The organism is Amycolatopsis pittospori (assembly GCF_013870525.1).
GTDB lineage: Bacteria > Actinomycetota > Actinomycetes > Mycobacteriales > Pseudonocardiaceae > Amycolatopsis > Amycolatopsis pittospori.
In genome coordinates, this window is sequence record NZ_JACBXD010000026.1 from 1 (window position 1) to 56,738 (window position 56,738).

Consider the following 56,738-nt stretch of genomic DNA (forward strand, 5'->3'; position numbering starts at 1 on the left):
AGGATGTCTTTCATGCGGCAGGACGTCTTCGGGACTTCGCCAACGTCGATATCGAAGGCCGGGATCGCCGGAGGCAGCCGGCAGGGCGCGCCGCCCGCCGACCAGCCCGTTCCGGCGATCCGGCGATGGACCGCGAGCAGGTCCTCCCCCGGTGAAACCCCGGTCTGTTCCCAAAGCGCGCGACGGCACCGGTCGAGGACGGCCAGCGCCGCGTCCCGGCGGCCGAGTCCGTGCAAGGCCTCGGCCAGCCATCCGGCGAACCGTTCGTCGGCCGGACGTTCGGCCAGCTCCGGCCCCAGCCGGTCGGCGACCGCCTTGTGATCACCGGCCGCCAGTTCCAGTTCGACGAGCTTCCCGAGGACCGAACACCGCCGGTCTTCCAGCCACAGTTTGTGCGCCTCCAGCAACGGACCGGCCGGGACGTCGGCGAACGCGCGGCCACGCCAGAGCCCCAGTGCCCGTTCGAGCAGCGCCCGGCGCTCGTCCCCGGTCACCGCCGCGGCCGCCGCCGTCAGATCGAAGAAGGCGAGGACGTCCAGTTCCCCGTCCGACACCGTCAGCCGGTAGCCGCCCGGCCCCGACCGCAGCCGCTGCCGGACGTCGTCGACCGGTACTCCGGGTGACAACGCCTTGCGTAGCTTGGAAACCGCCACCTGCACCACCGCGGCGGCACTCGACGGCGGTCCCTGCGGCCAGAGTTCGTCCACGAGGGTGTCCCGGTGGACGAACTCGTTCGGGCGGGTCAGGAGCACCGCGAGCACCCGACGGGGCTGAGCCGCCGACGGTAACGGGACCGAGGCCGCGAACGGGCCGAGCACCTTGAACTCCACGAACCACCTATCACCTGGACGGGTGATCAGAATCTAACCCGGCGAAGCCCCTGAGTTACCGCTTCTCACCCGGATGGCCGCCCTCACCCGCCGGTATGAGCAAGCAGCTTGTCCCGCAAGGCGGGCTCGTTCGCCAGCGCCTCTTTCACCGTGTAGTCCAGCATCGGCTTGAGATCCCCGTACGGCCGCTTGGTCCAGTCGAGTGCGCCCTGCGGCGGCTCCGGGTCGTACTCGATGACGAACTGGATCGTCCGCGCGATCTCGGCGCCCACGAGCCGCTCGACCAGGTGCAGCGCGAGGTCGATCCCCGCCGACACCCCGGCCGCGGTGATCACGTTCCCGTCCTCGACCCAGCGCTCGGCGACCGGTTCCGCACCGAACGCGCGGAGCAGGTCACGGAACATCCAGTGCGTCGCCGCACGGCGGCCTTCGAGGAGACCGGCCTGCCCCAGCACCAGCGATCCCGTGCACACCGAGGTCACGAGTTCCGCGTTCGCCGACGCGGTCCGCACGTACTCGACCAGCTTCTCGTCGGCGAGGGCCTTCAGCGTCGGTGCGGCGCCGCCCGGGAGGAGCACCGCGTACGGCGACGGGACTTCCTCGTAGGTGTGGCTCGCCGCGAGCTTCAGCGGGTTGTCGGTGTCGATCGGCTCCTTCGTCTCACCGACCACCACCGTCCGGTACTCCGGCACCGTGCTCGCCATGCCCTCCAGCACGGTCAGCGGCCCGACCATGTCGAGCGGGGTCATTCCCGGGTACACCACGAACGCGATGGTCTTCTTGTCGTCTGGGTTCTCAGCCATGGGGCCACCGTGTCGCAGTCCGCGCCGCGCCGGGCGCCCGATGTCCGGATTCCTGCGAACAACGTCCGACGGCCGGGCGAGGCTGCTAGCGTTCGATCATGCCGGGTTCACCCAGACGAGTGTTGATCGTCGGTTACACCCATGCCGAGATGCTGGACATCGCCGGACCGTCTGACGTCCTGGACGCCGCGACCAAACTCGGTGGACGGCCGGGATACGACATCATGCTCGCCAGCGTCGACGGCCGCGGCATCCGCTGCGAGTCCGGGCTGACCTTGCAGGCACAGCACCGGCTCGACCAGATCACCGGCGAATTGGACACCCTGATCGTCGCGGGCGGCACCGGACACGAGACCGCCGCCGCCGATCCGCGGATCGTCTCCCACATCCGCAGGCTCGCGCAGAACAGCCGCCGCGTCGCGTCGGTGTGCACCGGCGCCACCGTGCTCGCCGCGTGCGGACTGCTGAACGGGCGCCGTGCCACGACCCACTGGCGGTTCGCGAACCGGCTCGCGACGAGCTACCCGCAGGTGAACGTCGACCCGGTGCCGCTGTACGTGCGCGACGGGAACGTCTACACGGCGGCGGGGGTCACCAGCGGGATCGACCTCACGCTCGCGTTCGTCGAAGAGGACCACGGCCCGAGTCTCGCCCGGGAGACCGCCCGCATGCTGGTGACCTACCTGCAGCGGCCGGGGAACCAGGCGCAGGTGAGCATGTTCCTGTCCGGGCCGCCGCCGGAGAACCGGTTGGTCCGCGACATCACCGCGTACGTCGCCGAGCATCTCGCCGGCGATCTCAGCGCCACCGTGCTCGCCGACCGGGCCGGGATCAGCACCCGGCAGCTGACCAGGCTGTTCGACGCGCACCTGAGTACGACGCCCAGCCGGTACGTCCGCGCGGCGAGGACCGAGAACGCGGCGAAACTGTTGTGCGGCACCGAACTCCCGCTGACCTCGATCGCCCGGCGATGTGGCTTCGGCTCGACGGAGACCCTTCGTCAAGCCTTCCTGGACCACTTCGACACGCCGCCGTCGGCGTATCGCCGGGTGCATCTGCGGCAGGCGTTCGGCTAGGCCGAATGCGGGCCACGATCGGCGGCTGTGGAGGATGTGCGGGTGAACCGCCGCGACATCTCCGACGACGACACCGGCCCGATTCGCCGGGTTACGGACGCTCCGTCCGACCGTTCGTCCGGAACGTCCCGTACGCCGCGCCGGACCCCGCCGGAAGGCACCCGGCGCGCGCGTCCCCCGGCCCAGCGACCGCGTCCGACCGAGCCGGGAAGACGTCGCGCCGCCGAGCCGGAAGCCGCGGCGAAGCCCGCCCCGAAACCCGAGACGAAACCCGAGTCCGTCGGCCATGGGCACGGGCACTCGCACGGCCACGGACCGGCGGCACCCGCGTCGCGTCGCGTCCGGCTGCTGCTCATGTGGCTGCTGATCCCGCTGGCCGTCGCGACCGTCGTCGGCATGATCGTGCTCTACCCGTGGGGCAAGGATCCGGCGAAAAGCGTGTTCCCCCAAGGAACTCCGGTGAACGCCACGGTCACCACGACGATCACCGGGCCCTGTCTGGCCGAAGGTCAGGTCCAGGTCGGCGAGCCGCCGCCCGACGCGAAGCCGTGTCTCACCACCGATCTGAAGATGACCGACGGCCCCGGCGTCGGGAAGCCGTTGAAGCTCACCCTCCCGATAGAGCCGAGCACTCCGCGGTTCACCACCGGCGACAAGGTGGTGTTGTCCTACAACGGCGGCGACGTCGCGAACCCGACGTCGTTCCAGATCGTCGACTTCCAGCGCGGGACGCCGTTGCTGCTGCTCGCCGGTCTGTTCGCGCTCGCGGTGATCGTGCTGGGCCGCTGGCGGGGTCTCGCCGCGCTGATCGCGCTCGGGCTGAGCTTCCTGGTGCTGGCGCTGTTCGTGCTGCCGTCGATCCTCGCCGGGGAGAGTCCGCTGCTGGTGGCGATCGCGGGTGCGGGCGCGATCATGTTCGTCGCGCTCTACCTGACGCACGGGCTGTCCGCGAGAACCTCGGTCGCGGTGCTGGGGACCCTGGTGAGCCTGGTCCTGATCGGCGTCCTGTCGGCGATCTTCTCGGCCGCGTCGTCCCTGACCGGCCTCGACGACAGCACCTCGCAGCTGATCGGCTCGCTCGGGCACGGGATCGACGCGCGGGGCCTGTTGCTGGCCGGCGTCGTGATCGGCGCGCTCGGTGTACTCGACGACGTCACGGTCACGCAGACGAGCGCGGTCTGGGAACTCCGGCGCGCGAATCCGGCCCTCGGCTGGCGCGAGCTCTACAACGCGGGCCTGCGGATCGGGCGCGACCACGTCGGCTCCGCGGTCAACACACTCGTCATGGCCTACGCGGGCGCGGCGCTGCCGGTGCTGCTGTACACGTCGCTTTCCGGCGTCGGGCTCGGCTCGATCCTCGGCGCGGAGGAGATCGCGCAGGAGATCGTGCGGACACTGGCCGGGAGCGTCGGCATCGTCGCCGCGGTGCCGGTCACCACCGTCCTGGCCGCGCTGATCGCTTCGAGGGAGCCTCAAGAGTCCCTGTAGCAACAGGCTTCCCAAAGCGCGTGCCCCACGCGCGATCACGGGCCGGAGTCGGGTACGAAGAGCCGCATCCGAGGTTCGCCGCGTGATCGGAGGGGCCATGTTCGGCGTTTTGGACGCTGTGTTCGCTATCCCCGGACAGCTGACCGCCGTCGCGCGGCGCGTGCTCGTCTCGACCTTCGAAGCCGTCGAGGCGGTCCCCCGGATCGCCGCCGCGCTCGACGACGTCCGGGCGACGCTCAAGCACTCGGAGCGGCTGGCGACCTTCGCCGCGGGCGAGTTGCCGGAGATCGTCTACCAGCTGGAAGAGATCAAGGCACGGCTGGAAAAGCTGGAAAGCCGTACCGAAGTCTCGTGAGTGGCGGATCCCGTGGGAGGTGTTGCGAAAGCCACTTTCACAACCTTCAACGTTGCGAAAGTGGCTTTCGCAACACGCGCCGCTGTGCCGTGCTCACTCCAAGGTCGCCACGAACCGGCTGACCGCTTCCATCGTGAACCGCTGGATGTACTTCCCCGAAGGCGCCGCCGAAGCCAGCCGATAGAGCGGCCGCTCGGCGGCCGCGTCCCCGCGCGCTTCCGACTTCAGCTGCGCCACCAGCAGTTCCGAGAACACCAGACCGTTCGCCTCGGTGTTGTTCATCAGCGCGTTGGCCAGTTTGCGCAGCTGCAGGATGCCGAGTTCCCGGCCGCCCGCGCCCGAATAGACGGCCAGGTCGACCTTCGCCACCTTGCGACGCTTGCCCGCGTTCACCAGGAGGCTGACCGTCCGGGTGCCGCGCACGTCGCTGATCACGAGATCGATGCGCTCGGCGTCGGTCAGCTCGATCCGCCGCATGCCCCAGGTCCGCACGAGGAGCGTGGTGCCTTCGAGCCAGACGCGGCGGCGCAGGTTGTACATCATGATGTAGACCAGCGGGATCGCGATCACCCCGGCGACGACGAGCCCGGCGATCTCACCGCCGATCAGTCCGGCGATCCCGCCGAAAGCGGCGGCGAAGATCACCACGCCGGCGATGCTGGAGCAGCCGCGCCGACGTCGGAGCTTGGGGTCGTCGTGGAACAGCGGGAGGCGCTCGGGGGTTTCCGGCGTACCGGTCGGCTCGGCCATCACGCGCCCGTCCCGGCCAGGAACGGGTTGCCCGCGCGCTCCTGCCCGATCGTGGTGGCGGGGCCGTGACCCGGGAGGACGACGGTGTCGTCGGGCAGCGTCATCACCGTGGCGCCGAGGGACCGCATCAGTTCGTCGCCTTCACCCGAAGACCGGCCGATCGAACCGGCGAACAGGCTGTCCCCGGTGAGCACGATCCGGCCGCCCTCGGCGGAGGTCAGCCCGAAGACCACCGAACCGGCGGTGTGTCCCGGTGTGCGGGACACCGTGATCTCCAGTCCGGCCAGCCGGAGCGGGCCTTCAACGAGTGGCACGATCCCGTCCTTCCGTTCCCCGGCGTCCGCGGCCGTCAGTGGCCGGTCCGCCTCGTGCAGATAGAGAGGTATTCCGTGGCGGGCGCCGACCTCGGCCGCGGAAGCGACGTGATCCGGGTGCCCGTGCGTCGCGAGCATCGCGACCGGCGTCAGCCCGTGGGCGGCCAACGCGGCCTCCAGCGGCTCGACGACGTCCTCGCCGGGGTCGACGATCACGCACTCCCCGCCGTCGGCCGGGGCGAGCAGATAGCAATTGGCTTCGAGGGGGCCTGCCGGAAACCCGACAACCAGCACGAAACGCCTCCTCGCATCTTCCACCGAACAGGTGACAGGATGGCCCTGATCACGATCAAGTAAGCGTAGCGGCCCCTGTACGGGGGCCTCACAGGCTGTGCCCATAGACTCCCGCTACTCAGACGTGTGACATCGAGTGGAAACCGGGAGGGCGGGTGCCGACCAACCAGCAGCGCCGCGAAGCCGCGAAGCGCAAGCTCGAGCGACAGATCGTGCGACGGGCCGAGAAGGCCAAGCGCCGCAGGATCGTCGGCTCGGTGGCGGTCGTCGGCGTCGTCGCGATCGTGGCGGGCGCGGTGTGGTGGATCGTCAGCAGTAACAATGGTGACGACGCCGCTTCCGACGCTTCCCCGAGCTCGGCTCCTCCGACCCCCGAGGTCACCATCCCCACCGAACGCACGCCGATGCCCAAGCGGGCGACGCCGTTGGCGAACCCGGTGGCCTGTGACTTCAAGGACGACGCCAGCAAGCAGGCCTCGAAGAAGGTGAACAAGCCGGAAGGCAAGGACGTCTCTTCGAACGGCACGGTCAACGTCGTGCTGAAGAGCACCGCGGGCGACATCCCGCTGACGCTCGACAAGGCACTCGCCCCGTGCGCGGTGCAGAGCTTCATCAGCCTCTCGCAGCAGGGCTACTTCAACGACACCAAATGCCACCGGCTCGGCACCGTCGGCCTGCAGATGCTGCAGTGCGGCGACCCCGAGGCCAGCGGTATGGGCGGTCCGGGCTACACGATGCCGGACGAGGCGTTCAAGGAGATCAAGTACGGCCGCGGCCTTCTCGCGATGGCGAAGACGCAGCAGCCGAACTCCGGCGGCAGCCAGTTCTTCATGGTCTACGGCGAAGCCGAGCTGCCCGCGGAGTACTCGGTCTTCGGCAGCATCTCCGACGAGGGCCTGAAGGTGCTCGACAAGGTCGCCAAGGCGGGCGTGAACGCGCAGGCCGGCACCGGCGACGGCACCGGCCCGCCGAACACCGAGGTCAAGTTCACCGGCGTCACGGTCAACGCCTGACCTGAAGCCGGAGATCAACGGCGCGCCCGCCGGGTCGGCAGACCCGGCGGGCGCGTTCGGCTACGGAGGTCGTGAGTGGCGATTCGTGTTCTAACCCGAATCGCCACTCACGACCAGTTTGACGCACCCGGTGCCGCGTTCTGGTCGTCTGGAGTCCGTGAAGGCCTCCTTGAGGGACTCTGGGTCCCTCAAGGAGGCCTTCACGGACCACGGTCCCGCCCCGGCAGCCGGAGGTACTTGAGACACGGTCGGCTCTGACCCGAATCGCCACTCACGACCAGCCGCACAGGTCACGACAACTTCGCCTCCTTCTCGATGACTCGAACCGACGACCGCGTTCGCACGTGTAATGAGTAGCCGTCTCCGGAAGGAAAGACCCTTGGCTGCTCAACGGGTTCGATCCAGTTTCGTCCTCGCCGTGCTGTTCAGCGGCCTTCTGGGCGGTGCGGCCCACGCGCAGGACGGGCCACCGGGCGCCGTCGTCAAGTACTTCGTGGTCCCGTACTCGGCGAATCCCGACGAGAACACGCTGTTCCGGATCGCGGAACAGACGCTGGGCGCGGGATCGCGCTACCAGGAGATCTTCCGCCTCAACGAGGGCAGGCTCCGGCCGGACGGCACCGCGTTCACGAATCCGTCCTCGATCCAGCCGGGCCAGGTCCTGCAACTCCCGGACGACGCGCGCGGCGCGCTCAACGGCCCGCTGCCCGCCGGGCAGACGCCCGCTCCCGCCGCTCCCCCGCCGCGACCCGCACAAGCCGTCACGCCGGCCGCCAGCGCGCCGTCAGGCAGTCTCGTGGCGTCCTTGGCGACGGGGATCGGCGGAGTGCTGCTGGGTCTCCTCGGCGGGCTAAGGATGCGGCGCGCCTGGACCCGGCGTGGGGCTCCCGCACCTGAGCCCGAACCGCCGACGGAACCCGTGATCAAGCCGGTCGACGACGAATTCCCGCCCAGCACCGGCACCCTGGACCTGCCCGCCAGGCATCGGCTGGAGGAGACCGGGCCGATCCAGGACTGGGTACCGCTTCCGGAGGTTCCCGGCAGGCACTCGTACTTCTTCCTGAGCATGGCCGACACCCAGCTGATCGCCGCCATCCATCCGGACGCCCGGATCAACTTCACGGTGATGACCGCTCCCCTGCCGAAACCGGTGGTCATCGACATGCCGGACGAAGGCGCGGTACGGAACTCGTGATCAGCGGTAGGTGAACTTCGGCGGGCGACGCGCGAGGAAGGCGGCGACGCCCTCGGCGTAGTCCTCGCCGTGCAGGGCGCCGAGCCGGATCTCGTCCACCTCGGCGTCGGATTCCTCTTGTCCCGCGACGATCTTTTCGATGATCCGGTTCATCCCCCGCACCGACGCCTGCGATCGGGACGTCAGGGTCTCGACGAACTTCGCCGTCGACGTCTCCAGCTCACCGGCCGGGAAGACGTCGTTGAGCAGCCCGATCTCCCGCGCCCGTCCGGCGTCGACGAGTTCACCCGACAGCAGGAAATACTTCGCGTTCGCCGGGCCGACCAGCGAGACCAGCTGCCGCGTCGAGTCGAAGTGGTAGACGATGCCGAGCTTCGCCGGGGTGATGCCGAACCGGGAGCCCTCGGCCGCGAACCGGAAATCGCAGGCGACCGAGATCTGGCAGCCGCCGCCGATGCAGTTCCCCTGGATCATCGCGACCGTCGGCTTCCGCAGCCCGGTCAGCGCGGCCACCGCGCCCTCGACGGCCTTGTCGTAGGTCTCGGCCGCGTCGGCGGTGGACCGCAGCTCCTGGAACTCGCTGATGTCCGCGCCCGCCGAGAAATGCGAGCCGGCGCCGGTCAGCACGAGGACCTTGATCGCCGGGTCCGCCTCCACCTTCGCCACCACGTCCGGGATCGCCGACCACATCCCGTAGGTGATGGCGTTCATCTTCTCCGGCCTGGTGAAAGTCAGCCGCGCGACGTCGCCGTCGTGGGCGAACTCGAACCCGTCAGTCATGTCCGCACCCTAGAGGCGCGCCTCCACCGGAACCAGCCGAATGTGGTCAAGACGGTCGAACACGTTCTCGCCTCAAAGGCGGCTGGCAGCGGCTTCCGTCTGTGGTTTCCTGGTCGTCCAACGAGCAAGGGGGAACTCGATGGCGAAACGCGTATTCGGAATTCTCGCGGTCACTCTGCTCACGTCGGCCTTGCTGAGCGGGCAGGCCACGGCGGCACCCGACCGGATCCAGCCCGACCCGCTGCTGATGTTCCCGCGAAGACCGGCGGACACCGACTGGGCGGCGGTCCTGAAAACCCGGGAAGCGAAGCGCGCGGCGCGATCCCTGGCGGCCGCGCCAAACCCCTTGCCGTACAACGAAAAAGAACCCGCCGGAACCAGCGGCGGCAACGATACCCTCGCCAAGGCCGAGTACATCGCCGGATTCGGCACCCGGCGTGCCGAGAACCCGAAGGTCCGGCTGACCGGCGACCTCAGGCCGGACCCGTCGATCCCCTCCGAGCCCCCCGCGGCCGAGCCCAACGACGCCCTAGGCCAGGCGAGGGACACCGGCGTCGGCGCCACCCGCCGGGCGGTCCGCACCAGCGGCGTCATCGGCGACGGACCCTACGGCAGCGCCGGGGACGGCACGGGCGACTTCGACTTCTACCGGCTGAGCGCGGGAGCCACTCCCGTGACGTTCTCCGCGCGGACCCTGACACCGACCGGCGACCTCGACACGTTCCTCGCGCTGTTCGACAAGGACGGTCTGTGGGCGCTCAACGACAACGCGGGCGGCTCCACCGACTCCGCGCTCTCGTTCACCATCCCGCCGGGCCGCGAGTACTTCCTCATGGTGGGCTCCGGGCCATCCGGCCGGCCCAGTGATCCGAAAACACCCGGCACCGGTGGCGGTGTCCTGACCGAAGGCCCGTACACGCTGACGATCACCAGCGGCAATAGCGGCGGCGACCTCGACTACTACTCGTTCGACCTGCGCGCCGGTGACGTCCTCGGCGCGTCGGTCGCGGGCGGCGGGACCAGGATCGCGGTGTACGATCCGGCCGGACGCGAGGTGTTCGGCTCCTCGCAGGACGCCTCCTCCCTTTTCGCCACGACCTCGCCGATGCCCGGCGGCGGCAACGCCGTGCTCGACTTCGTAGCACCGAAGGAAGGGCGATACCATCTCGGTGTCGAAGCGGGCGAAGGCGCATACGACATCAAACTCGAAGCATTCCGCCCCGGCACGGAGACCGCCCCGCGCGGCGACGTACACACGATCTTCCTGGACTTCGACGGCGCCAGGGTGAACACCTCCATCTACGGTATGGGCGGCGGAATCCGCGATCTCTCCCCGCTTTCCGCCTTCCTGCCGCGCTGGCGCCTCACCGCCCGCGACGAACGCGCGCTGACCGACGCGATCATCGCCACGGTCAAGGAAAACCTCGAGCGCGACCTGATCGCCAAGGGCACCAACCCGCGGTTCGCCCTACGCGTCCTCAACAGCCGGGACCACGCCGATCCGTGGGGACGACCGAACGTCAGCCGCGTCGTGGTCGGCGGCACCATCCTGGAATCGGGTATCCAGACGATCGGCATCGCGCAGTCCATCGACGCCGGGAACTTCGGCAAGGAGGAGACCGCGCTGGTACTGCTGGACGAGATCAGCTCGCCGGCCGGTCCGGTCTGGTCGCTCAACACCTACCTCGGGCCGGGCAGCGACAAGATCGCGTTCCTCGGCCGCGCGGTCGGCAACATCACCAGCCACGAGGCCGGGCACATGTCGGGCAGCTGGCATACGAGCCTCGCCAACGCGGTCCCCGGCATCATGGACCCCGGCGGGGATCCGGCCGTGATGTTCGCGGTCGGTCCCGACGGCCGCGGCGGCACGGCCGACGATCCGGACCTCGACCTGGTCGAGGAAGAGCTCAGCCCGGCCGAAGGCTTCACCGGGATCGAGGACACCGTCAACCGCAGCGCCTGGGCCTTCGTCCGCGGAACCGGTCAGGACGCCGAAGTCACCCGGTAGACGTCGTAGACGCCCTCGACACCTCGGACCACCTTCAGCACGTGGCCGAGGTGCTTCGGGTCGCCCATCTCGAACGAGAACCGGCTGACCGCGACCCTGTCCCGCGACGTCGTCACGGAGGCGGACAGGATGTTGACCTTCTCGTCCGCCAGGACCTTGGTGACGTCGGAGAGCAGGCGGTGCCTGTCGAGCGCCTCGACCTGGATCGCGACGAGGAAGACCGACGACGCCGAGGGCGCCCATTCGACCTCGACCAGCCGCTCGGGCTGGGCTGTCAGGTCGTCGGCGTTGGTGCAGTCGGTGCGGTGCACGCTGACACCGCCGCCGCGCGTGACGAAACCGAGGATCTCGTCGCCCGGCACCGGTGTACAGCAGCGGGCGAGCTTGGCCCAGACGTCGCTGGCGCCCTTCACCACGACGCCGACGTCGTTCGAGCCGCGGCGGCGAGTGACGGTGGACGGCGTCGCACGTTCGGCGAGCTCCTCCTCCGCCTCGTCAACCCCGCCGATGAGCGCGACCAGCCGCTGGACGACGTGTTTCGCGCTGGTGTGGCCCTCGCCGACGGCCGCGTAGAGCGAGCTGATGTCGGGGTGCCGCAGTTCGGTGGCGACAGCACCCATGGACTCGGCGGAGACCAGCCGCTGGATCGGGAGGCCGACCTTGCGGACCTCCTTGGTGATGGCCTCCTTGCCGCCTTCGATCGCCTCGTCGCGGCGTTCCTTGGCGAACCACTGACGGATCTTCGCTCGCGCCTTGGGCGAACCGGCGAACTGCAGCCAGTCGCGGCTCGGTCCGGCGGTCTCGGCCTTCGAGGTGAAGATCTCGATGACCTCGCCGTTCTCGAGCTTGCGCTCGAGGGCCACCAGCCTGCCGTTGACGCGGGCACCGATGCAGCGGTGGCCGACCTCGGTGTGCACGGCGTAGGCGAAGTCGACCGGGGTCGAATCGACCGGCAGCGTGATCACGTCGCCCTTGGGCGTGAACACGAAGATCTCGCGCGAAGCGAGTTCGTAGCGCAGTGATTCGAGGAAGTCGCCGGGGTCCGCCGCCTCGCGCTGCCAGTCGAGGAGCTGGCGCATCCACGCCATCTCGTCGACGTCCATCGCGTTCGCGCCGTTGCCGCTGTGGGTGCCCTTGGTCTCCTTGTACCGCCAGTGCGCCGCGATGCCGTACTCGGCGGTGCGGTGCATCTCGTAGGTGCGGATCTGGACTTCCAGGGGCTTGCCGTCCGGCCCGATCACCGTGGTGTGCAGTGACTGGTAGACGCCGAACCGCGGCTGCGCGATGTAGTCCTTGAACCGGCCGGGGACCGGCTGCCACAGCGCGTGGACGACACCCATCGCGGCGTAGCAGTCGCGGACGTCCTCGACCAGGATCCGCACGCCCACCAGGTCGTGGATGTCGTCGAGGTCGCGGCCGCGGACGATCATCTTCTGGTGGATCGAGTAGTAGTGCTTCGGCCGTCCCTCGACCTTCGCGGTGATCCGCGAGCCTTCGAGATTGCCGGTCAGCTCGGTGATCACGGACCGCAGGTAGGTGTCGCGCGAAGGCGCGCGATCGGCCACCAGCCGGACGATCTCGTCGTACTTCTTCGGCTGCAGGATGGCGAACGCCAGATCCTCCAGCTCCCATTTGACCGTCGCCATCCCGAGCCGGTGCGCCAGCGGGGCGAGGACCTCGAGGGTTTCGCGCGCCTTGCGGGCCTGCTTTTCCGGCGGCAGGAACCGCATCGTGCGCATGTTGTGCAGGCGGTCGGCCAGCTTGATGACCAGCACGCGCGGGTCGCGCGCCATCGCGATGACCATCTTGCGGATGGTCTCGGCCTCGGCGGCCGTACCCAGCTTGACCTTGTCCAGTTTGGTGACGCCGTCGACCAGCTCGCCGACCTTCTCGCCGAAGTCGGCCTTCAGGCTCTCCAACGAGAACCCGGTGTCCTCGACGGTGTCGTGCAGCAGGGCCGCGACCAACGTCGTGGTGTCCATGCCGAGTTCGGCGAGGATCGTCGCGACGGCGAGCGGATGCGTGATGTACGGGTCGCCGGATTTGCGGCGCTGCTCCCGGTGGAGTTCCTCGGCGACGTCGTACGCGCGCTGCAGCAGGCCGAGATCGGCGTTGGGGTGCAGCTCGCGGTGGATGACGGCGAGCGGTTCGAGGACCTGTTTGACCGGCGCGGCGCGCTGCGCGGTGATCCGGCGGGCGAGGCGGGCACGGACCCGGCGCGTCGCGGACGGCGTCGGGGCGGCGCCTTGTCGGGAAGCACCGTTCTGCTCGGTGCCGTCCTTCGAGGACACCGCGGCATCGAGCTCTTGGCTCACCCGCACCTCCTGCGCTTCGTGCGGCCTTCGGATGTCAAGGGTAACCGCTCGCCCTCACGCCACACTTGGTACGCCCGGTCAACACACCCGGAGGGCCTCCACACGGCGCCCCCCGAGCACGGAACGACCATCGAGCGCGGCCAGTTCCATGACCACCGAAACGCCGGTGACCTGCGCCTTCGCGTCTTCCAAGAGCTTACAGGTGGCCGCGACCGTCCCGCCGGTCGCGAGAACGTCGTCGAGGACCGCGACACGCTGGCCCGGCTCGACGATGCCTTCGGGCAGTTCGACGGTCGCCGTGCCGTATTCCAGCGCGTAATCGACCCGGCCCGCGACCCGGGGCAGCTTGCCGGGCTTGCGGATCAACGCGACACCGAGACCACGCGAGTAGCCGACGGCGGCGGCGAGCAGGAATCCACGCGCCTCCACACCGGCGAGCAGATCGACGTCGGGCCCCACGGTGGCGGCGAGCGCGTCGGTGACGGCCTTGAAGCCGGCGGCGTCGGCGAACATCGGGCTCAGGTCCCGGAACAGCACGCCGGGCTCCGGGAAGTCCGGCACCTCGGCGATCAGGTCGAGTGCCTTGTCCAGCTCCATGACTTCCCTGCTCTCGTTGCTTACGGCGGCTTCCCGAACGCCATGAACGGCCCGTTACTTGCGAATTTTGCAAGTAACGGGCCGTTCATGGCACTTGAAGCCGGTTACCTCTTGCGCTTGCCCTGCGGACGGCCCTTGTGGGCTTTCTGGTTCCGGGCCGGGACGCTCGCCGCGGCCGCGTACGCCTTCTCCTTGCGGAGTTCGGCTTCCAGCGCGTCCTCGTCGTTCGGGTCGAAGTCGTCGTCGCGCTGGGCGGCCTTACGGGCCTGGTTCGCGCGCCGCGAAGCGACCCGCTCGGCCTGCTGACGGAACTTCGGGTCGCGCATCTTGAAGTCCACGAGCAGCGGGGTGGCCAGCGCGACCGAGGACAGCACACCGACGATGGTGCCGGTGAGCTGCACCAGCGCGAGGTCCTGCAGCGTGCCGGAGCCGAGCAGGATGTACCCGACCACGAGCAGACCGAGAATCGGCAGCATCGCGATCAGCGCGGTGTTGAACGACCGCATCAGCGTCTGGTTCAGCGCCAGGTTGGCCGCCTCGCCGAAGGTACGGCGGGTGAGTCCGAGCAGGCCGCGCGTGTTCTCGCGGACCTTGTCGAACACCACCACCGTGTCGTACAGCGAGAAGCCGAGGATGGTCAGCAGACCGATCACCGTCGCCGGCGTGACCTCGAAGCCGACCAGCGAGTACACACCCGCGGTTACCACGATGTCGTGCAGCAGCGAGATCAGTGCCGCGGCGGCCATCCTGGTGTCGAAGTACAACGCCAGGAACAGCGTGACCGCCAGGAGGAAGACCCCGAGCGCGATCAGCGCCTGCCGCGAGATCTCCCCGCCCCAGGACGCGCTCACCGCGCTGTCACTGATCGCCTGGACACTCGGCTGACCGTTGGTCCCGATCGGGCCGAGGTCCTGGAACAGCGCCTGCTTGATCTTGGCGACCTCGGCCGCGTCCAGCGTGTCCGAACGGAGCTGGATGGTCGACGAAACGCCGCTGCCGACCTTCTGCGCCTCGTCGGCCGGACGGCCGAGGGCCTCGGCGAAGACGTCCTTGGCCTGCTGCTCGGAGATCTGACCGTTCTTGCCGTTGGCCGGCATCTGGATCTGGGTGCCGCCTTCGAAGTCGATCCCGAAGTTGAACCCCTTGATCCCCATCGAGGCGATGCAGACCAGCACCAGCGCGCCGAAGAAGATGTACCAGCGTTTGCGCTTGCCGACCACGTCGAACGCGCCGGTGCCCACGTAGAGGCGGCGGAAGATGCTCTCGCGCTTGCTCTCGGAGGTGTTCTTTTCGTCGACCACGGTCACGCCTCCTTGACGTTCGGGCGACCGGGGGCGGGACGGGCCGCCTTGCGCTCCGAGCCCAGCTGCTGCACGGCACCGAGGCCGAGGTTCTTGGGGTTGGACAGGAACTTCGACTTCGACCGGGACACCATCGCGACCAGCGGATGCGTCACGAGGTAGACCACGACGAGGTCGAGCACGGTCGACATGCCGAGGGTGAACGCGAAGCCCTTCACGTCACCGACGGCCAGCCAGTACAGGATGGCCGCGGCGAGGAAGCTGACCGCGTCCGACGCCAGGATCGTGCGCTGGGCACGGGACCAGCCGCGCGGCACCGCGGAACGGAACGTCCTGCCTTCTCGGATTTCGTCCTTTAGTCGTTCGAAGTAAATGACGAACGAGTCCGCGGTGATACCGATCGCGATGATCAAACCGGCCACGCCGGCGAGGTCGAGGGTGTACCCGATCCACCGCCCCAGCAGCACCAACACCGCGTAGACCAGCGAGAACGCCAAGACGAGCGACAAGATCGTCAGGACGCCGAGCAGCCGGTAGTAGAACAGGCAGTAGATGAAGACGATCAGCAGGCCGATACCGCCGGCGATCAGACCCGCCTGTAGCGACGCGAGACCCAGCGTCGCGGACACCGTCGTCGCGTCCGAGGATTCGAACGACAGCGGCAGCGAGCCGTACTTCAGGACGTCCGCCAGGTCCTTCGCGGTGGACTGGTTGAACTTGCCGGTGATCTGGGTCTGGCCACCGAGGATCGCCGACTGGATGTTCGGCGCGGAGACGACCTGGGTGTCGAGGACGAACGCGGCCTGCTTCTGGATGTTCTTCGAGGTGAAGTCGCCCCAGATCCGGGAGCCCTCGCTCTTGAAGTTGAGGTTGACGACCCACTGGGAGTTCTGGGTGTCGTAACCCGAGGAGGCGTCGGAGATCTCCGTTCCGGGGAGGAACTCCGGCTCCAGCAGGTACTTCATCGTGTTGTTGTCACCGCAGGCGACCAGCGGCTTGTCGGTGAGGTCGTTGCCGACCAGCGGGTCCGACACCTTGGGGTCGCAGTTGAGGGCTCCGAAGGCCTTCTCGGCGGCCGCGGCCTGCTTCGCCTGGTCCGTCGAAAGCAGATCGGGGTTCTGCCGGAGGTTCCGGGCGTCCTCGATCTCCTTCTTGGTCTTCTCGTCGGAGTCGTCCGGCTGCTGCTGTTGCGGCGCGGCGGCGGCGCCACCGCCACCGTTGGCCGGGCTGCTCGGCGGCGCGCTCGCGCCGGGGGCACCCGACGAAGTGGGCGGCGTCGACGAAGGCGCGCCGGACGTGGGCGGGGTCGACGGCTGCTGGACCGGGGTCACCGGCTGCGACGTCACGACCTTGCGGAAGCCCAGCTTCGCGGTCTTGCCGAGGGTCTTGGCCTGGTCGCCCTGCTCACCGGGGACGGTGATCACGACGTTGCTGCCGTCGAGGACCACCTCGGTGCCGCCGACGCCGATGCCGTTGACCCGGCGCTCGATGATCGAGCGGGCCTGTTCGAGGGACTCTCGCGGAGGGTCGCCGCCGTCGGGATTACGGGCGGAAAGGGTGACCCTCGTGCCGCCTTGCAGATCGATGCCGAGCTTCGGCGTCGGCTTGCCGCTACCGGTGAAGAACACCAGGGCGTACAGCGCCACCACGATCAGGGCGAAGAAGGCGAGATAGCGTCCCGGGCGGAGATGCCCGGCCGGTGCGGCCACTGTGCTTCGGTCTCCTCGGACGGACTGGGTTTTCCCCAATGGACTTGGCTGTTCATCGCCGGACGGGAGCCCGGCGATACCGCGAACATGCCTCGATGACGGTGCCCGGTGAACGGGCACGACTATGACGACGGACACGCACGCAGCACCGAGACACTACTCGGTGCTGCGTGAGCCCGGCGTTGCCCCCGCACCTACGAAAGTCTGGTGTCGGGGATGGCCTTACAGGCGCTACTTCTTGCCGTGCTCCAGCGGAGGAGCGATCTGCGCGCCGGTCTTCTCCTCGACGCGCTCGTCGTCCTTCGACTCGACGACCGGCTCCTCGATGACCTCGTCGGTCTCGATGACGTCTTCGTCGGTCTCGACGACCGGCTCGACCTTTTCGCGGACGGCCTGGCGCAGCCAGGTGGTCACGACGCCGGGGGCGATTTCGAGGTCGATCGTGGTGTCGGCGGAGGCGTCGGCGACAGACGCGTAGAGACCGGAGGTGGTCATCACCCGGTCACCGGGAGCAAGGCTCGAGAGCAGCTCCTGCTGCGCTGCCGCCGCCTTCTTCTGCTTACGGGTGCCCATGACGAGCGGGATCGCCACAACGAGCATCAGGAGCAGCGGCAGCAATAACTGGTTCATGACTCTCCATTTCGAGCGGACGCCGCGCGGTGCGCTGTTTTGTCCGATTTGGCGGGGTGTGCTCTACCCGAGTGTGCCAGGTGCCAGCGGAAACTCCACCACCACCCGTCACCACCACGGGCCTCGGACCGCGTGAACGGTCCGGTCAGTCCTGGTCGAACAGGGTCGGGCCACCCTGATCACCGCGGGTGGCACCGGCCGGGGCCGGCAGGCCGAGGTGTTCCCACGCGGCCGCTGTGGCGACCCGGCCGCGAGGAGTGCGGGCGAGCATACCGGCGCGGACCAGGTACGGCTCACACACCTCTTCCACGGTAGTCGGTTCTTCGCCCACCGCGACGGCCAGTGTCGACACGCCGACCGGGCCGCCGCCGAACGACCGGACCAGCGCGGTCAGCACCGCGCGGTCGAGCCTGTCGAGGCCGAGTTCGTCGACGTCGTAGACCTTCAGCGCGGCGCGCGCGATCTCGCGCGTGACCTTGCCGTCCGCGCGGACCTCGGCGTAGTCGCGCACCCGTCGCAGCAGCCGGTTCGCGATCCGGGGTGTGCCGCGGGACCGGCGGGCGATCTCCGAGCAGCCGTCCCGGTCGATGTCGACCTCGAGGATGGTGGCGGCCCGGCGCACGACGAGTTCGAGTTCGCTGTCGGTGTAGAACTCCATCTGGCCGGTGAAGCCGAAGCGGTCGCGCAACGGACCGGTCAGCGCGCCGGACCGTGTCGTGGCTCCGACCAGGGTGAACGGCGCGATCTCCAGCGGGATGCTGGTCGCGCCGGGCCCCTTGCCGACGACGACGTCGACGCGGAAGTCCTCCATCGCGAGGTACAGCATTTCCTCGGCGGGGCGGGCGATGCGGTGGATCTCGTCGATGAACAGGACGTCGCCGGGCGCCAGGTTCGAGAGCATCGCGGCGAGGTCTCCCGCGCGTTCCAGCGCAGGCCCCGAAGTGATCCGGATGGCGGCGTTGAGTTCGGCGGCGACGATCATCGCCATACTCGTCTTGCCCAGTCCCGGCGGGCCGGAGAGCAGGACGTGGTCCGGCGGGACGCCGCGCCGCCGCGCGCTCTCCAGGACGAGTTCGAGCTGCTCGCGCACCCGCGGCTGCCCGACGAACTCGTCGAGCTTGCGCGGGCGGAGCGTGGTTTCGACCTCGCGTTCGCCGGTCTGCGGCAGCGCCGAGAGCGTCTCGTCGTCGGCCTCGAAATCCGTCACGGCCTCATAGTCCATGTGGTGCGCTACCGCTTACGGCCGAGGGTGGCCAACGAGGAGCGCAGCACCGAGGCGGTCGTGTGGCCTTCGCCTTCGGAAAGCACCTTGTCGACGGCCTGTTCCGCCTGCTTGGCCGGGAAACCGAGGCCGGCGAGCGCTTCGACCACCTCGCCGCGCAGGGCACCGGGGGCGGTGACCGCCGGGGAGCCGTCGGTCGGGCCGCCGAGGGCGGTGACCTTGTCGCGCAGTTCGAGCGTGAGCCGCTCGGCGCCCTTGCGGCCGATGCCGGGCACCTGGGTGAGCACGGTGATGTTGCCTTCGACCAGCGCGGACCGCAGTTTGTCCGGGTCCAGCACCGCCAGCGTCGCCAGCGCGAGACGCGGGCCGATCCCGGAGACCGTCTGCAGCAGGCCGAACAGTTCGCGCGCGTCGGCGTCGGCGAAACCGAACAGCGTCAAGGAATCCTCGCGGACCACGAGCGCGGTGTGCAGCATCGCCTCGTCACCGCGGCGAAGTGTCGAGAGGGTGGCGGGAGTGGCCTGCACGGCGAAACCGACTCCCCCGACCTCGATCACCACGTGGTCGAGACCGATGGCAAGGATTTGACCGCGTACCGAGGAGATCATCGTGCCGCTCCCTGCGCTTTCGCTTCTTTGGCCGCGGCGGCGAGCCTGGCCTTGTGGTTCTTGGCGATCTCGGCCGCCCGGGCCTCGGCTTCGGCGAGCCGGACCCGCATCGGTTCGCGCCACAGATGGCAGATCGCGAGCGCGAGGGCGTCCGCGGCGTCCGCCGGATGCGGTTTGACCTCGAGGCCGAGCAGGCGCATGACCATACCGGTGACCTGCGCCTTGTCCGCGCGGCCGGAGCCGGTGACGGCCGCCTTGACCTCGCTCGGCGTATGGAACACGACCGGCAGTCCGCGCCGGGCTGCGGCGAGCGCGACGACACCACCCGCCTGCGCGGTGCCCATCGCGGTGCGCACGTTGTGCTGCGCGAAGACCCGTTCGACGGCGACGGCCTCGGGCTTGTACCGGTCGAGCCAGCGCTCGACCGCGTCGGAGATCCCCAGCAGGCGCACGGAAAGATCGGCGTCCGGTGAGGTCCGCACGACGTCGACCGCCACGGCGCGCACCGTGCGGCCCGTGCCGCCGTCGACCACTCCGAGACCACACCTGGTCAGACCGGGGTCGACCCCGAGTACCCGCACACTTTTCCCTTCGGCCGTTTCACGAACATCAGTTCGAGCCTGAGGCTACCCGGAGCGACCTCCAGGCAAGATGAGGACATGCCGAGCTCCGACGACTTCACCGCCCATCTGGGTCTCCAGCCGCTTCCCGTCGAAGGTGGCCGCTGGGCACAGAGCTGGCGCGACGAGACCGCTTCGGCGATCTACTACCTGCTGGCGCCGCCGGAAACCTCCGCGCCGCACCGGCTCGACCGGCTGGAGATCTACTTCCACCACGCGGGCGCCCCGGTGCGGATGCTCCTGCTGTTCCCGGACGGGCGGATCGCCCGGCCGATACTGGGCCCGGACGTCGCGGCCGGTCACCGTCCGCAGGTGGTGGTGCCCGCCGGGGTCTGGCAGGCGTCGGTGAGCGACGGCGAGTGGAGCCTGGTCGGGACCGTCGTGGTGCCGCCTTATACGGACGAGTGCGTCGAGTTCCGTTCCGCCGCGGCGTTGGCCGCGGAGTGGCCGGAGGCGGCCGGCGATCTGGCTTTCGTGAGCGGCGGGCTGCCAGGTGGTCGTGAGTGATAGGTGTCGTTAGAACGACCCGAAACACTCACGACCCCGCACCCGGGCACCCGGCCGCTCGTGGCTGAGCTGCGCGCCCCCCGGACGCTATGAACGGCCCGTTACTGGCAAATTTTGCAAGTAACGGGCCGTTCATAGCACGCGTAAGCCGTGGATCAGGGACCGTCGACGCCCGGCGTCCAGCTCTCCGGGTCGCCGGATTCGGTCAGCACCGGCTGGTGCTGGGCGAAGCCTTCGGGCGCGTCCGCGTGCCACGGGAAGTGCCCGTCCGGCGTGGCGACGATCAGTTGCAGCGCCGGGAAGTCCCCGTCCGGGTAGATCAGGAACGCGCTCCCGAAGTACTCGGGATAGTGCCCCTTCGCGACCCGTTCGAAGACCACCGGCGCACCCTCGAAGAAATCGTCGTAGCGCCTGCCGACCTCGAAGATCTCACCGTTGGCGGCACGGTCGACGTAGGCGTCGAGCAGGACCGGCCCCATATGTTCGGGCAGTCCGATCACGACCGCTTCCGCGACGTTGTGCAGTGCCCAGGCGCACGCGGTGAAGCAGAAGTTCGCTTCCTCCTCGTCGCCTTCGACCGCGATGACCGCGTTCCCTCTCGCCTGCGCCTGCGACTCGATCCACTGGATCAATTCGGTTTCTTCGGCGGTGAGGGCGTCGGCTTCGGAGGTCGTCACGGGCGACATTCTGCCCCACACGAGCGCCCGCACCTAGCCCCGGGACCGATTTTCCGCGGCATGGCGGGAAAAACGATCAGCCGACCTCGGCCATGACCTCGTCGGACACATCGAAGTTCGCGTAAACGTTCTGCACGTCGTCGCAATCCTCGAGCGCGTCGATGAGCTTGAAGACCTTCTTCGCGCCCTCGACGTCCAGCGGGACGCTGACCGTCGGCAGGAAGGTGAGGTCCGCGGACTCGTACTCGAAACCGGCTTCCTGCAAGGCTTTCCGGACCGGGACGAGGTCGGTGGCCTCGGAGACGATCTCGAAGTTCTCGTCGAGGTCGTTGACCTCTTCGGCGCCCGCGTCGAGTACGGCCATGAGGACGTCGTCCTCGGCGGCGTCACCCTTGGGCATGATCACGACGCCCTTGCGGTTGAACATGTAGGCGACCGAACCCGGGTCGGCGAGCGAGCCGTTGTTCCGGGTGAGCGCGGTCCGGACCTCCATGGCGGCGCGGTTCTTGTTGTCGGTGAGGCATTCGATCAGCACGGCCACACCGTTCGGGCCGTAGCCTTCGTAGGTGATGGTCTGCCAGTCGGCGCCGCCCGCTTCCTCACCGGCGCCGCGCTTGCGCGCGCGTTCGATGTTGTCCTGCGGGACAGAGTTCTTCTTGGCCTTCTGGATGGCGTCGTAGAGCGTCGGGTTGCCGTCCGGGTCGCCACCGCCGGTGCGTCCCGCCACCTCGATGTTCTTGATCAACCGGGCGAAGAGCTTGCCGCGCTTCGCGTCCAGGTTGGCCTTCTTGTGCTTCGTGGTGGCCCACTTGGAGTGGCCGCTCATCTCTCCTCCATCTACTCCTGTGCCCGCCGCTGAGCACAGTGTCGGTTTTGCTTAAGCCTGCCGCACGAGGTCGACGAACAGCCTGTGCACACGCTCGTCCCCCGTGAGTTCCGGGTGGAACGAGGTGGCGAGTACCGCCCCCTGCCGGACCGCGACGATCCTAGCGGCCACGTCCTCCGAGCCCGGCATTTCGGGGACAGTGGCGAGTACCTCCACCCCGTCGCCCGCTTTTTCGACCCACGGGGCGCGGATGAACACGGCGTGCACGGGGCCGCCTTCGATACCGGTGAAGTCCAGGTCGGCCTCGAACGAGTCGACCTGCCTGCCGAACGCGTTGCGCCGGACGACGACGTCGAGTCCACCGAGTTGCTGCTGGTCAGGGCGTCCGTCGAGGGCCTGTCGGGCGAGCAGGATCATGCCGGCGCAGGAGCCGAACGCGGGCAGTCCGTCCGCGATGCGCTCCCTTACCGGGTCGAGCAGTTCGAAGGTCTCGAGCAGCCTCGACATCGTGGTCGACTCGCCACCCGGCAGCACCAGACCGTCCACTTCGGACAGTTCGCTCGCACGACGCACCGGCAGCGCACGCGCACCGGCGCGCTCCACCATCGCGGCGTGCTCCCGCACGTCACCCTGCAGTGCGAGCACGCCGACCACCGGCCGTGCTCCCGTCGCGATCGCCACCCGACCTCCCGAAAGACCTTCCCCTCAGCTTAGGCGCTTCCAGGAACGTCCAGGTCAGGGGACCCCGGCGAGCCGGAGCAGGGCGGCGGTGGCGGCGGCCGCCACGACGACCACGGCGAACGGGGCCTTGCGCCAGGCGAGCACTCCCCCGACCAGGACACCGGCGGGCCGCGCGTAGCCGGCGAACTCGTGTCCCTCGGTCAGCGCGGCGACCGCGACCAGGGCGGCCAGCAGGACGACGGCCGAACGCGCCATCAGCTTCTCGGCCTTGGGCGACACCGTGATCCGGGCCTTCAGGACCGGCCCGGCGAATCGGAAGGCGAAGGTCCCGACGGCGAGCACGCCGCCGGCGATGATCAGTTCGAGCGGATCCATCAGCGCACTCCTTCGGGTTCGCGCTCGGCGGGTTCCTTCGCGGCCACTCCGGCCAGGACGCCGACCAGGGCGAGCAGGACCGGCAGCCCGGCGGGCAGGAACGGCGTCGTCGCGAGCGCGACGGCCACGCCGAGGAACACCGGAAGCCGGGCCGCGCGGTCCTTGAGCGACGGCAGGACCAGGGCGAGCAGAACCGCGGGGAAGGCCGCGTCGAGACCGAAGGCGTCGGTGTCGCTGATCGCCGTCCCGGCGTACGCCCCGGCGAGGACGCCGACGTTCCAGCACACGAACAGCCCGATCCCGCACACCCAGTACGCGGCCCGGCGACGGTCTTCGTCGCGCTGGGCCAGCGCGAACGCGACCGATTCGTCGATCATCAGGTGACTGCCGACGATCCTCGACGACCACCGCTTCCCGAGGACGTCGCCGATCGCGAGACCGAACGGCAGGTGCCGGGCGTTGGCCAAGAGACCTGCCGCGACGGCCGCGACCGGACTGCCGCCGGCGGCGATGATGCCGACGAACATGAACTGCGAAGCACCGGCGAAGACCAGCACCGAAAGCAGCATCGGCGCCCAGATCGGGAAGCCGGAGCCCACCGCGATCGCGCCGTAGGAGATGCCGACAATGGTGTCGGCGAGGCAGACCAGCCCGATGTCACGGAGGAGATCGCGCCCCAGGACACGGGTGATTGTTCGCCATATCGAACGCATAGCATCATACAATGAACGAACACCCGCGTGTTCGTCAAGGCGAACGCAACGACCGATGGAGCGAACGCATGTCCCCGACCGCGTCCGACGGCGCACCCCTGGACGTCATCGCCATGTCCCTGCGGCGGGAACGCGCCCGCACCGGACTGTCCCTCACCGAGGTCGCCAAACGCGCCGGCATCGCGAAATCCACCCTCTCCCAGCTGGAGTCGGGCACCGGGAACCCGAGCGTGGAGACGATCTGGGCGCTGTGCGTCGCGCTCGACGTCCCGTTCTCCCGGGTGGTCGAACCGGAACGCCCCCGCGTGCAGGTCATCCGCTCGGGCAGCGGGCCGACGGTGTTCGCCGAACACGCCGACTACGCGTGCACGCTGCTCAGTTCCTGCCCGCCCGGAGCCCGGCGCGATGTGTACCTGATCCGCGCCGAGCCCGGGAAACCCCGGCTTTCGGATCCGCATATGAGCGGAATCGTCGAGCACATCGTCCTCAGCGCCGGCCGGGCCAAGGTCGGACCGCAGGACGACCCGGTGGAACTGCTGCCCGGCGACTACATCTGCTACCCCGGCGATGTCCCCCATATCTTCGAGGCTCTCGAACCGGGCACCTACGGCGTCGAGATCGCCGAATACACCTGAGTCAGGAGCGCTCCTCCGCCTTCTCGTCGGTGATCTTCTCTTCGGTGACGGCGGCGAGTTTCCAGCCGCCCTTCCTCCGCAGCACGACGAGGTAGTACGAGACCGAAAGCAGAACGACGCAGGCCGTGACGATCAGGCTCGGCCGCCCGACCGCCGGGTCGAGCAGGTTCTGGTAGACGACGAACACGAGGACGGCGAGCGCGAGCACCGGCGCGACCGGGAACCACGGCATCCGGTACTTCGCGTGGGCGGTGGCCCCCGTGCGGCGGCCGATGATCGCCCCGAGGCACAACGCCGCGTATACCGCCACGATCGACGTACTCGTCACCACCAGCAGCAGTTTCGGGTCGACGAAGCAGAGCAGCGCGGCCACCAGACCGGTGCCGACGGTGGCCACCCACGGCGTCCCGAACTTCGGGTGCACCGCGGACAGCGCCCGGTTCACCGGCGACGGCCAGGCCCGGTCACGGCCGCTGCTGAACAGCATCCGTGAGCTGATCAGGACGATCGCCAGCACCGCGTTGACGATCGCGAGCGCGACGGCCAGGCCGAGCACGGTGTCGAGCGTCCCGCCACCCCGTTCCCCGATGAAGTACGAAAGCATGTTCTCCGAGGCGAACAGCGCGTTCAGGTCCGGAGCGCCCATCAGCACCGCGGTGACCGGGATCAGTTCGGCGAGCACCGTGATGCCGAGTGCGAACAGGATCGCGCGGGCGATCCCGCGGGAGGCGTCCTGGGTCTCCTCGCCGAAGTACACCGCCGAGCCGTAGCCGTTGTAGGCGAAGATCGCGACCGACGTGGCGATCGCGATCGCTCCGACCGTCGCCGGACCGCCGTCGGAGGCGACCGGATGCGCGAGCAGTTCGCTGAACGACCGCGCCGGGTTCAGCAGGCCGAGGGCGCTGACCACGATCAGCGCGAGGATCTCGATCGCCAGGAAAACGCCGGTCACCCAGGCGTTGAGCTTGATGTCGAAGATGCCGACGACGGCCGCGACCACGCAGGTCACGGCGGCGATCACCGGGCCCGGCACACCGGGCAACAGGACGCCGAGGTAGGTGCCGACGCCGAGTGCGATCACCGCGACGATGAGCACCTGCGTGATGATCATCAGGCCCAGCACGGCGAAACCGGGCAACCTGCCGAGCGTGCGGGTGACGATCGCGTACTCGCCACCCGCCAGCGGGAAGGCCGAAGCGAGTTCGGCGTAGACGAAGGCCATGAACACGCCGACGACCGCGGCGGCCACGAAGCTGTAGAAGGCGCCCGTCCCCGCGCCGGAGATCACCCCCGGCGCGATGATGAAGACCGACGAGGCGGGGCTGATCGCGGAAAGCGTGATGAGCAGCGTGCCGAGGGTGCGCAGACCGCGGCGCAAGGCGGGAGTGGACACGGCCGACCTCCTACAAGGTGGGTTCTTTGACTCTCCTTCGAAGAACTGTTGAGCACGCATCAAAGGCCCTTCGCGGTGCATCGTCAAGACCTGATCCAGATCGATACTTGCGTTTTTCGAACAAGATTCGAAGAATGGATCCCATGGCGAGACCGAGCAAGGCACCGGAGCGACGGGCCGAACTGATCGAGGTGGCCCGACGCGCCGTCATCGACCGCGGGGTGCTGAACCTGCGACTGCGGGACATCGCCGAGGGCGCGGGGCTGTCGTCCGGCTCGGTCCTGTACTACTTCCCGACCCTCGCCGACCTGCTCCAGGAAGTGCAGCGCGAGGCGGTGGCGCGCTTCTGCTCGGCGAGGGAACAGGCCGCGAGCGCGAAGGGGAACCCCACCGGACGGCTGCTCTCGATGATCCGCAGCGGCCTGCCCACCGGTCCCGACGACGAACTCTGCGTGCTGCTCTACGAACTCGGCACGATCGCCCGCCGCGATCCCGTGTACGCCGCCCGGCACATCACGCTCTACGAGCAGCAGGTGCGGATCTACACCGGAATCCTCGAAGCCGGCGCGGCCACCGGCGAGTTCACCCTGACCGCGGACGCGGTGTCGATCGCGCGGAACCTGGTCGCGCTGGAGGACGGCTACGGCCTGCACCTCACCCAGGCCGTGCCGACGCTGGAAACCGCGACGGCCGAAGCGATGTTGCTGTCCTACGCCCGCACCGCCACCACGAACCCCCTGGAGGACCGTTCATGACCCGCGCCCGCGATCTGGGTGTCCCCCTGCCCGGCCGCACCGGCCCGCACAACGCGCTCACCGACGTCCCCGGCGTCGAGGTCGGCTACACGACGCTCGTCGAAGGCGAGTCGGTGCGCACCGGTGTCACCGCCGTATTGCCGCGCGGACGCGAGGATTTCGCCGTGCCGTGCGCGGCCGGGACGTACGCCCTCAACGGCAACGGCGAGATGACCGGCACCGCGTGGCTGGCCGAAACCGGATCGCTGACCCTGCCGGTGCTGATCACCTCCACGCACGCCGTCGGCGCTTGCCACCGCGGCGTGATCGACTGGGTGGTGCGCGAACGGCCCGACGTGGCCGCCGAATGGCTGCTGCCGGTGGTCGCGGAGACCTGGGACGGCTACCTCAACGACAGCACCGCGCCGACCGTCCACGGTGAGCACGCTATCGCCGCGATCGACGCCGCGCGGACCGGCCCGGCCGACGAAGGTTCCGTGGGCGGCGGGACCGGGATGACCTGTTACGGCTTCAAGGGCGGCACCGGCACGGCATCCCGCGTCGTGTCCTACGGGGACGACGAATACACCGTGGGCGTGTTGGTACAGGCCAACTTCGGCTCGCGCCGCGAGCTCACCGTCGCCGGGGAACCGGTCGGGCTGGAGCTCGGCGACGACAACCCGATGGAGGAGGCGTGGGCCGCGCCGGCGGGCGCGGGATCGGTGATCGTCATCGTCGGCACCGACGCGCCGCTGCTGCCGGGCCAGTGCACGTCGCTCGCGCGCCGGGTCCCGCTCGGCCTCGCCCGCACCGGCACCGCGGGCTCGCATTTCTCCGGCGACCTGTTCCTCGCGTTCAGCACCGCGAACCCGGGCGCGCTGACCAGCAGGTTCCCGCGGACCGAAGAGGCCGAGTACGAGAATCTGCGCTTCGTGCCGTGGGGCAGGCTCGACCCGTTCTTCGAAGCCGTGGTGCAGTCGACCGAGGAAGCCGTGCTGAACGCGTTGTTCGCCAACGACGAGATGACCGGCCACAACGGACACCGGGTCCCCGCGCTGCCGACGTCGCGCTGGCACGGCTAGCCGTCTAGGACGCGGACAGGGCACCGAGCAGCCGGTCGCAGGCGGCCGCGCTGCTGCGGTTGCCCGCCCCGGTGAACTGCGACGACGCGCCGGTCAGCACCTTCGTGGCGGCCTGCCGCTCCCCCAGCGTCGTGTAGGTCCGCCCGATGTCGAGCCGGACCTGCGCCGCGCAGAGTTCGTCGGACAGCGATTCGAGCAGTTCGAGCGCGCGGCGCAGGCACGACATCGCGCCACGCGGGTCCTGCCGCCGCAGGTGCAGTTGTCCTTGCCGGCGCAGGACGAGTGCCATCCGATGCCGGTCGTCGAGTTCGACGCAAAGCCGCCAAGCCGCGTCCAGTTCCGCTTCGGCCTCGTCGAGCAGCCCGAGTTCCGTGCTCGCGACGGCGTGCGAGGTGTGGAGATGGGCCATACCGAGCACGTCGCCGATCTCGGTGAAGATCGCCAAGGCGTGTTTCGCCGTCGCCCTCGATTCCTCGGGCCGTCCGATCGACCGCGCGACGACACAGAGCCCGGTCAGCGCCCTGGCCTTGCCGGCGGGATCACCGATACGATCGCTGATCCGGTACGACTCGTCGAGTGCCTTGGCCGCCTCCTGATAGTCGTCCCAGTAAAGGTGGATCTGGCCGATTCCGCGCAGCAGCGCGGCTTCCCCGCGTGCGCATCCCGACGTCGTCGCCGCTTCCAGTGCGCGCCGATGGCAGCGAGACCATTCCGCGTACAGTCCACTGTGGTCGAAGTACGAGGCGGCCACTACGGCGATTTCCCAAGCCAGCTCACCGAGTCCGGCATCGGCAGCGTGGAAGACAGCGGCTTCCAGGGCGGGGAGTTCGGTCTGGAACCACGAAAGCGGTTCGGTCACCGGCGTTTCGCCGAGCGGGGTACGGACGGCGTCGCCGGGCTCGGGCCGGAGAACGCTGCTGGGCAACCGATCCGCGGCCTTCTCCGCGAGCCAAAGCCACCCGCCGAGTACCCGTTCGACGGCGTCCGCGCGTTCGTGCTCCGGCTCGGCGGCGACCTCTTCGACAGCGAAGGCGCGCAAGAAATCGTGTACCCGATAGCGCGGTACACCGGCTCCGCGCGAGACCGGCTGGATCATATGCCGGTGCCGCAGATCTTCGAGTGCGCCGACGGCGGAATCGGGCTCGCCGCCATCGGCCAGAGCAGCCGCCCAAGCCGGGAAATCGGCCGCGGGCAGAAGGCCCAGCCTGCGGAAGAGGCGCTGCCGGTCCGGAGCGAGCTGCCGGTAGCCGAGGGAGAGACTGCTGCGGACGGCGAGATCCCCGGCCCGCAGCCAATCCAGCCGCCTGCGTTCGACGGAGAGTTCGTCGGCGACGTCGGCGAGTTTCCAGCCGGACCGGTCGCCGATCCGGCTGGCGACGATCCGCAGCGCCAGCGGGAGGCCCCCGCAGTATTCGAGAACCTGCTGAGCGGCAAGGGATTCCTCGTCGATCTCGGTGAACCTGGAGAGTAACGCGGCCGCGTCGCCGGGTGGCAGGACGTCGACCGGGACCGGGCGGCCGAGTTCGAGGCCGTCCAAGGCGAATCGGCTCGTGACGAGCACCGCGCAGCCACCACCGGCGGGCAGCAACGGCCGCAACTGGGCCTCACCGGCGGCGTCGTCGAGGACCAGCAGGACCCGGCGCCCATGGACCAGGCTCCGGAACAGGCCGGCGCTCTCGTCGACGTCGGCCGGGATCGCGTCGGAGGGAACGCCGAGCGCACGCAGGAAACCGGCGAGCACGGCCTCCGGTGACCGCGGTTCGTTCGTGGTGCCGCGCAGGGCGGCGAACAGCCTGCCGTCGGGATAGGCGTCGGCGACCTGGTGCGCGAGCCGGACCGCCAGCGAGGACTTCCCGATCCCGCCGGCACCGGTGAGCATCAGGACGGGCGGCGTCTCGCGATCCTCGTCCGGCTCCAGTTCGGCCAGCAGTTCCGCGACCAGCGCGTCCCGGCCGACGAAGTCCGGGATCCCCGGCGGAAGCTGGCTCGGCACCGAGGATTCGCGATAGGCGGGATACTCGCGCGCCGTCATGCCCGGGCCGTCGCGCAGGATCTCGCCCTGAAGCGCGCGGATCGCCGGGGACGGCTCGACGCCCAGCTCGTCGACCAGCCTGCGGCGCCACTTCCCGTAGACGTCGAGTGCCTCGGCGGTGCGCCCGGCTCTGGCGAGCGCGGTCATGAGCTGCCCACAGGTCCGCTCGCGGAACGGGGCGGCGGTCAGCATGTCGCGCAGTTCGGGCACCAGCCGGTCGTGTTCGCCGAGTCTGAGTTCGGCCTCGGCCCGGTCCTCCAGCACCGAAAGCCGCTGGTCCTCCCAGCGCGCGATGACCTCGGCCGTCACGGGGACTCCGGCGAGCACCGGCCCGCGCCACAATTCGAGCGCGTCCTGGAATCGCTGGGCCGCCTCGCGATGACATTCGCGGGCGAGCAGTTCACGCCCCTGGGCGGCCAGACAGGCGAACCGGCCGGCGTCGGTCTCCGGCGGCCTCGCGTTGAGCAGGTACGCGGTTCCCCTGGTCAGGATCGGCTGGTCGCCGTGAGGCGAGCGCAGGGCGCGGCGAAGTCCCGAGATCAGGCCCTGGACCTGCACTTTCGCCGACGCGGGCGGGACGTCGCCCCAGAGTTCGTCGATGATCCGGTCGCAGGAGACCAGCTGTCCGGCCTCGACCAGCAGCAAGGCGAAGACCCGGCGTGCCTGCGGCGGACCGAGCGGGAGATCCACCCCTTCCCATTCGGCGGCCGGCTCCCCCAGTAAGCGATAGAAGCGTTCCCCTGTCCCCATGAAGCCCCCTTCGATGTGACATCGAAGTTCAGAGTGTCACAGCTTGGTGGGCGATGGTGTCATCCGTTCGGGGGAATCAGCGGGTCAGCGCGAGCAGTTCGTCGATCACCTGCTCCGGACCGCCGTAGGTGACGTGCGCGATGACGAACATGGGCGCGACCACTCGACTCCACTCGAACAGTCTGTCCCCGTCGAGTCCGCATGCCGTCGCCACCAGCCGGCAACGGGCCTCGACACCCTCGTGTCCGGCGCCGGACACCACGTAGTCGACGGCGTCGAAGCACGGATCGCCGACACACGCCTTCGGATCGATCGCGACCAGACCGCGTGACGGGCCGCCGTCCAGGGCGTTCCCGAGGTGCAGGTCGCCGTGCAGCAACACCCGTGTCGACTGGGTGTCCAGCAAGGTCTCGCAGCGCCGGACGGCGCGCTCCCAGGTGGCCTGGTCGATCCGCGCGCCGATGGCCGGTTCGGACAACCTCCGGCCGATCCGGCCGAAGGACTCCTCGAACCGGCCGCGTAGATCCGACGGCCAGTGCGGAGGCGCGGGCACGGCATGCAGCGCGGTGAGCAGATCACCCCACAACCGTGGCAAGAACTCCTGTTGCAGGTCTTCGGCCTCAGTGCCCGGCCGGACTTCCTCCAGCACCATCGCACCGGCCTCCTCGTCCACGGCCAGCACGGCCGGAACCCGGCCCGACGGCGCGAACACGCGCAACATCTCGACCTGTTTGGTCAACAGGGCCTTGTCCGGGCTGAGCTTGAGAACCGCGGGTGTCCCGTCGGTCCATTCACAGCGCAGGGCGACCGAGGAGGCGCCGCTCTCGAAGAGTTCACCAAGCGCGAAGCCCCACCGCGACGCCAGGTGCGCGGCTCGGGCCGGCACCTCCGCGAGCCACCCCTCGGCATCGGGACCGAAACGGCTCACCAGCCGCGCGCGTACGTCTTCCATGTCCATGCCGACAGCTTGCCCAACCGACTTGGCCGCGTGGCTCGAAAGTGATCCACAAAGTGGCTATGATCGGCTCGTGGTGCGATTCCACGGTGCGGCCGTACAGTCGGCCGGTTCCGCCGAAGGGGTGGAACGACCCGGTGCGATTCCGGGACCAGGCGGTGAGACCCCGCGTCCCCTGTGTCCGGCCGTCGCCGGGTTTTCTGGGGTACGGCGTCAAAACGGGGTGTTGATTTCATGTTCACCGGTCGAATCGGCGAGCTGGGTGTCATCGAACAGGTAGAAGGCGACGTGCTGCGTGTGCGGGCGCCGAAGAGCGCGGACCGCGTCCGCGATGGCGGATCCGCGTGTGTCAACGGGGTACGGCTCACCGTGCGGCCGGTCGACGGCGTCCTGGAGGCGGTGCTCTCCGCGGAGACCCGTCGCCGGTCGACGTTCGACACACTCGCGGCCGGGGACGACGTCAACATCGAGACGCCCCTTCAGGTCGGCGACCCGCTGGACGGCCACCTGGTCCAGGGCTACGTCGACGCCGTCGGCAAGGTGATCCGGATCGACGACGAAGGCGGCGCCCGCCGGATCTGGCTCCGGCCGCCGCAGCGGCTGCTGGACAGGCTGCTCGCGAAGTCCCCGATCGCCCTCGACGGCGTCAGCGTGACCATCGCCGAGGTATTGCGTGACCGGATTTCGGTCGTACTGCTCCCGATGACCCGTTCGGCCACCACACTCGGCGATCTGAAGGCCGGGGACCGGGTGAACCTGGAACTCGACCTGGTCGGCCGCTTGGTGGAGAAGGCCCCTCCTTCGGAGGTGGGTAAGGCATTGCCTCAGCTGCCGTGGGCCGGCCGGGTCGACGGACGCGCGGGCGTGGAGAAGGTGCTGCGCCAGCTCGCCGCCGGTGGCGGTGTCATCGTCTGGGACCCGGAAACCGAGGGCGAGGGCGACGTGATCTTCGCCGGCGCCCGCCTCCGCCCCGAATCGTTCACCTTCCTGCTGACCCAGGTCTGCGGCTTTCCGGCGGTGCCTTGCGCGCCGGAAGTGCTACGGCGCCTCGAAATCGAGCCCATGCCCGGCGAAGGCGACCGGCAGGGGACGGCTTGGTCGATCCCGGTCGACCTGGCCGCGGGAACGGGCACCGGCGTGTCCGCGGCCGAACGTGCCGCCACCGTGCGAAAACTGGCCGATCCGGCCGCGACCGCCGGGGACTTTCTCCGTCCTGGACACGTGTTCCCGCTCGCCGCCAGGCCAGGTCTGCTCGCCGACCGATCCGGGCACACCGAAGCGACGGTCGCGTTGTGCACCGCCGCCGGCCTCACCCCGGTCGGCGTGTGCTGCGAAGTGATGAACCCCGACGGCACTATGGCGGGCAGCGCCGACCTCGAAGTCGCGGCGCTGCGCTGGGGAATGCCCATGGTGGATTTGGCCGATCTGAAAGCGTGGCTTTGATGACCGCATTGACCCTCGAAGACGCCCGGAAGGGCCTCGCCTCACAACCGTTCAGCGTTCTACTCGGTGCCAGGGTGGCCTCGTTCGGCGACGGCGCGGCGGCCCTGGAACTCGACATCCGGGAAGACCTGTTGCAGCAGAACGGTTTCGTCCACGGGGGCGTACTCGCCTATGCCGCGGACAACGCGATCACCTTCGCGGCCGGGACCACCCTGGGCCCGGCCGTCCTCACCGGCGGATTCAGCATCAACTATCTCCGGCCGGCGCAAGGAATCCGGCTCGTGGCGAAGGCACAGGTCCTGCACAACGGCCGTCGGCAGGCCACCTGCCGTTGTGATCTCTACGTGGTCGGCCAGGACGGGACCATGACACTCAGTGCCGCGGCACAAGGGAGCGTGGTGACCAGGAATCGCCCGGCCCCTGATTCACGCGGGGAGTGACGTCGGCGCGAGCGGGTTCTTCGCCGGATGTCCGAAGAACCCGCTCGCGCCGGGTTTCGCTTGCCGTGAATCAGAGTGCGATGGTCCATCGTTCGAGGGTGCCGGTATCGCCGGGGCCACCGTCGTGGATGGACAGGGTCCAGGTTCCGCTCGCTCGTTCGGTGGTCTGGATGTTGTAGGTGGTGGTGCCGGCGAGGGGGTGGCAGGTGTAGCCGCCGTAGCGGTGGATCACGTGGTTCTGGCCTGATGGGCCGGTGAGGGTGATGTCGAGATCTTCGATGCAGCTGTGGCTCGCGTTGATGGTCAGGGTGAGTGGAGTGCGGGCGGTTCCGGCGGCGGTGGAGGTCACCTTGCCGGCGGTGGTCTGGAAGTCGCGGATGGGGGCGTTCGCCGTGGCGGTGAAGGTGCGGCTGGTGTCGTTGGCGCTGGTTTGGACGGTGACAGGCGCGCTGGCGGCGGAGAGATTTCCGTTGGCATCAACGGCTTTGACGGTGAAGGTGTAGGTCGAGGCGGGGGCGAGGTCGCCGACGGTGGCCTTGGTGGTGGTACTGGTCGCGGCGAGGGTGGTGCCGTTGTAGATCCGGTAGCCGGTCACGCCGACATTGTCGGTGGAGGCGTTCCATTCGAGGGTCGCCGTGTTCGAGGTGATGCCGGCGGCGCGGAGGGACGTCGGGGTCGTAGGTGCTTGGCCGTCCCCGGACCCGGCCGCGGTGTGGAGGGTCAGTCCCCATTTGCCGAGCGCCTCCCGGACCGGCTGGAACAGGGATTGGTCGCGGGCGCCTCCCGGCGAACAGGAGGAGTAGCCGCCGGAGTGCAGCCCGACGGCGCGGGTACCGGCGAGCCAGGCTCCTCCGGAGTCACCGGGGAGTGAGCAGGCGGTGGTGTGGGTGATTCCTTCGAGGGTGGCCATGGTGTAGACCACTGTCTGGTCGACGGCGGTCACCTTGCCGCATTGCCACCCGGTGGTGACACCCGCGTGACAGACGGCCTGGTTGACCAGAGGATCCGTGGCACCGGTGACCTCGACCGCCGGGCCGCCGGAGGTGTTCACCGAGGACGAGAGCCCCCAAGACGGCTCGGTGACGCCGACCAGTCCCATATCTCCTTCGCGACCGAAGACACTGTGTGTGCCGCCGACGTTGGAGGTGCCGATCCTGTTCTGCTGGCCGTCGCTCCCCCAGGCCGGTTGATCCACGTCGTTGGTGCAGTGCCCGGCGGTCAGGAAATGCTTGCCGCCTCCGCCGTCGGTGGCCGGGAATCCGATCGAACAGTTCGCTTCGCCGCCGGGAAGCCACCGGCCGCCGGGCCGCACGTCGCCACCTTGCGGGCTCGGGCGTTCGGTCACATAGGTGATGCGCACCCCGTCACCGAGGCCTGCGACGTCCTTGCCGAACTTTTCGCTGATCCGGTCGTGGGCGGCCGCGGTGATCCGTACGGTGACGGTGTCGGTGACCGGATCGATGCCCCATCCGGTCAGGCCCGGCACTCCCCCGGCGGCGAGACGTGCGACGTCCGAACTCAGCCGCCTGAGTTCGGCGCGGTCGCGAGTGACCTTCACCGGCGTGGCGCCCAACGCCGCGGTCTGGGCGGCCGCCTGGTCGTCGGTGACGGCGACCAGCAGCCTTCCGGTCGCTTCGTCGAGCCACGAGCCAGGGCTCTGTTCGCGGATCCGCGCGGGGAGGGAGCGGTTGATCTCTTCGGCCGCGTCCTGTGCCAGAAGCCGGGCGGCGGCCGCGTCGTGACTGATCCCGAGGTCGCGGGACAGCGCGTCGAGCATCGTTGCGGGCGGGGCACCGGGCGGCTGCGCGGGGAGTACGGCGGCCGCCGGTAGCGCGGTCAGGACGAGGGTGGCCGTGCTGAGGAGCGCGGCGAGAGTGGATATGCGCATGGTCGTCTCCTGAGTGGGCAGGGCGGGGGCGGGGTCCCCGGGGATGCGGGGACCCCGCCGGTCACGCTCGGGGAAAGGCCGGGCCGGTCAGCGGCGGGTGATGCGGATGTCGTCCACGCCCGCTTCGACCAGGCTTCCGCCCGCGGCGTCGGCGGCCTCGACCGCGATCCGGATCGTTTTGCCCGCCAGCGCGGTCAGGTCGGCGGTCGCGGTGGACCACTGTGCGGCCGTGTCGGCGGTCCCGGTCTTCTTGTCGAGCAGAACGGTCGCGCCCTCGGCGGTGACGGCACGGACACGGAGGTAGTCGGCGCCCGCGGAATTCGACAGATACCCCAGGTACCACGACAGGGACACGGACAGCTTTCCGTTGGCGGGCAACTGGATCGGGGCGGACAGCGCGCTGGTGACGCCGCCGTCGAGGTCGTTGTCCCCCACCGCCGCGCCGGCCGCGGAACCGGTGACCAGAGCCCGCGTACCGCTGGTGGTGTCACCGCGCTGCATGGTCAGCGAGTTGAAGCTCGTCGCGGCGGGGTCGGCCACCTCGAACCGGCCGGCGGTCGCCGTGTCGGAGGCGGCGGGGTTGATGCTCCAGCCGCCCGCGGTTTCGAAGTCCGTGGAGTAGACCGGGGTTTCCGGCTCCGGGTCGGGGTTGGTGCTGCCGGACACCGCGGCCAGGGCGTTGGCGATGCCTTCGCCGAAGTGCGAGTTCTTCGCCGGTGTACCGGTGCACCGGGAGTCGCCGGACGGGCAGGGCGTGTCGATCGCCTGGGTCAGCAGCATCGTGCGCAGCTGGTCGGGGGTGGCTTGCGGATGCGCCGAGGCCAGCAGGGCCACGACACCGGCGGCGTGCGGCGACGACGCGGAGGTCCCGTTGAACGTGGTGTAGCCGCCGCCCAGCGCGGTGGTGTTCACCATCGCGGAGCCTTCTCCGCCGGGACCGGTCAGTTCGACCGTGTCGAGACCGTAGTTGGAGTAGTAGGCCAGTTTCTTGTCGATCGTGTCGGCGGTGACCGAGACGGCGTTCGGCAGATCGCCGGGCAGGAACAGACCGGGCTCGTTGTCGAGGTTGGTGGAGTAGTTCCCCGCGGCGGCGACGGTGACCGTGCCCTTGCCCCGGGAGTAGTCGACGGCGCGCTGGACGCCTTCGATCACCGCGGCCTGGTCGGGGTCCGCGGGGTTGTTGAACATGATCGGGTCGACGTAGTAGCTGTTGTTGGTGACCTTGAAACCGTGGTCGGCCGACCACATCAGGCCGCAGACCACGTTCTCCGGGAACATGTTCCCCGACGGTTCCATCACCTTGACCGCCGCGATCCGCACGTTCGGGGCGACACCGACGACGCCCTTGCCGTTCTTCGCGGCCGCGACGATGCCGGCGACGGAGGTACCGTGTCCGGCGGCGGGCGCCCCGGCATCGGGTTCCCACGCGCCGGGTGCGGTGTCGGCTTTGCCGTAGAGGCAGGACACGGAGTTCGCGGCGTCGAAGTTGTCCCGCAAGTCCTCGTGGCCGCCCTGGACACCGGTGTCGAGGATGCCGACGGTGACGTTCCGGCTGCCGGGGTTGATCGCCCAGGCCTTGTCCGCGCCCATCTGCTGCATGTTCCAGTCGACGGGCTCGGCGGGAGCGGCGATCGACCTGCCCAGCTGAGGCTCCAGGAAGCGACGCGCGGTCGAGTTCCGGTCCGCGGTGGCCGGACGGGTGCCTTCGGTGGGGACGTCGTAGCCCGCGCGGGTGTCGCCGACCTTCTGGACACCGGCGACCTTGCGCATCTTGGCGGCGAAGTCATCGGCACCCGAATGCGCGAGGACGACCCCGATCGGCGCGTAGCCGGCACGTACTCGCCCGCCGTTCGCGGTGACCGCCTGGGTGACGGCGTCGATGCTGCCGGGGCTGGTCAGCACCAGGTAGGCACGCACGCTCTCGTCCATCTCGGAAGCGGTCGGCGATGTCGCGGCCGCCCCTGGGGCGGACAGGGCGGTGATCGCGACGGCGATCGCGATCGTGGCCGCGGCTCTCGTCCGGGAACAGCGCAGACTTCGGATCATGGCGGGGAACCTCCTCGATGAAACGTCCGTTCATCAGGCATCTGACGATCCGCAGTGGAGGCGGAGACTTCAATCCGTGGCGACACGCAGGAAACGACCCCGGTTCCACGCACTAAAAACGGCAGGACATTTCCGCTTGTCCGCCCCCTCGCCCGTGCTTACGGTGTCGGGATGGACACAGGACAGGCGGAGGAGGCGATCGTCCGCCTGATCGCCCGCACATCCGCGATCGTGCTGGTGGAAGGAGAACTGGGGGTCGGCAAGACCCATCTGCAGGAACGGTTGCGCGCGCGGTTCACGGCGGATTCCCGGATCGTCCTTTCAGGACGGTGCGCTCCCTTCTCCGGTGAACTCGAACCCGTGCTGGAGGCGGCGCTCAGCACCCCGAGGGTTGTCCCCCGCCATGGCGGTCCCGTCCTGGGCGCGCTCGCTCCCCGGCTACCCGAACTCGCCGATCGGCTGCCCCCGCCACTTCCGCCCTTGCCCGACCCACGAGCAGACCTCGCTCGCTGTTTCCGCGCTTTACGCGAACTCTTCTCCTCGACGGCGCCGACGGTGCTACTGCTCGATGACATCCAGTGGAGCGATTCCGCCACCCGCGCCTTTCTGCGCTATCTGTGCACGCGGCGGTCACCCGCTTTGTCGATGGTGCTCACCTATCGCCCGCACAGCGATTCCCCGCGCCTCACCCACTTCGCCGGCCGGGGCTTTCCCGTCGAAACGGTTTCACTCGGTCCGCTTGACGAGACACGAGCCACCACACTGGCCGAAACACTTTCCGGCCAAAGTCCGCTTCCTCCTTCGTTGAGCCGTTCATTGCCCTTGGCCGAGGGACTGCCGTACGCGATCAGCGCTCTCGTTCGCGAGAAGGGCAGACCTTTGCCGACGGCGGTACGTGACGTCCACGCCGAGCAAGTGCGGTTGTGCGGCAAGGAGGTGCGAGCCGTGCTCCGCGCCGCCGCCCTCTGCGCGGACGGGGTCACCGAGGACGAGTTGCGCTCGCTGTCCGGTCTGGGGCGGAGCGCGATCAGCGTCGCACTACCGGAGGCGATCGAAATCGGGCTCCTGCGGGAAACACGGCCGAATCACTATGGCTGGCAACGCGAAGTGGCGCGGCGCGCCGTCCACGAGGCGACGTCCCCTCCCCTGCGACGAGGACTTCACCGTGCGGCCGCGTCGCTCCGTCCACATGACACGGTCTTCACCGCTCACCATCTCCGGTTGGCCGGCGACACCGGCCAGTGGCTCGAGTACAGCCGGCGTCACGCCGACATCGCGATGAGCGAAGGCGACTGGAGCACCACGGTCCAGTTGCTCCGGGCCTTGCTTCGCCACGCCGAGCTCACCGACCCCGACCGCGTCCATCTCGCGACCACGCTGAGCCGCGCGGCCTTCGACGGACTCGACTGCGACCAGATCGTCTCCACGGTCCGCGAGATCCTCGCCGAGGTATCCCTTCCGCCTGCCACCCGGGGCGAGTTGCGCAACAACCTGGGAATCCTTCTGCTCAGCCAATCCGGAGAACACGAGGAGGGGTACAGGGAGCTGGAGAAGGCCGTCGATGAGCTCCGGGACGGCGATCCGCCCCTCGCGCTCAAAGTGATGTCCTCGCTTGCGATTCCCTACACCGGCCACCGGCATATCGATACCCACCTCGGCTGGCTGGAGCGACTCGACCGCGGGCTCGGCCCGGCATGCCTGCCCGACCCGCTGACCGCCGCGACCATCCAGGTGAACAGGTTGACCACGTTGATGACCATCGGCGCGCCCGAGGCGTGGGAGGCCGCCGAGGTCGTCACCAGCGACACCGACGACCCGCAACTCGCCAGGCAGCGGATGCGCGGCTGCCTCAATCTCACCGACTGCACCAGCTGGCTGGGCCACTACGCCGCGGCGAAACGCTATCTCACTCGCGGCCGCACGTGGTCCCACCAGCTCGGGGCCGACTACCTGTCGGAACAACTCCGTGTCGCGGCGGTGTTGCTGAACTGGCTGCGAGGCGACTGGCGGAACCTCCGGACCACCACCGAAGCACTCGTCGACAGGTACGACTCGCTCCCCCTCGTCGCCTCCGAATGCCGCCTCGTCGCCGGAGCGCTCGCCCTGGAACACGGCGACTGCCAGGCCGCGGTCGCGCTACTCGCGGACGTGAGCGCGACCCGGCCGCGTACGGCGGCCGCACCACCGGTCGGCGCCACCGCGGCGGCGCTGCTCGCCCGTCACCACTACCACCGCGGAGCCAAAGCCGCGGCATTACGAGAACTCGACGCCGCGTTGCGGGTCATCCACGACACCGGCATCTGGGTATGGGCCAGCGAAATCGCGCCTATCGCCGTCGAGCTGCTGCACAACGCCGGACGCCGCGACCAGATCCCGGAGCTGCTCTCGGCCATGGAGGCAGGCCTCGAAGGCAGGGACGCGCCCGCGGCGATGGCCAGTCTCGCCCTCAGCAAGGCGATGGACCTCGACCTGGGAGACGGAGCACCCGACGACGTGCTCGGACTTTACGACGCCGCGCTGGACTCCTTCACCGATGTAGGCCGCCCCTACTGGACCGCGACAACGCACGTATGGCGTGACCGGTACCTCCACACCGAACTGCAGCAGGACACGGACGATCTCGCCATCGCCGTCGACATCTTCAGCTCCCTGGGAGCCGCCGTGTCCGCGCGTCGCGCCCAGGAGACACTCGACAACCGCAAGCCCCGGCGCCGCGGCAGGCCGAGCTATGGCACCACCCTCTCTCCACGCGAGACGGAAGTCGCCCAGCTCGCCTGTGCCGGCCGTACCAACTCCCAGATCGCCACCCGGCTGGGCCTGTCGGTGCGCACGGTCGAACAACACATCGCCCATGCCATGCGCAAAACCGGCGCCGCGTCACGCTACGAACTCGCCAATCCCGTCGAGGCCACGAGCTAGTGCTACTCCCCACCGCCGGTCGGGTTCATCTGAGGCGACGACTCTCGCCTCAAGACTGCGGGAACGATCGACGAGCGGCTATACGCCTGGCTGACTTTGACCAGCCACGCCGTCTCCGCGTCGAAGTCCTCTTCCCTGCGCAGTTGCGGTGTCTGGGTCGCAGGTATCCCGGCTGACCTGCCACTGGAATGCGCGGAGACCGCGGCGGCGATGAGCGCCGCCTCGCCGACCGCTTGTGCGTCATCCTCCGTCAGCCCGGACCGCATCGCTTCTCCTTTGGCCAGGCGGATCGTGTTCTCGTCGAGGTGGTCGCGCAACGGACCGACCAGCGCGTCGCGGATGCCGATGACCCGGTGGCGTAGCCGGGAGTGACGGCTACGCGGTGCCGGCACCGGAACGGCCGTTCGCGTCGGGGCGAGTGCGTCCCACAGCGGAGTCAGGTGACGGTAGGCACGCCTCCGACGCCAATTCCGGGCTACACGCGGCCCCCATGACGGGATGGTCATCCCGATCACCAGGAAGCAGACCCCCGGGGCGGAGAACAGGAACTGGATGCCGTGCACCCCGTTCTCTTCATAGGGCAGGTCGTGCCCCAGGCCGACGATCGTCTGGTACACCACCTTGTGGATCAGCATGAGCAGCCAGATCAGGCAGCCGACTCCCATGAAGCGCACCCCGATCCGCAGATAGGTGCTCTCGATGGTCATCCCGCGCCAGCGGACGAGCAGGATGTCGACCAGGACGATGATGTTGTGGGCTTCCCAGATCAGGTCGTAGACGAGCACACCCGGATCATGGGTACCACTCGGTCCGACGATCGGCAGCCCGATGCGCAGCGGCCCGATCACATAGCCGATCAACAGCAACGGGAGAGCCACTCCGAACAAGATCCGGCCGAATCGCAGGCGCCGTCGCAGATGCCCAGCGGGTGTGGACACCCGGATCACGAAGATGTGAGCGTAGAACGACATGGCCATCCACACGATGTGTTGGATGACCTGCGGCAGGCTGGGAACCCGTCCGAGAAGGTCGTAGGCCAGCCAATAGAACGGAGCCCAGCCGAGCAGATAGAGGGCGAACAGGTTCACCATCGTCAAGGACAGGGCCCGTCCGGCGGGAGCCTTGTTGTCCTCGCGCCAGGTCGTGGCCCGATAGACGACGGCCACGGCGATCGTCGCCAAGGCGATGAGATGAACCACGCTGGCAACCGGCATCCGTCATCCCCCAGTGCTCGTCACCGTTCCAACGCCTGACTCAGCCGGGCGCTCATCTCGGTCGGTTCCCGATGCGGACGACGTGGTCGCGTTTCGAAGATCTCCGAGATCAGATAGGCCACGGTCTCCGCCTCGGCCTCGTGCTGAGTGGTGAAACCGGCGTGCTGCCTGGCCAGCATGATCTTGAGCGTGGTGGCACTCAGATCGGGAAAGATTCCCGAGAACGCCGACTCGACGTTCTCGGCGCCGGGGTGCTCGCACAGGATGTGTCCCAATTCGTGCAGCACTATATGTGTCTGGTGCACGGGGGTCGTGTCGCGCTCGTAGCAGATGTAGTCCGCACGGGACCCCGCCATCCACAGTCCACAGGCACCCGAGGCCGACATCGGCAGCGGCAGCAGTGCGATCGACCTGCCCCGCTGATCACCCACCCGGTCGCAGAGTTCCCGGACGTCGCGAGAGTCCGGTATCACCAGTTGACCCACCACGCGCTGACACCGCCGTTCGATCCGGCGGGATCCGCGACGCCACATCAAGTTCGACGCCCCCCGGCGTTGTCGGAGTCGAGTCCTTCCAGCTTTCGAAGCTGCTCGGTCATGGCCGTGACGGTTTCCAGACTCCCATCAGACAGACCGACCATCCTAGCGGCCACCTGGGCGATTCCGGCGTCCCTCAGCAGCGCCGCCAACGCGATCTGGGCGCTCACCTGCTCGGAGGGCTCGTCGTCCAGGAAATAGACGGCCGACACACCGAAGAACTTTCCCAGCTTCTCCAAGGTGTCCTTGGTGGGATTGACGTTCTTTCCCGACCGCAGCGCGGAGAGCAACCCAGTGGAGAGACCGGTGGCCTTCGCCACCTCGGGATGGGTGAACTGCTTGCGATCACGCGGATGGACCTCCCGGAACAGGTAGTCCACCTTCTCGGCCAGGGTCCGCGGGACCTGCTGCTTCTCGTTCACGGACCACCTTCCGCCCCCACGCGGATCATCGAACTGATCTGACCTGCGTCAGGCTATCACCGGCACTGGCCGTTCGTGATGGTGCTGACGAGGCGATCCCTCGGCCTGAGCTACCGGCGGCCGCTCAGTTGTCAGTTAAATGACTTGTCCGCGTACTCCAGTCAGCTCATTGACAGTGTTCGAGCAGGGTCATTACAGTCGTTTTGCGTCATCGAAGTGATCGAAGATGACCATCTGATCATATTAATCGTCCGCTGACGATGTCGCGCTCCTCTGGCCCGTCCCCACACATGAAGGGATTACCGATGCCGAGACCCGAGAAAAATCGGACACCACGGCGAAGACGCTGGCACCTGGTGACCACCCTCGTCGCGATGGTCGCCGCCCTGTCCGCAAGCCTGACCACCCCCGCGTCCGCCGCGACCGAGGCCAGCGACATCGGCGGCCCCATCACGCGAAGCGAGGTACTCTCCCGCGCTCAGTTCTGGATCGACCAGCGCGTCCCCTACAGCCAGACGTCGAGTTACCCGGATCCTCAGGGTGTGCGGTATCGCCAGGACTGCTCCGGCTACGTCTCGATGGCTTGGCACCTACCGAAGTTGCCCGGTGGCGGCGACTACAGCACGGCCACCATCCCCCAGGTCACCGACCGCATCCCCCGGGCCGATCTCCAGCCCGGCGACGCCCTGTGGCGCCGCGATGGCAGCGTCCAGCACATCGCGCTTTTCGTCGGCTGGGCCGGTGAGGGCAGACCGATCGTCCGCGAGGAACCGGACTTCGGCCTTTACGCCAGGGAGACGACCTGGTCGGCCTCCTACGCGAACAGCTTCACGCCCTTGCGGTACCGGAATATCGACGCTTCGACCCCAAGGCCCGTCGACCGCACCGTAGGCGACGTGACCGGTGACGGCTACGCCGATCTGACCGCCGTCGACGCCGACGGCCGGCTCGCCGTCTTCGGCAACGGGTTCCTGCGTTCCGACTGGGGCGGGGTGCCGTTCCGGGACCGCCTGTGGCAAACGACCAACACGAACTGGGGACAGGACGCGAAGTCTATCTCCGTCGCCGATGTCACCGGCGACGGATACGCGGACTTCGTCGTACTCACCACGACCGGCAAACTACAGATCTACGCCAACGGATCACTGGTCAACGGTGACAATTCGCCGTTCACCGGCGTGTACCGCGAATATGCGAACTGGGCGGGCGCGACCCATATCGCCACCGGCGACATCAACCACGACGGCTGGGCCGACCTCGTCGCGACGATGGCGGACGGAACCATGCAGATCTTTTTCAACACCAAGGAGATCGGGGAAAACGCGCTCCCCTTCCGCGGCGTGGCCATGACCTACCTCAGCGGATGGGGCGCCGATGTCCGGGACATCGCCGTCGGCGACGTCACCGGTGACGGTTACGGCGACCTCGTCGCCATTCGCGACGACGGTTCCCTGACCGTATTCGGCAACGGAATCCTCCTTCCCGGCAACAAAGGTTGGCCGTTCATCAATCCGACCTGGTCGATCAAGGCGGGCTGGAACCAGGTCGACGGCATCGCCGTCAGCGACGTGACCGGCGACGGCTACGCCGACCTCATGGGCGTCACCACGGCCGGCGAACTCCAGGTCTACGGCAACGTCATCGGCAATACCGGCGGAAAGGACTACTACCAAGGAGCCCACTGGCGCTATCCCAATTGGGCCGGCGTCCATCACATCGCCTGACCCCTCGATCCGCACAAAACAAAGAAAGGTGAATTCCCATGCGTAAAACTCTGACCAGCGGAGTAGCGGTATTCCTCGGAGCGTCGGCTTTACTGCTCTCCGGTGCGGCACAGGCCGGTGCGACGGAGAACACGGTGGAGGTGTGCGGCTTCTACACGGCGGGCGGACACGCCTACTACAAGCATTGCGGGTCCATCCCCGTCGGCGTTTGGGTGGACACCTGGGATAACCAGGACGAGTTGTGGTACTGCGCTCCTGTCGGCGACGACCGCCACCTCGGCCCCACGAGCAAGATCAGCTGGGCATCCCACCAGCAGGCCTGCTGAACCGCCGACCAAGGCATCGGTACGGGCTTCGCTTGATCGGCACCGCGCGGGTGGGATGCCCACCCGCGCGGTGGCGCGGATACCGATTCCGGATTACACGAGAGGGACACGACAGCGGCTGCAGCAGGTACCGGCCGCGGCCGACGCTTTCGCGGGCCGTCAGCGTTTCATGACCCAATCCATGACCGCGGGACTCGACGCCTCGAAAGCAGAGTGGCTGCAGCTCGAAGTCGAACGCTACGTGGCCACTACAGGCGCCTACGGCCACTTCTGCGCCTACTCCGGCATGGGAGGCAGTGGAAGCCAGATCGATATGTTCGCCTGTGATACGTATCGGATTCCGTGGAGCTCCGTCCAACAACCACGTGTACGACTGGAATCCGGTTCACGACGTGATCAACTGCTGACCGGTCCCTAGTCGACCGGCACGCGAAAGAGGCCCCGCGAGCGTCAGTCCACGGGGCCTCTCTTGCGGGCGAAGTCGCTTACCAGCCGCGCTCGGAAAGACGGTGCGGCTCGGGCACGTCGTCGACGTTGATGCCGACCATCGCTTCGCCCAGGCCGCGCGAGACCTTCGCGATGACGTCGGGGTCGTCGTAGAAGGTGGTGGCCTTGACGATGGCCTCGGCGCGCTGGGCCGGGTTGCCGGACTTGAAGATGCCGGAACCGACGAACACGCCCTCGGCGCCGAGCTGCATCATCATCGCCGCGTCGGCCGGGGTCGCGATGCCGCCCGCGGTGAACAGCACGACCGGCAGCTTGCCCTTCGCGGCGACCTCCTTGACGAGGTCGTACGGGGCCTGAAGTTCCTTCGCCGCAACGTAGAGCTCGTCCTCGGGCAGCGAGGAGAGGCGACGCAGCTCGGCGCGGATCTTGCGCATGTGCGTGGTCGCGTTCGAGACGTCGCCCGTGCCGGCCTCGCCCTTGGAGCGGATCATCGCCGCGCCCTCGTTGATCCGGCGCAGCGCCTCGCCGAGGTTGGTCGCACCACAGACGAAGGGAACGGTGAACGCCCACTTGTCGATGTGGTTCTCGTAGTCGGCCGGGGTCAGCACCTCGGACTCGTCGATGTAGTCGACGCCGAGCGACTGCAGCAATTGGGCCTCGACGAAGTGGCCGATGCGGGCCTTCGCCATGACCGGGATCGAGACGGCCTCGATGATGCCGTCGATCAGGTCCGGGTCGCTCATCCGGGCGACGCCGCCCTGCGCGCGGATGTCCGCGGGGACCCGCTCGAGCGCCATCACCGCGACGGCACCGGCGTCTTCGGCGATCTTCGCCTGCTCGGCGGTGACCACGTCCATGATCACACCGCCCTTGAGCATCTCCGCCATGCCGCGCTTGACCCGGGCGGTGCCGGTGAGCGAGGTGGTGGCCGTGTTCGTGGACTCGTCAGACACTGCTGGACCTTTCGGAAAGCGCACTGGGTGGTGTGACGCCTCCGAGGGTAGGCCGCTTTTGGACCTCTCAAGCAGGCCAGTTCGCGGCGATTTCAGCAGTCCACTGGGTGATCTAGGGCGCAATTGGTCCTCTGGATGCGGTAGTTGCGCGTGCAAGTACCGCATCCAGAGGACTGAATGCGAAGAGAGCGCTAGCGCGCCAGGCCTTGTTCGAAGGCGAACAGGCCGTCCGGGTCGTATTTCCGCGCCACTCGGCGCAGCCTCGGCAGGCTCTCGCCGTAGTACGCCTTGGCCCAGTCCGGCATCTCCGGGTCGATGTAGTTGATGTAGCCCGCCGGCCCGAGTTCCCGGCCCAGTTCGTCCCGGACCCGGCCGATCACCCGCCGCGCTTCCGCCTCGCCGCCCGGCGCGGCCGTCCCGCGGATCACCTGGATGCTCCCGAGCGCGTCGCGGTGCGGGAAGCACGACTCGCTCGACGGCACCCTCGCGATGGCCCCGCCGTACGCGTCGAAGATCGTGTACAGCAGCGGATCGCTGGTCAGGAGCGACGCGAGCGCGTCGGGGTCCGGAACCGGATGGGTCAGCATCCTCGAAGTGGCCACGTAGTCCGCGCGTTCGCGGGCCGCGGCCGGGAAATCCTTCTCCTCGGCGAACGCGCGCATGGTGGCGAGGTGGCCTTGTTCGGTCACCTTCCGTTCGGTCGGCTCGGTGCCGACGCGGCGGATGAGGTCGTCGAGCAGCGGGTTCACCTGCGCGGGAGTGCCCACGAAACAGCCACCGCAGTTCGCGGCCGTCTCACCGAGGCCCATTCCGGACCACAGTTCGTCCGGCATCGCGGGCTGCCACTCCTGCCACGCCGCGACGAGATCGGCGAGCACCGCGGGCGGGAAGGTCAGCGCGAAGTTCGTGAGCGTCCGGGCGGGCGCCGTCCGGAAGGTGAACGACGTGACGATGCCGAAATTGCCGCCGCCACCGCCGCGCAACGCCCACAGCAGGTCCGGCGCGGTCTCCGCCGAAACCGGACGCGCTTTCCCGTCCGCGCCGACGAACCGCGCGGACTCCAGACGGTCGCAGGTCAGTCCGTATTTGCGGCCCAGGACGCCGATCCCGCCGCCGAGGGTGAGCCCGGCGATGCCGACCGCGGGACAGCTGCCGGCGGGCAAGGCACGACCCGCCGCCGCCAGCGCTTCGTACACCTGGCCGAGCAGCGCGCCCGCCCCGATCTTGGCGCGGCCACCCGGAAGGATTTCGATCGCGTTCAGCCGGGAGAGGTCGACGACCAGCCCTTTGTCCACAAGGGAATATCCGGCGTAGCTGTGCCCTCCCGAACGCGCCGCGATCGGGATCCGTTGCCGGGCCGCGAAATCGACGCAGCGCCGGACGTCGTCCTCATTCGCACATACTGCGACGCCGGCGGGCAGCCGGTGGTCGTAGAGACTGAAAAACCCGAGCCGCGCTTCGTCGTAGCCGGGTTCACCGGGCCGGTACAGCTCACCGGCCAGCCTGGCGCGCAGCCGCTCCCATTCGCCGCCGCCCTCGGGTATCGCCGCGGGCACCGCGACCAGGGCCGGAACCGCGCCGGCCCACCGTAGAACGGTTCGTCTGTCGAGCTCCATCGCTCATCCCCCCACCATCGGATTCGTCTCCGGGTGTCCGCCATCGAGCATAACGGCGGGTCGACATTCGGGGGGTCCCTCGCCGGTCGCCTTGCCGCGACGCCCGTCTCGGGTGTGTGATCGAGGACACACCTGTTCACGGCGTCGTGTGGTGAGGAGATCGGCATGGCCGACAAACAGAGCAAGAACGGAGACTCCGGGGCCGCCGTCGCTGTGGACGACCCGGCGAAAGTGCGCAACGTCGTCCTGGTCGGGCCGTCGGGATCGGGCAAGACGACGCTCGCCGAAGCGCTGCTCGCCGCGTCCGGCACGGTGACCCGGGCGGGCTCCGTCGTGGAGGGCACCACGGTGTGCGACCACGACCCCGCCGCGGTCCGGCAGCAACGGTCGGTCGGCCTCTCGGTCGCCCCGGTGCTGCACCAGGACCACAAGATCAACCTCATCGACACCCCCGGTTACGCCGATTTCGTCGGCGAACTGCGCGCCGGGCTCCGCGCCGCCGACGCGGCGCTGTTCGTCGTCTGCGCGGCGGAAGGCGTGGACGCGGCCACGATCGCGGTGTGGGAGGAATGCGCGGCCGTCGGGATGCCGAGGGCGGTGGTCGTCTCCCGGCTCGACCATCATCGCGCCGACCCCGAAGGCGAGATCGCGGCCTGTCAGGCGGCCTTCGGCGCCGGTGTCCTGCCTCTGTACCTGCCCGCTCGCGACGGCCTCGTCGGGCTGATCACCCGTCGCTACCTCGACTACTCGCAAGGCTTCCCGCCCCAGGTCGGCGAGCCGGACGAAGCCGACCTCGCCCGGATGACCGAAGCTCGCAACGAGTTGATCGAAGGCGTCATCGCCGAGAGCGAGGACGAGTCCTTGATGGACCGGTACCTCGCCGGCGAGGAGATCCCCGAAGACACGCTGATCGCCGACCTCGAGACCGCCGTCGCGCGTGGGTCCTTCCATCCGGTGATCCCGGTGTGCGCGACGACCGGGGTCGGGCTCGCCGAGATCCTCGACGGGATCGTGCGTGCCTTCCCGTCGCCGCTGGAGCACGTCCCGCCGGAGGTCACCTCCCCCACCGGCGAGCCGCACGCGAGTCTCCGCGCCGATCCCGACGGCCCCCTCGCCGCCGAGGTCGTCCGGACCGCCGTCGACTCCTATGTCGGCCGGGTGTCCCTGGTCCGCGTGTTCTCCGGGACGCTTCGCCCGGAGCGTCCGGTACACGTCTCCGGTCACGGACTCGCCGAACGCGGGCACGAGGACCACGACGCCGACGAACGCGTCGCGCATCTGTACTCACCGCTCGGCGCGAACCTGCGCGAGGTCCCGTACTGCGTCGCGGGAGACCTCTGCGCGCTGACCAAGGTCGGCTCGGCCGAGACCGGCGACACCGTGTCCTCGCCCGACGATCCACTGATCATGAAGCCGTGGACGATGCCGGAACCGCTGTTGCCGGTCGCCGTCATCGCGAAGACGCGCAGCGACGAGGACACGTTGGCGCGCAACCTTTCCCGGCTCGTCGCCGGTGACCCGACGCTGCGGCTGGACCGCAACGCCGAGACCAACCAGCTGGTGCTGTGGTGCATGGGTGAGGCGCACGCCGACGTCGTGCTGTCGCGGCTGCGCGCGGGCGGCGCCGACGTGGACACCGAACCCGTCCGCATCAGCCTGCGCTCGACCTTCGCCGGACCCGGCCGCGGGCACGGGCGGCACGTGAAGCAGTCCGGCGGTCACGGCCAGTTCGCCGTCTGCGACATCGAGGTCCAGCCGCTGCCGAGGGGTTCGGGGTTCGAGTTCGTGGACAAGGTCGTCGGCGGATCGGTGCCGCACCAGTTCATCCCGAGCGTCGAGAAGGGAGTCCGGGCCCAGGCTAAGCGAGGACTGGTCGACGGATATCCGCTGATCGACATCCGCGTGACCCTCGTGGACGGCAAGGCGCACAGCGTCGACTCGTCGGACGCGGCGTTCCAGACCGCGGGCGCGCTGGCGCTGAAGGAGGCCGCCGCGGCCGGGAAGATCGCGTTGCTCGAACCGCTCGAAGAAGTGGCCGTCCGGCTTCCGGACGAACACCTCGGCACCGTGCTGGGCGACCTGTCGTCCCGCCGCGGCCGCGTGCTCGGCACGGAATCGGGCGAAGGCGGCCGCACGGTCATCCGCGCCGAGGTTCCCGCCGTCGAACTGTTGCGCTACGCGATCGATCTGCGTTCGCTGACCTCGGGTACGGCGACGTTCACGCGCAAGCACGCCCGCTTCGAGCCCATGCCGGAAGGAGCCGTGGCGCTCTAGAACTCAAAGCCGCCGGGGCGCCCGTTCCGGTCGGCGAGCAGACCGGCCAACGTGGCGATGGCGATTTCGGGCGACTTACGGGAGCCGATGTTCAACCCGACCGGCCGGTGCACCCGCGCGATCTCGGCGTCCGGGACGCCGAGCGCCTGAAGCGCGACCACGTGCGGTCCGGCGTGACGCGGGTTGCCCAGCACCCCGACCCAGCGGGCCGGGTGGTCCAGCACGGCCTTGAGCGCGTCACCGAGTTCGGGCCGGTCGTGATCGGTGACGACCACGTCGGCGTCCGCCCCGAGTTCAGGCACCGTCGAGACGACCTCGAAGCCGTCCACGACGTCCGTCGCCCGCGCGCCGTCCGGCTCGAACAACACCGGCGTGTAGCCGAGGTCCTTGCCGTACCGCAGGAGGAACGACGCGACCGGCGTCGCGAACACCGCGACCAACATCGGCTCGCTCATGGGTTCTTCCTCCTAGAAGTCGGGTTCGGCGATCTCGAAGTACTCCGGGAGCGGAGCCGTGCCGGCAAGCCCGAAGTACCGGACCTTCCGCCGACGCCGCAGGTGCAGTGTGTCCCGGACGGCGTCGTTGTGCACCCGCCGCGCGATGACGACGCGATGCTCGGCGTCGTTCAGTTCCTCGGCCAGCGGCGGAAGCAACGTCGTCCGGTCGATCCGCGCCAGCCGCAGTGTCAGCTCGTTCTCCTCGGCTTCGCGATCGGCCCGGTCCGCGCGCTCGGCGCGTTCGGCCAGCCGACGCAGGTCCTCGTCACCCAGGATCACCGCGGCCGCCCTGGCGACGACGGCGCGCCTGCCGAGTGCCGCGTCGAGTGCCGCCCAGCCCGCGTCCGTGCGGACGTGCAGCCGGTCCAGCCGGTTCGCCGTGGCGAGCAGGAACAGCCCGCCCAGCACCACGATCACGGCGACCAGTCCGCCGATCCAGACCCAGGTCGTCATCGGCTGAACTCGCGTTCGCCCGCGCCGACCCGCCGGGGGTCGGCGGCGATCGCCGCCTCGTACACCCGCAGGACCTGCGTGGTGACCACGGACCAGTCGAACATCGCGACCCGCTCCCCCGCGGCCGCCGCCAGCGAAACGCGCTGTGCCGGGTCGCCGAGCAGCTCGCGGAGACCGTCGGCGAGCGCGGCCGCGTCACCGGTCTCGGTGAGCATTCCGGCCTTGCCGTCGTCGAGCACTCGCCGGAACGAATCCAGCCCACTCGCGAGCACCGGCGTCCCCGCCGCCATCGCCTCGGTGAGGATCATCCCGAAACTCTCGCCGCCCGTGTTGGGCGCGCAGTAGACGTCGACGCTGCGCAGCGCCCGCGCCTTCGTCTCGTCGTCGACCTGGCCCAGCAGATCGATATGCGACGCCAGCTCCGGCCCGGCCTCCCGCCTGAGCTGATCGGCGTCGCCTCGGCCGACGACCAGGAGCCTCAGGTCCTCGAAGTCCGGCAGCAGCATCCGCAACGCTTCCAGGAGCACACCCATCCCCTTGCGGGGCTCGGTGTACCGCCCGACGAACCCGACCGTGCCGCCCGCTCGCGGGTAACCCTCCAGCGGGAGCGCGCGGGAGAAGAAGTCGACGTCGACGCCGTTGGGCACCTCGACGGCGTCACCGCCGGCGTGCTCGACCTGGACCCGCCGGGCCAGTGCCGACACCGCGATCCGCGCGGTGATCTTCTCCAGCAGCGGCCGCAGCACCGGCTGGAACGCCGCCAGCGTGCGCGAGCGCGTCGTCGCGGTGTGGAAGGTCGCGACGATCGGGCCGTCCGCGACCTTCAGCGCCAGCAGGGAAAGACTCGGGGCGGCCGGTTCGTGCAGGTGCAGGACGTCGAATTCGCCGTCGCGGATCCAGCGCCGCACCCGGGCGTAGGACACCGGGCCGAACTGCAGGCGAGCGACCGAGCCGTTGTACCGGATGCCGAGCGCCTTGCCGGCGGGGACGACGAAGTCCGGGACGTCGGAATCCTCGTCCGCCGGAGCGAGCACGGAAACCTCGTGGCCGCGCGCGAGAAGCGCCTTCGCGAGATCGATGACGTGGCCCTGTACGCCGCCCGGCACGTCGAACGAGTAGGGGCAGACGATCCCGATCTTCATGACCCGCGCCTGAGCCATCGGCTCAACTCGCTTCGCCGAGGTCGATGTCTTCCCCGGCTTCGAAGTCGGAGAGCCAGAACTTCTGCATCATGTGCCAGTCCGCCGGATGCGCGGCGATGTCGCCGGCGAAGATGTCGGCCAGCGCCTGGGTGGCCGCCGGGACCTCGGACCGGTTCGTGACCCGGATCCGCGGGTGCAGGCGGATCTGCCAGCCGTCCTCGGTGAACCAGCAGCCCGCCGGGATCAGCGCGGCGCCGGTGGTCGCGGCCAGCCTGGCCGGTCCGCCGGGCATCTTGGTCTGCTCGCCGAAGAACTTGACCGGCACACCCGAATTCGTCAGGTCCCGGTCCCCCACCAGGCAGATCGCCTTGTTCTCCCGCAGCCGCTTGAGCAGGACGCGCATCGCGGAACTGTCGCCTGTCAGCGGCACGATCTCGAAGCCGAGCGATTCGCGGTAGGAGACGAACCGCTGGTAGAGGGACTCGGGTTTCAGCCGCTCCGCGACCGTGGTGAAGCCGCCGAGGTAGTCCGCGAGCCAGACTCCGGCGGCGTCCCAGTTACCGCTGTGCGGCAGCGCCATCACCGCGCCGTTGCCCTCGGCGAGGGCGGCGTCGAGGTTCTCGACCCCGGTGATCGACTGGGCGACCTTGCGGCTGACGTCCTTGTGGTCCATCGAGGGCAGCCGGAACATCTCGTGCCAGTAGCGGGCGTAGGACCGCATCGCGCGGCGGGTCAGTTCGTCGAGTTCGACCTCGTCCGCCTGCGGTACGACCCGGGCGAGGTTGGTCCGCAGCTGCCGTACGCCTCCGCCGTCGCGCCGGACGGCGAGATCCGCGCCCAGTCCGAAGGTCACCGAGCCGAGCGACTCCGGCAGCCAGCGCGCGAGCCGCCAGCCCGCCGCGTAGCCGAAGTCGCTCAAACGCTGGGAGAACCCGCTCACGAGCCGGCCTCCCCGGCGGGTGGACCGGCGGCCTTGGCGGCCCGGGCCGCCTTCGCGACCGCGGCCGTCCGCTGGAGCAGGGTGATCACCGAAAGGACGGCGAGCAGCCAGAGCGTGATGTCCACGGTGTACGGAACGCCCAGACCGTGCAGTCCGGTTCCCACGAGGGCGATGATCAGTCGTTCGGCGCGTTCGACGAGCCCGCCGTCCGCCTCCAGCCCGGAGGCCTCGGCGCGGGCCTTCACGTACGAGATGACCTGCGCGAGCACCAGGCAGATCAGCGCGGCGGCCGCGGCCGGACGGTTGTCGTCGTGGACGAAGCACCACCACGCGATCGCGGCGAAGAGCGCGCCGTCGACCAGCCTGTCGCAGGTCGCGTCGAGGACGGCCCCGAACGCCGTGCCGTACCCGCGGGCGCGGGCCATCGCGCCGTCGAGCAGGTCCAGCATCGCGAAGCCCCACACGGTGAAGGTGCCCCACAGCAGCATGTCGTTCGGGAAGAACCCGAGCGCGCAGAGCACCGCGCCGGCCGTGCCGATCACGGTCATCGCGTTCGGGGTCAGACCGGCGCGCACGAGCACCTTCCCCATCGGGTCGGTGACGCGGGAAACGGAGGCGCGCGCGAAAATGTTGAGCATCGGTTCTTCAGGTGCACCTAAGCAGCAGGGTCGGTTGGGCGTCCGAAGCCTATCCACCCGCACCGACAGCACCGAAGCGCCCGCCCTGGACCGGCTTTCGATCAGTCCGCTTTGGCCAGTTCGGGCGCGTCCAGCAGCTCGCCGGATTCCTCCCGCAACGCCAGTTCCGCCTCCGCCGCGGCACATTTCGGCGACAGCCGCGCCAGCACGGCGGCACTGATCTCGCCGAGCGCCTGCACCTGCTCGGGGGCCAGCGGGTCGAAGAGACTCTCGCGAACCGCCTCGACATGGCCGGGCGCGGCCTTCTCCAGCGCGGCGAACCCTTCGGCGGTGAGCACCGCCCAGGAACCGCGTTTGTCGGTGGGGCAGGACTCACGGCGCACCCAGCCGTTGGCCTCGAGCCGCGCGACCGCGTGCGAGAGCCTGCTGCGCGACGCCTTGCGCGCGTCGGCGAGCTCACTCATCCGCAGCTGACGGCCCGGCGCCTCGGACAGCGCGACGAGCACCTCGTAGTAGGTGTGGGGCATGCCCGCCTCGTGCTGGAGCTGGCCCTCCAGGTGCGCCTGCAGCATCCGCGTGGCCGCGGAGAAGTCACGCCAGACTTTTTGCTCCTCGTCGGAGAGCCATCGGGGTTCGGACATGTCTCTCATTCTACCCCTGGTTGAACGCTCAACCAAACTGCGCTACAGTCGTGGTTGAGCGCTCAACCAGCTCCGGCGTTCACACAGACGGATCCACAGACTTTTTGGAGAACGACTTCCATGACCACCACCGAAATCCCGGGCTACGTCGCAGGCAAGTGGACGATCGACACCGCCCACTCCGACATCGCCTACACCGTCAAGCACCTCGGGCTGGCGAAGTCCCGCGGTAACTTCACCGGTTTCACCGGCGAGGTCGTGACCGCCGACAACATCCTCGACTCCACGGTCACCGTGGAGATCGACGCCTCCTCGGTCGCCTCCGGTGTCGACGGGCGTGACACGCACCTCAGGTCCGAGGACTTCTTCCACGTCGACGAGCACCCGGTCATCACCTTCCGCTCGACCGGCATCCGCGAGGACGGCGGCGACTACGTCATCGACGGTGACCTCACCTGGCGCGGCAAGACCGTCCCGGTCTCGCTCGAAGCCGAGTTCAACGGCATCGGCACCAACCCCGCCAACGACAATGCCACCACCCTCGGCGTCTCGGCCAGCGCGACCGTGAACCGCCGCGACTTCGGCATCGGCCCGGAGGGCAACGCCTTCCTGTCCGAGAAGGTCAAGATCGACATCGAGCTGCAGGCCGCCCTCAACGCCTGAGTGCTTGGGCGCGTGGGTCGTGAGTGGCGATTCGGGTTAGAACCCGAATCGCCACTCACGACAAGCTGGGCCGAAGCCTCCGGTAACGCCGTGAAGGCCTCCTTCCCTACCGTGAGCGTAGGGAAGGAGGCCTTCACGGACTCGGGACTTCGAAACCGGTCTACCAGGCGTCCGCCAGCAGTTGCCGCGTCTCCCCCAGCAGCTGCGGCAGTACCTTCGTGTGCCCGATCACCGGCATGAAGTTCGCGTCGCCGCCCCACCGCGGCACGACGTGCTGGTGCAGATGCGCGGCGATCCCCGCGCCCGCGATCACGCCCTGGTTCATCCCGATGTTGAAGCCGTGCGCCGAGGACACCTCCCGGATCACCCGCATCGCGTGCTGGGTGAACTCCGCGACCTCGACGGTCTCCTCGGGCGTCAGGTCCGTGTAGTCCGCGACATGGCGGTACGGCACGGCCATCAGGTGCCCGGGGTTGTACGGGTACAGGTTCAGCACCGCGTACACCGTCTTGCCGCGCGCGAGGATCAGCGCGTCCTCGTCGCTCTTTTCGGGCAGACGGCAGAACGGACAGCCCTCGTCGGGCTTCTTCGACCCCTGCACGTACGCGAGCCGGTGCGGGGTCCACAGGCGCTGCAACGCGTCCGGGACCCCCACACCGTCCTGTCCGACGACTTCAGGGCCATCGGGGCCCGTCACCGGAGGACCGCCTCCAAGCCCGCCACCGTCGGCGAGGTGTTCTCACGGCGCTGGACCCAGCCGGCGATCGCCTCGACCGCGTCGGCCACCGGGACGCCGTTGATCTGGCCGCCGTCGCGGAACCGGAACGACACCGCGCCCGCCTCGACGTCCTTCGCTCCCGCCAGCAGCATGAAGGGGACCTTCTGCGTGGTGTGGGTACGGATCTTCTTCTGCATGCGGTCGTCGCTCGCGTCGACGTTGACCCGGATCCCCTTGGCCCGCAGTTCCTTCTCGACCCCGCGGAGGTGCTCGACCTGGTCCTCGGTGATCGGGATGCCGACCACCTGGACCGGCGACAGCCACGCCGGGAACGCGCCCGCGTAGTGCTCGGTCAGGACGCCGAAGAAGCGTTCGATCGAGCCGAACAGCGCGCGGTGGATCATCACCGGACGCTGACGGGTGCCGTCGCCGGCGCTGTACTCCAGTTCGAACTTCTCGGGCAGCATGAAGTCCAGCTGGATGGTCGACATCTGCCAGGTGCGGCCCAGCGCGTCCTTCGCCTGCACGGAGATCTTCGGCCCGTAGAACGCCGCGCCGCCCGGGTCCGGCACCAGGTCGAGACCGGAGTCCTCGGCCGCGGTGCGCAGGACCTCGGTCGCCTCGGCCCACACCTCTTCGGAACCGATGTACTTCTCTTCGTTCCGAGTGGACAGTTCGAGGTAGAAGTCGTTGAGACCGTAGTCGCGCAACAGGTTCAGCACGAAGTCCAAAAGGGACTTCAGCTCACCGGGGACCTGCTCCAGGGTGCAGAAGATGTGCGCGTCGTCCTGCGTCATGCCCCGGACGCGGGTGAGTCCGTGGATGACGCCGGACTTCTCGTAGCGGTACACCGAGCCGAACTCGAACATCCGCAGCGGCAGTTCCCGGTAGGAACGCCCGCGGGAGCGGAAGATCAGGTCGTGGAACGGGCAGTTCATCGGCTTGAGGTAGTAGTCCTGGCCGGGCTTGCGGACCGAACCGTCCTCGTTGTGCTCGGCGTCGAGGTGCATCGCCGGGTACATGCCGTCGCGGTACCAGTCGAGGTGGCCGGAGGTCTCGAACAGCGCGCCCTTGGTGATGTGCGGGGAATAGACGAAGTCGTAGCCCGCCTCGACGTGCCGCTGGCGCGAGTAGTTCTCCATCTCCTGCCGGATGATCCCGCCCTTGGGGTGGAACACCGGCAGCCCCGAGCCGATCTCGTCCGGGAACGAGAACAGGTCCAGCTCGACGCCCAGCTTGCGGTGGTCGCGGCGCTCGGCCTCGGCCAGGCGCTCCAGGTAGACGTCCTGCGCCTCGGCGGATTCCCACGCGGTGCCGTAGATCCGCTGCAGCTGCGGGTTCTTGTCGTCACCGCGCCAGTACGCGGCGGCGACGCGGGTGAGCTTGAACGCCGGGATGAACTTGGTGGTCGGCACGTGCGGGCCGCGGCAGAGGTCGCTCCACACGCGCTCCTTGGTGCGCGGGTCGAGGTTGTCGTAGATGGTCAGCTCGCCACCTCCGACCTCCATGACCTCGGAGGTGTCCACTGTG

53 protein-coding genes (1 of these 53 running past the window's edge) are annotated in these 56,738 nt (G+C 68.9%); 17 read left to right on the forward strand and 36 right to left on the reverse strand.

What is annotated here, in order from left to right; translation table 11 throughout:
- Together H5J31_RS16740 and H5J31_RS16745 are read right to left on the reverse strand one after the other, a co-directional pair.
- A partial coding sequence (locus H5J31_RS16740; RefSeq protein WP_181773508.1) for an AfsR/SARP family transcriptional regulator occupies positions 1–830 on the reverse strand: 830 nt, incomplete at its 3' end.
- An 83-nt stretch (positions 831–913) separates the two neighbouring features.
- Complete coding sequence (locus H5J31_RS16745; RefSeq protein ID WP_181773509.1) at positions 914–1,633, reverse strand: DJ-1/PfpI family protein; 720 nt, start codon at positions 1,631–1,633, stop codon at positions 914–916.
- A 98-nt stretch (positions 1,634–1,731) separates the two neighbouring features.
- On the opposite strand from H5J31_RS16745, the gene H5J31_RS16750 reads away from it, so the two are divergent.
- From H5J31_RS16750 to H5J31_RS16760, 3 genes are all read left to right on the forward strand, one after another.
- Positions 1,732–2,709: a GlxA family transcriptional regulator gene (locus tag H5J31_RS16750; protein WP_181773510.1), complete on the forward strand. Its 978-nt coding sequence runs from the start codon at positions 1,732–1,734 to the stop codon at positions 2,707–2,709.
- A gap of 42 nt (positions 2,710–2,751) precedes the next feature.
- Positions 2,752–4,197: a YibE/F family protein gene (locus H5J31_RS16755; protein WP_181773511.1), complete on the forward strand. Its 1,446-nt coding sequence runs from the start codon at positions 2,752–2,754 to the stop codon at positions 4,195–4,197.
- A gap of 82 nt (positions 4,198–4,279) precedes the next feature.
- The gene (locus H5J31_RS16760) at positions 4,280–4,552 is read left to right on the forward strand and encodes a hypothetical protein (protein ID WP_328701515.1); all 273 of its coding nucleotides are present in this window, start codon (positions 4,280–4,282) and stop codon (positions 4,550–4,552) included.
- Between the two features lie 93 nt (positions 4,553–4,645).
- On the opposite strand, the gene H5J31_RS16765 is transcribed toward H5J31_RS16760, so the two are convergent.
- On the reverse strand, positions 4,646–5,302 hold the full coding sequence (locus H5J31_RS16765) for a hypothetical protein (RefSeq protein ID WP_181773512.1): 657 nt from the start codon (positions 5,300–5,302) through the stop codon (positions 4,646–4,648).
- Positions 5,302–5,910, reverse strand: a complete 609-nt coding sequence (locus H5J31_RS16770; RefSeq protein WP_181773513.1) for an MBL fold metallo-hydrolase — start codon at positions 5,908–5,910, stop codon at positions 5,302–5,304. The genes H5J31_RS16765 and H5J31_RS16770 overlap by 1 nt, the downstream gene beginning before the upstream one ends.
- A 155-nt stretch (positions 5,911–6,065) precedes the next feature.
- Here H5J31_RS16770 and H5J31_RS16775 point away from each other — a divergent pair, with 155 nt between their 5' ends.
- Positions 6,066–6,923 carry a peptidylprolyl isomerase gene (locus H5J31_RS16775; protein WP_181773514.1) on the forward strand — a complete coding sequence of 286 codons (858 nt, stop codon included), beginning with the start codon at positions 6,066–6,068 and terminating at the stop codon, positions 6,921–6,923.
- Between the two features lie 379 nt (positions 6,924–7,302).
- Complete coding sequence (locus H5J31_RS16780) at positions 7,303–8,118, forward strand: LysM peptidoglycan-binding domain-containing protein (protein WP_181773515.1); 816 nt, start codon at positions 7,303–7,305, stop codon at positions 8,116–8,118.
- Here H5J31_RS16780 and H5J31_RS16785 read toward each other — a convergent pair whose 3' ends face one another.
- Positions 8,119–8,898, reverse strand: a complete 780-nt coding sequence (locus H5J31_RS16785; protein WP_181773516.1) for an enoyl-CoA hydratase-related protein — start codon at positions 8,896–8,898, stop codon at positions 8,119–8,121. It lies immediately after the preceding gene.
- A 139-nt stretch (positions 8,899–9,037) separates the two neighbouring features.
- On the opposite strand from H5J31_RS16785, the gene H5J31_RS16790 reads away from it, so the two are divergent.
- Complete coding sequence (locus H5J31_RS16790; RefSeq protein ID WP_181773517.1) at positions 9,038–10,906, forward strand: PPC domain-containing protein; 1,869 nt, start codon at positions 9,038–9,040, stop codon at positions 10,904–10,906.
- Here H5J31_RS16790 and H5J31_RS16795 read toward each other — a convergent pair.
- From H5J31_RS16795 to ruvC, 8 genes are all read right to left on the reverse strand, one after another.
- Positions 10,882–13,221, reverse strand: coding sequence for a RelA/SpoT family protein (locus tag H5J31_RS16795; protein WP_181773518.1), 2,340 nt, complete (start codon positions 13,219–13,221; stop codon positions 10,882–10,884). The genes H5J31_RS16790 and H5J31_RS16795 overlap by 25 nt on opposite strands.
- A 78-nt stretch (positions 13,222–13,299) precedes the next feature.
- Positions 13,300–13,818, reverse strand: coding sequence for an adenine phosphoribosyltransferase (locus H5J31_RS16800; protein WP_181773519.1), 519 nt, complete (start codon positions 13,816–13,818; stop codon positions 13,300–13,302).
- Between the two features lie 104 nt (positions 13,819–13,922).
- Positions 13,923–15,125 carry a protein translocase subunit SecF gene (gene secF, locus H5J31_RS16805; RefSeq protein ID WP_181773520.1) on the reverse strand — a complete coding sequence of 401 codons (1,203 nt, stop codon included), beginning with the start codon at positions 15,123–15,125 and terminating at the stop codon, positions 13,923–13,925.
- Positions 15,122–16,828 (reverse strand): protein translocase subunit SecD, encoded by a 1,707-nt coding sequence (secD, locus tag H5J31_RS16810; RefSeq protein WP_181773521.1) that lies wholly within the window; start codon positions 16,826–16,828, stop codon positions 15,122–15,124. Before secD ends, secF begins: the two co-directional genes overlap by 4 nt.
- 231 nt (positions 16,829–17,059) lie before the next feature.
- Positions 17,060–17,458: a preprotein translocase subunit YajC gene (gene yajC, locus H5J31_RS16815; protein WP_181773522.1), complete on the reverse strand. Its 399-nt coding sequence runs from the start codon at positions 17,456–17,458 to the stop codon at positions 17,060–17,062.
- Positions 17,459–17,603: 145 nt separating this feature from the next.
- On the reverse strand, positions 17,604–18,680 hold the full coding sequence (gene ruvB, locus H5J31_RS16820; protein WP_181773523.1) for a Holliday junction branch migration DNA helicase RuvB: 1,077 nt from the start codon (positions 18,678–18,680) through the stop codon (positions 17,604–17,606).
- 8 nt (positions 18,681–18,688) lie between these two features.
- Entirely contained in the window at positions 18,689–19,288 is a 600-nt protein-coding gene (gene ruvA / locus H5J31_RS16825; protein WP_181773524.1) for a Holliday junction branch migration protein RuvA, read from the reverse strand.
- Positions 19,285–19,869 carry a crossover junction endodeoxyribonuclease RuvC gene (ruvC, locus tag H5J31_RS16830; protein ID WP_181773525.1) on the reverse strand — a complete coding sequence of 195 codons (585 nt, stop codon included), beginning with the start codon at positions 19,867–19,869 and terminating at the stop codon, positions 19,285–19,287. Before ruvC ends, ruvA begins: the two co-directional genes overlap by 4 nt.
- Positions 19,870–19,947: 78 nt before the next feature.
- Here ruvC and H5J31_RS16835 point away from each other — a divergent pair, with 78 nt between their 5' ends.
- Entirely contained in the window at positions 19,948–20,415 is a 468-nt protein-coding gene (locus H5J31_RS16835) for a cupin domain-containing protein (RefSeq protein WP_181773526.1), read from the forward strand.
- 155 nt (positions 20,416–20,570) lie between these two features.
- Here the strand turns inward: H5J31_RS16835 and H5J31_RS16840 are convergent, their stop codons facing one another.
- The 5 genes from H5J31_RS16840 to H5J31_RS16860 all read right to left on the reverse strand — a co-directional run bounded on the left by H5J31_RS16840 (position 20,571) and on the right by H5J31_RS16860 (position 23,687).
- The gene (locus H5J31_RS16840) at positions 20,571–21,101 is read right to left on the reverse strand and encodes a DUF4262 domain-containing protein (protein ID WP_181773527.1); all 531 of its coding nucleotides are present in this window, start codon (positions 21,099–21,101) and stop codon (positions 20,571–20,573) included.
- Between the two features lie 67 nt (positions 21,102–21,168).
- Positions 21,169–21,918, reverse strand: a complete 750-nt coding sequence (locus tag H5J31_RS16845) for a YebC/PmpR family DNA-binding transcriptional regulator (protein WP_005159087.1) — start codon at positions 21,916–21,918, stop codon at positions 21,169–21,171.
- A 51-nt stretch (positions 21,919–21,969) separates the two neighbouring features.
- Complete coding sequence (gene pdxT, locus H5J31_RS16850) at positions 21,970–22,599, reverse strand: pyridoxal 5'-phosphate synthase glutaminase subunit PdxT (RefSeq protein ID WP_181773528.1); 630 nt, start codon at positions 22,597–22,599, stop codon at positions 21,970–21,972.
- A 54-nt stretch (positions 22,600–22,653) separates the two neighbouring features.
- Positions 22,654–22,974 carry an AzlD domain-containing protein gene (locus H5J31_RS16855; RefSeq protein WP_181773529.1) on the reverse strand — a complete coding sequence of 107 codons (321 nt, stop codon included), beginning with the start codon at positions 22,972–22,974 and terminating at the stop codon, positions 22,654–22,656.
- Complete coding sequence (locus tag H5J31_RS16860) at positions 22,974–23,687, reverse strand: AzlC family ABC transporter permease (protein WP_181773530.1); 714 nt, start codon at positions 23,685–23,687, stop codon at positions 22,974–22,976. The genes H5J31_RS16855 and H5J31_RS16860 overlap by 1 nt, the downstream gene beginning before the upstream one ends.
- 68 nt (positions 23,688–23,755) lie before the next feature.
- On the opposite strand from H5J31_RS16860, the gene H5J31_RS16865 reads away from it, so the two are divergent.
- A complete protein-coding gene (locus H5J31_RS16865) occupies positions 23,756–24,322 on the forward strand; it encodes a helix-turn-helix domain-containing protein (protein ID WP_181773531.1) in 567 nt (188 codons plus the stop codon).
- 1 nt (position 24,323) lies between these two features.
- Here the strand turns inward: H5J31_RS16865 and H5J31_RS16870 are convergent, their stop codons facing one another.
- Positions 24,324–25,715, reverse strand: a complete 1,392-nt coding sequence (locus H5J31_RS16870; protein WP_181773532.1) for an APC family permease — start codon at positions 25,713–25,715, stop codon at positions 24,324–24,326.
- A gap of 143 nt (positions 25,716–25,858) precedes the next feature.
- Between H5J31_RS16870 and H5J31_RS16875 the strand changes: the two genes are divergently transcribed.
- Positions 25,859–26,470 carry a TetR/AcrR family transcriptional regulator gene (locus H5J31_RS16875; RefSeq protein ID WP_181773533.1) on the forward strand — a complete coding sequence of 204 codons (612 nt, stop codon included), beginning with the start codon at positions 25,859–25,861 and terminating at the stop codon, positions 26,468–26,470.
- The gene (locus H5J31_RS16880) at positions 26,467–27,531 is read left to right on the forward strand and encodes a DmpA family aminopeptidase (RefSeq protein WP_181773534.1); all 1,065 of its coding nucleotides are present in this window, start codon (positions 26,467–26,469) and stop codon (positions 27,529–27,531) included. The genes H5J31_RS16875 and H5J31_RS16880 overlap by 4 nt, the downstream gene beginning before the upstream one ends.
- A 4-nt stretch (positions 27,532–27,535) precedes the next feature.
- On the opposite strand, the gene H5J31_RS16885 is transcribed toward H5J31_RS16880, so the two are convergent.
- Both H5J31_RS16885 and H5J31_RS16890 read right to left on the reverse strand, forming a co-directional pair.
- Positions 27,536–30,313: an AfsR/SARP family transcriptional regulator gene (locus H5J31_RS16885; protein WP_181773535.1), complete on the reverse strand. Its 2,778-nt coding sequence runs from the start codon at positions 30,311–30,313 to the stop codon at positions 27,536–27,538.
- A gap of 76 nt (positions 30,314–30,389) precedes the next feature.
- Complete coding sequence (locus tag H5J31_RS16890) at positions 30,390–31,271, reverse strand: aminoglycoside phosphotransferase family protein (protein WP_207898166.1); 882 nt, start codon at positions 31,269–31,271, stop codon at positions 30,390–30,392.
- 231 nt (positions 31,272–31,502) lie between these two features.
- Here H5J31_RS16890 and H5J31_RS16895 point away from each other — a divergent pair, with 231 nt between their 5' ends.
- Together H5J31_RS16895 and H5J31_RS16900 are read left to right on the forward strand one after the other, a co-directional pair.
- Positions 31,503–32,711 carry a 3,4-dihydroxy-2-butanone-4-phosphate synthase gene (locus H5J31_RS16895; RefSeq protein ID WP_181773536.1) on the forward strand — a complete coding sequence of 403 codons (1,209 nt, stop codon included), beginning with the start codon at positions 31,503–31,505 and terminating at the stop codon, positions 32,709–32,711.
- Positions 32,711–33,151 carry a PaaI family thioesterase gene (locus H5J31_RS16900; protein ID WP_181773537.1) on the forward strand — a complete coding sequence of 147 codons (441 nt, stop codon included), beginning with the start codon at positions 32,711–32,713 and terminating at the stop codon, positions 33,149–33,151. The genes H5J31_RS16895 and H5J31_RS16900 overlap by 1 nt, the downstream gene beginning before the upstream one ends.
- Before the next feature lie 70 nt (positions 33,152–33,221).
- Here H5J31_RS16900 and H5J31_RS16905 read toward each other — a convergent pair whose 3' ends face one another.
- Positions 33,222–35,039 carry a proprotein convertase P-domain-containing protein gene (locus H5J31_RS16905; protein WP_181773538.1) on the reverse strand — a complete coding sequence of 606 codons (1,818 nt, stop codon included), beginning with the start codon at positions 35,037–35,039 and terminating at the stop codon, positions 33,222–33,224.
- Positions 35,040–35,126: 87 nt separating this feature from the next.
- Complete coding sequence (locus tag H5J31_RS16910) at positions 35,127–37,085, reverse strand: S8 family peptidase (protein ID WP_181773539.1); 1,959 nt, start codon at positions 37,083–37,085, stop codon at positions 35,127–35,129.
- Positions 37,086–37,256: 171 nt separating this feature from the next.
- Between H5J31_RS16910 and H5J31_RS16915 the strand changes: the two genes are divergently transcribed.
- Positions 37,257–40,004: an ATP-binding protein gene (locus tag H5J31_RS16915; RefSeq protein WP_181773540.1), complete on the forward strand. Its 2,748-nt coding sequence runs from the start codon at positions 37,257–37,259 to the stop codon at positions 40,002–40,004.
- Between the two features lie 2 nt (positions 40,005–40,006).
- Here the strand turns inward: H5J31_RS16915 and H5J31_RS16920 are convergent, their stop codons facing one another.
- The 3 genes from H5J31_RS16920 to H5J31_RS16930 form a co-directional block, all read right to left on the reverse strand.
- Positions 40,007–41,218: an MAB_1171c family putative transporter gene (locus H5J31_RS16920; protein ID WP_181773541.1), complete on the reverse strand. Its 1,212-nt coding sequence runs from the start codon at positions 41,216–41,218 to the stop codon at positions 40,007–40,009.
- A gap of 20 nt (positions 41,219–41,238) precedes the next feature.
- Positions 41,239–41,649 (reverse strand): hypothetical protein, encoded by a 411-nt coding sequence (locus H5J31_RS16925; protein WP_181773542.1) that lies wholly within the window; start codon positions 41,647–41,649, stop codon positions 41,239–41,241.
- Positions 41,650–41,750: 101 nt separating this feature from the next.
- Positions 41,751–42,176 carry a helix-turn-helix domain-containing protein gene (locus H5J31_RS16930; protein ID WP_181773543.1) on the reverse strand — a complete coding sequence of 142 codons (426 nt, stop codon included), beginning with the start codon at positions 42,174–42,176 and terminating at the stop codon, positions 41,751–41,753.
- 356 nt (positions 42,177–42,532) lie between these two features.
- Between H5J31_RS16930 and H5J31_RS16935 the strand changes: the two genes are divergently transcribed.
- Together H5J31_RS16935 and H5J31_RS16940 are read left to right on the forward strand one after the other, a co-directional pair.
- Positions 42,533–43,900 carry a C40 family peptidase gene (locus H5J31_RS16935; protein ID WP_181773544.1) on the forward strand — a complete coding sequence of 456 codons (1,368 nt, stop codon included), beginning with the start codon at positions 42,533–42,535 and terminating at the stop codon, positions 43,898–43,900.
- 38 nt (positions 43,901–43,938) lie between these two features.
- Entirely contained in the window at positions 43,939–44,226 is a 288-nt protein-coding gene (locus H5J31_RS16940) for a DUF6355 family natural product biosynthesis protein (RefSeq protein ID WP_181773545.1), read from the forward strand.
- A gap of 485 nt (positions 44,227–44,711) precedes the next feature.
- Here the strand turns inward: H5J31_RS16940 and pdxS are convergent, their stop codons facing one another.
- Both pdxS and H5J31_RS16950 read right to left on the reverse strand, forming a co-directional pair.
- On the reverse strand, positions 44,712–45,626 hold the full coding sequence (gene pdxS / locus H5J31_RS16945; RefSeq protein WP_181773546.1) for a pyridoxal 5'-phosphate synthase lyase subunit PdxS: 915 nt from the start codon (positions 45,624–45,626) through the stop codon (positions 44,712–44,714).
- A gap of 191 nt (positions 45,627–45,817) precedes the next feature.
- Entirely contained in the window at positions 45,818–47,242 is a 1,425-nt protein-coding gene (locus tag H5J31_RS16950) for an FAD-binding oxidoreductase (RefSeq protein ID WP_181773547.1), read from the reverse strand.
- 165 nt (positions 47,243–47,407) lie between these two features.
- Between H5J31_RS16950 and H5J31_RS16955 the strand changes: the two genes are divergently transcribed.
- On the forward strand, positions 47,408–49,516 hold the full coding sequence (locus H5J31_RS16955; protein ID WP_181773548.1) for an elongation factor G-like protein EF-G2: 2,109 nt from the start codon (positions 47,408–47,410) through the stop codon (positions 49,514–49,516).
- Here the strand turns inward: H5J31_RS16955 and H5J31_RS16960 are convergent.
- The 6 genes from H5J31_RS16960 to H5J31_RS16985 form a co-directional block, all read right to left on the reverse strand.
- Complete coding sequence (locus H5J31_RS16960; protein WP_181773549.1) at positions 49,513–49,971, reverse strand: XdhC family protein; 459 nt, start codon at positions 49,969–49,971, stop codon at positions 49,513–49,515. The two genes, H5J31_RS16955 and H5J31_RS16960, sit on opposite strands and share 4 nt — an antisense overlap.
- Positions 49,972–49,983: 12 nt before the next feature.
- Entirely contained in the window at positions 49,984–50,466 is a 483-nt protein-coding gene (locus tag H5J31_RS16965) for a LemA family protein (RefSeq protein ID WP_181773550.1), read from the reverse strand.
- The gene (locus tag H5J31_RS16970) at positions 50,463–51,608 is read right to left on the reverse strand and encodes a glycosyltransferase family 4 protein (protein ID WP_181773551.1); all 1,146 of its coding nucleotides are present in this window, start codon (positions 51,606–51,608) and stop codon (positions 50,463–50,465) included. The genes H5J31_RS16965 and H5J31_RS16970 overlap by 4 nt, the downstream gene beginning before the upstream one ends.
- 22 nt (positions 51,609–51,630) lie before the next feature.
- On the reverse strand, positions 51,631–52,548 hold the full coding sequence (locus H5J31_RS16975) for a phosphatidylinositol mannoside acyltransferase (protein ID WP_181773552.1): 918 nt from the start codon (positions 52,546–52,548) through the stop codon (positions 51,631–51,633).
- The gene (pgsA, locus tag H5J31_RS16980; protein WP_181773553.1) at positions 52,545–53,186 is read right to left on the reverse strand and encodes a phosphatidylinositol phosphate synthase; all 642 of its coding nucleotides are present in this window, start codon (positions 53,184–53,186) and stop codon (positions 52,545–52,547) included. Before pgsA ends, H5J31_RS16975 begins: the two co-directional genes overlap by 4 nt.
- Before the next feature lie 101 nt (positions 53,187–53,287).
- The gene (locus H5J31_RS16985; RefSeq protein ID WP_181773554.1) at positions 53,288–53,827 is read right to left on the reverse strand and encodes a MarR family winged helix-turn-helix transcriptional regulator; all 540 of its coding nucleotides are present in this window, start codon (positions 53,825–53,827) and stop codon (positions 53,288–53,290) included.
- A gap of 120 nt (positions 53,828–53,947) precedes the next feature.
- Between H5J31_RS16985 and H5J31_RS16990 the strand changes: the two genes are divergently transcribed.
- A complete protein-coding gene (locus H5J31_RS16990; RefSeq protein ID WP_181773555.1) occupies positions 53,948–54,490 on the forward strand; it encodes a YceI family protein in 543 nt (180 codons plus the stop codon).
- 160 nt (positions 54,491–54,650) lie between these two features.
- On the opposite strand, the gene H5J31_RS16995 is transcribed toward H5J31_RS16990, so the two are convergent.
- Positions 54,651–55,187, reverse strand: a complete 537-nt coding sequence (locus tag H5J31_RS16995; protein ID WP_181773556.1) for an HIT family protein — start codon at positions 55,185–55,187, stop codon at positions 54,651–54,653.
- Positions 55,184–56,738, reverse strand: partial view of a threonine--tRNA ligase gene (gene thrS / locus H5J31_RS17000; protein WP_407925050.1) — the 3' portion only. The gene runs 473 nt beyond the window's last position; the window shows 1,555 of its 2,028 coding nt (coding positions 474–2,028); the start codon falls outside the window, past its right edge; it ends in the stop codon at positions 55,184–55,186. Before thrS ends, H5J31_RS16995 begins: the two co-directional genes overlap by 4 nt.

What these genes read in the sequence shown, in the direction of transcription:
- yajC (WP_181773522.1), bottom strand. Translation starts at nt 17,458, where the DNA reads ATGAACCAGTTATTGCTGCCGCTGCTCCTGATGCTCGTTGTGGCGATC.
- H5J31_RS16865 (WP_181773531.1), top strand. Translation starts at nt 23,756, where the DNA reads ATGTCCCCGACCGCGTCCGACGGCGCACCCCTGGACGTCATCGCCATG.
- H5J31_RS16855 (WP_181773529.1), bottom strand. Translation starts at nt 22,974, where the DNA reads ATGGATCCGCTCGAACTGATCATCGCCGGCGGCGTGCTCGCCGTCGGG.
- H5J31_RS16845 (WP_005159087.1), bottom strand. Translation starts at nt 21,918, where the DNA reads ATGAGCGGCCACTCCAAGTGGGCCACCACGAAGCACAAGAAGGCCAAC.
- H5J31_RS16955 (WP_181773548.1), top strand. Translation starts at nt 47,408, where the DNA reads ATGGCCGACAAACAGAGCAAGAACGGAGACTCCGGGGCCGCCGTCGCT.
- H5J31_RS16920 (WP_181773541.1), bottom strand. Translation starts at nt 41,218, where the DNA reads ATGCCGGTTGCCAGCGTGGTTCATCTCATCGCCTTGGCGACGATCGCC.
- H5J31_RS16910 (WP_181773539.1), bottom strand. Translation starts at nt 37,085, where the DNA reads ATGATCCGAAGTCTGCGCTGTTCCCGGACGAGAGCCGCGGCCACGATC.
- H5J31_RS16905 (WP_181773538.1), bottom strand. Translation starts at nt 35,039, where the DNA reads ATGCGCATATCCACTCTCGCCGCGCTCCTCAGCACGGCCACCCTCGTC.
- H5J31_RS16875 (WP_181773533.1), top strand. Translation starts at nt 25,859, where the DNA reads ATGGCGAGACCGAGCAAGGCACCGGAGCGACGGGCCGAACTGATCGAG.
- H5J31_RS16860 (WP_181773530.1), bottom strand. Translation starts at nt 23,687, where the DNA reads ATGCGTTCGATATGGCGAACAATCACCCGTGTCCTGGGGCGCGATCTC.
- H5J31_RS16840 (WP_181773527.1), bottom strand. Translation starts at nt 21,101, where the DNA reads ATGTCGCCCGTGACGACCTCCGAAGCCGACGCCCTCACCGCCGAAGAA.
- H5J31_RS16750 (WP_181773510.1), top strand. Translation starts at nt 1,732, where the DNA reads ATGCCGGGTTCACCCAGACGAGTGTTGATCGTCGGTTACACCCATGCC.
- H5J31_RS16965 (WP_181773550.1), bottom strand. Translation starts at nt 50,466, where the DNA reads ATGACGACCTGGGTCTGGATCGGCGGACTGGTCGCCGTGATCGTGGTG.
- ruvB (WP_181773523.1), bottom strand. Translation starts at nt 18,680, where the DNA reads ATGGACTATGAGGCCGTGACGGATTTCGAGGCCGACGACGAGACGCTC.
- H5J31_RS16765 (WP_181773512.1), bottom strand. Translation starts at nt 5,302, where the DNA reads ATGGCCGAGCCGACCGGTACGCCGGAAACCCCCGAGCGCCTCCCGCTG.
- H5J31_RS16940 (WP_181773545.1), top strand. Translation starts at nt 43,939, where the DNA reads ATGCGTAAAACTCTGACCAGCGGAGTAGCGGTATTCCTCGGAGCGTCG.
- ruvA (WP_181773524.1), bottom strand. Translation starts at nt 19,288, where the DNA reads ATGATCTCCTCGGTACGCGGTCAAATCCTTGCCATCGGTCTCGACCAC.
- H5J31_RS16790 (WP_181773517.1), top strand. Translation starts at nt 9,038, where the DNA reads ATGGCGAAACGCGTATTCGGAATTCTCGCGGTCACTCTGCTCACGTCG.
- H5J31_RS16985 (WP_181773554.1), bottom strand. Translation starts at nt 53,827, where the DNA reads ATGTCCGAACCCCGATGGCTCTCCGACGAGGAGCAAAAAGTCTGGCGT.
- pgsA (WP_181773553.1), bottom strand. Translation starts at nt 53,186, where the DNA reads ATGCTCAACATTTTCGCGCGCGCCTCCGTTTCCCGCGTCACCGACCCG.
- H5J31_RS16915 (WP_181773540.1), top strand. Translation starts at nt 37,257, where the DNA reads ATGGACACAGGACAGGCGGAGGAGGCGATCGTCCGCCTGATCGCCCGC.
- H5J31_RS16835 (WP_181773526.1), top strand. Translation starts at nt 19,948, where the DNA reads ATGCCGAGCTCCGACGACTTCACCGCCCATCTGGGTCTCCAGCCGCTT.
- H5J31_RS16990 (WP_181773555.1), top strand. Translation starts at nt 53,948, where the DNA reads ATGACCACCACCGAAATCCCGGGCTACGTCGCAGGCAAGTGGACGATC.
- H5J31_RS16885 (WP_181773535.1), bottom strand. Translation starts at nt 30,313, where the DNA reads ATGGGGACAGGGGAACGCTTCTATCGCTTACTGGGGGAGCCGGCCGCC.
- H5J31_RS16880 (WP_181773534.1), top strand. Translation starts at nt 26,467, where the DNA reads ATGACCCGCGCCCGCGATCTGGGTGTCCCCCTGCCCGGCCGCACCGGC.
- H5J31_RS16800 (WP_181773519.1), bottom strand. Translation starts at nt 13,818, where the DNA reads ATGGAGCTGGACAAGGCACTCGACCTGATCGCCGAGGTGCCGGACTTC.
- H5J31_RS16950 (WP_181773547.1), bottom strand. Translation starts at nt 47,242, where the DNA reads ATGGAGCTCGACAGACGAACCGTTCTACGGTGGGCCGGCGCGGTTCCG.
- H5J31_RS16960 (WP_181773549.1), bottom strand. Translation starts at nt 49,971, where the DNA reads ATGAGCGAGCCGATGTTGGTCGCGGTGTTCGCGACGCCGGTCGCGTCG.
- H5J31_RS16895 (WP_181773536.1), top strand. Translation starts at nt 31,503, where the DNA reads ATGTTCACCGGTCGAATCGGCGAGCTGGGTGTCATCGAACAGGTAGAA.
- H5J31_RS16785 (WP_181773516.1), bottom strand. Translation starts at nt 8,898, where the DNA reads ATGACTGACGGGTTCGAGTTCGCCCACGACGGCGACGTCGCGCGGCTG.
- H5J31_RS16745 (WP_181773509.1), bottom strand. Translation starts at nt 1,633, where the DNA reads ATGGCTGAGAACCCAGACGACAAGAAGACCATCGCGTTCGTGGTGTAC.
- H5J31_RS16890 (WP_207898166.1), bottom strand. Translation starts at nt 31,271, where the DNA reads ATGGACATGGAAGACGTACGCGCGCGGCTGGTGAGCCGTTTCGGTCCC.
- H5J31_RS16970 (WP_181773551.1), bottom strand. Translation starts at nt 51,608, where the DNA reads ATGAAGATCGGGATCGTCTGCCCCTACTCGTTCGACGTGCCGGGCGGC.
- H5J31_RS16900 (WP_181773537.1), top strand. Translation starts at nt 32,711, where the DNA reads ATGACCGCATTGACCCTCGAAGACGCCCGGAAGGGCCTCGCCTCACAA.